Here is a 57,671-nt window from a genome sequence, read left to right as displayed (position 1 = left end):
AGGCGCTGGTCGGTGGCCACATACACAGTGGACATCCCGCCGCTGGCGAGCCTGGATTGAATCAGGTACCGGCCATCCACCAGAGTGCCAACGAGGGGGTCCGACGAGTAATCCTGCACTATACGATCCTAATCGCTGCACGGAAACGGGCCCGAATCACCATGCGATCCGGACCCGTATCGTTATCCTGCGGGGGGCTTGGCAGCGCGTTTAGGCGCCGCGGCCTGGACTGTCCCGACTCCTAGGCGAAGTTCTTCTGGTGTGCCTTGATGGACTCCACATAGCGCTTGGTGTCGTCGTACATGCCGTACTTGCTGACCGAGTACTGGCCCTGGTAGTAGCCCGCAATGGCCGTGTCCAGGTCCTTGCTGGTGCGGACCAGCTGGCGGATGATAGCGACCCCGGCCGTGGCGTTGTCGTATGGGTCCAGCAGGTTGAGCCGGCGGCCCACCAGGTCCGAAGCCCATACGCCCGAGGACGGGATGACCTGCATGGTGCCGATCGCGTTGGCGGGCGAGACCGAGCGGTGGTCGAAGCTGGATTCCTGGAAGGCGAAGGCCAGGGCCAGGGCGGGGTCGACACCCATACGGCGGGCGGTGTCCGCCACGATGGTCTTCATCTGTTCCCGGCTGGGCACCGGCGAGGCGTTCAGCAGGGCCTTGTTCCCGTTGGCGGAGCTGACGACTGCTGCCGGGTAGCTGAAGCCGAGGAAGGTGTTCGGGACGAGCGGCGTCACAGTGGCTGCGGGCGGGGTGGGGGTGGAGGCCGGCGCGATCGACGAGCCCGGAAGCGCAAGCTTCTGGCCGGGGTAGATGATGCTGCTCATCGTCAGGCGGTTGGCGGACAGAATGTCGGCGAGCTTGACGCCATTCCTGGCCGCAATGCCGGAGAGCGTGTCGCCCGACTTGATGGTGTAGGAACCCGGGGCAGGGGCAGGGGCAGGGGCCGGAGCCGGAGTTGCGGCCGGCACCACCGGGGCGGGAGCAGCCGGAGCGGGGGCTGGAGCCGACGGGGCTGGCGCGGCCGTGCCGCCGCCGATCTTGATCTGCTGGCCGGGGCGGATGATGGAGCCCATGTTGAGCCCGTTCCAGCCGAAGACCTCGGAGAGCTTGACGCCGTGGCGGGCGGCGATGGCGCTGAGTGTGTCGCCCGACTTCACGGTGTAGACGCTGCCGGCAGCAGCCGACGGGGCGGGAGCGGCCGGAGCAGCCGGCTCCGGAGCCGTGGCCGAGCCGCCGAGTTTGATCTTCTGACCGGGGTAGATGATGGTGTTCGCCTGCAGCTGGTTCAACTTCAGGATGGCGTAGGTGTCCAGGCCGAACTTGCCGGCGATTCCACTGATCGTGTCACCGCGGGCGATCGTGTACTCCGCCGGGGCGGACACCTGGGCCGGGCGGAACGCGGTCGGCATGGCCGCCGGGACGGAACCGGCAGGAATCATCGCGGAACCCAGCGTCCGTGCGGTCTGTCCCTGGGCCTGGGCCTGCATGGCTGCAGCCAGCGTGGCCGGGATGGCACGGGGACGCGACTCCGCCGCTGCCGGTTGGGCGAGCGCCAAAGAAGACAGGACGACGGCGGGAAGGGCCGCCGTCGTGGCCGCAATCATCGGCAGGCTGGGCCTCGCGGCGGGTTTTGGCGAACGTGACGTCGTCATGGGAAAGGTCCTCTTCTCAGCGGCGATCGCTGCGGGTCTGGCCGGCGTTACTGGTGTTACCAGTGTGACTCAAGTTATTGCTGTTACAAATGTGATCTATGTGAATCTCTCATGAATTGGGAATTAGCACAAGAACTGTTTGACGTTCCGCAAACAAGTATTTGTGGAGTGTCGGCCGCGGAGCCGCGGCCGCGGCCGGAAGCGGCGTCCGGGCAGCCGCAATTTAACGGGCGGGCGTCGACTAGGCGCAGGGGCTGCCGGCATGGCAATCTTGATCCGTGAGTAATGTAGAAAGCCTTGTGGGCGAATGGCTGCCCCTGCCCGATGTCGCACAGCTTCTGAACGTTTCAATTACCAAGGTCCATGCGCTCCTGGACGAACGGGCGTTGGCGGCATTGCGCGTAGGCGAACGCCGGATCCGCTGCGTTCCTGCGGAATTCATCCAGGACGGCCACGCCGTTGAGAGCCTTAAGGGAACGGTTGTGGTCCTCGCCGACGCCGGTTATTCCGACGAGGAACTCATTACCTGGCTGTTTACGCCCGATGAATCCCTGCGCGGCCGCCCGATCGATGCCCTGCGTGAGGGCCGCAAAACGGAAATCCGGCGCCGGGCGCAGTCCCTGGCCTGGTAGCCGCAAACACCGTACCCGTCTTTGGCTGACGCAGACTCTGGCTGACGCAGTCCGCAGCTGACGCAGTCCTTAACTAACGCAGGCCCTGTACCTCGCTACGAGGTGCGGGGCCTGCGTTTGTCTGTATCCTTGGGGATCCCGGTCCGGCCGGGCAGTGCCGGCTCAGGGCTGGTCAGGCTGCTCGGCTGACCGTGGCCTCGGCGAGCTTCCGGAGCGCTGTCTTGGGCAGTTCCTCCAGGGGCAGGAGATCCAGCGCCGTGAACGCTGCGTGTCCGAATTCCCCGATGAGTACTTCCGTGGCCTGGAGTGCGCCGCAGTCGGCGATGATGCGGCGGATTTCGTCCACGTCGGCATCGTCCAGCCCGGGGCTGCCCAGCTTCGCGTCAATGAACGCCGACTCGGCCGGGCTGGCCAGGTCCAGGGCGAAGGCGATCAGCACCGTCCGCTTGCCTTCTCGGAGGTCGTCTCCCGCCGGTTTGCCGGTGGTGACAGGGTCGCCGAAGACTCCCAGGACGTCGTCGCGGAGCTGGAAGGCCTCGCCCAGCGGGAGGGCAAACGCCGAGTAGCCGCGGAGCAACTCGTCGTGGGCGCCGGCCAGGGCGCCCCCCAGGGCCAGCGGATGCTCCGTGGAGTACTTGGCCGACTTGAAGCGGATGATGGACTGGGCGCGGCTGACGGCTCCGGCCCGGTCCCGCCTCGGCCCGGCCACCTCCTCGAGGATATCGAGGTACTGGCCTGCCATGACCTCGGCGCGCATCAGGTTGAAGATCAGCCGTGCCCGGGTTCCGGAGGCTGCACTCTGCCCGATCTCGGTAAACGATTCCTCGCTGAAGGACAGGCACAGATCCCCGGTCAGGATCGCGGCCGCGTGCCCAAACCGTTCGCTGTCCAGCGCCCAGCCCTGCGTCTCGTGCAGTTCGCTGAAGCGCCGGTGCACGCTGGGTCCGCCCCTGCGGGTGTCCGACCGGTCGATGATGTCGTCGTGGATCAGCGCCGCGGCCTGGAAAAGCTCCAGCGCCGAGCCGGCCGTCACCACCTCATGGGCTCCTGCCTCGCCGCCGGCGCCCCGCCAGCCCCAGTAGCACATGAGCGCCCGCAGGCGCTTTCCGCCGGTGACAAGGTTCGAGATCGATCCCATCAGCGGATCGATGTCCGGGGAGATCGAGGACATCACCGACTGGCGGGTGGCCAGGAAATCGGTGAGTTTTCCGGCGACGGCGGCAACGTAGGCGGCCTGTTCCAGGCGCAACTGCTCCGCGAGGGTCACTTGACGGACTCGGCGGCGACGTTCGCGCCGATGGTGAACGTGGAAACGCCGGCGGTTTCAATCACCGAAATGTTGACCGTTTCGTTGTCACCGCGCAGGAAGTCCTTGGACGGGACGGCGCCCACGGTTTCCCCCGGAACGGCCTGGAAGCCCTGGGCTACCAGTTCCTTCGTATAGAAGGCCAGGACGTCGGCCGACGGCGCCGAGATGCTGCCGACGAGCGCCACGGTGGCGGGCGTCGTGGTCTTGTCAAAGCTGCTGGAGACAATCTTCGCTCCAGGCATCACCGGCAGGAGCTTCTCCGGGAAACCGGGGACCAGGGCGCCGACCGTGGCCGAGGTGCCGGGTTCCGCCGAGGGGCTTGCCGACGCCGTGGTGGAGGGCTGGGCCGCGGACGGCGCAGCCGAGGCTGACGGGGAGCCCGAGGAAGCGGTCCCGGGGTTGGCGGGCGTGCAAGCGGCCAGGGCCATCAGCGTGCCCGCCGCCATAACGGCTACCGCAGCACGTTTGCGCTGTCCAAATTCCTTCACAGGGACTTTCCTCCTGGTGTTGACGCCGGATGCAGCCTCCAGTTTAGTCAGTCCCGGGGCATAGGATTGAAGACGTGGGGCCGGACCAGGACAAACAGCAGCGGGAGCAGTCTCCCCAGGGCGCAGCCCGGCGGCTCGGGGAAGCAGAAATACGCGAGCTCCGGCGGAGCAGCATCATGCACGTGGACATGGACGCGTTCTTTGTCTCCGTGGAACTGCGCAGCCGCCCGGCACTCGTGGGTAGGCCCGTCATCGTGGGCTACCCCGCTGACCGTTCCGTCGTGCTGTCCGCCTCCTACGCAGCCCGGAAATTCGGCGTCAAGTCGGCCATGCCGATGGTGATTGCCATGCGGATGTGTCCCTCCGCCGTCGTCATCGAGCCCCGCCACAAGCTGTACTACGAGGTGTCCGGCCAGATCATGGCCATCTTCGGCTCGATTACCGAACTCGTGGAGCCACTGAGCGTGGACGAGGCCTTCCTCGACGTCGGGGGAGCCATCCGGCGGCTTGGCCCGCCCCGCGGGATCGGCGAACTCATCCGCACCCGGGTCCGCAGCGAACTCGGCATCACCGCGTCCGTGGGGATAGCGGCCAGCAAGTTCGTGGCGAAGATCGCGTCGACCCGCTGCAAGCCCAACGGCCTGCTGCTCATCGGTCCGGAGGAGACCGTCCCGTACCTGCACAGCCTTCCGGTCAGCGCCCTTTGGGGAGTCGGTGCCAAAACCGTCGAAGTGCTCTCCCGGATGGGCATCCGGACCGTCGCGGATGTCGCGGCGTCCCCGCTGCCGTCCCTCCGGAAGGTGCTCGGTGCTTCCGGAGAGCACGTCTACCGGCTGTCGTGGGGGATTGACCCCCGCCCGGTCACTCCCGTCCGGCTCGAGAAAAGCATCGGCGCGGAAGAGACCTTCGCCGTGGACACAGCCGACGAGGCGCTGCTGCACCGGGAACTGCTGCGCCTCTCGCACCGGACAGCGGAGCGGCTCCGCAGCGCCGGCATGCACGCCCGCACCGTGGCCCTGAAGCTGCGCTACGCGGACTTCTCCACGATCACCCGCAGCCGCACGGTGGGCACCCCGATCGACAGCGCCCAGTTGCTGTACGCCGTCGCCGTCCAGCTGCTGGAATCACTCGGCGACCGCCCCATGACCGTCCGGCTCGTCGGCATCAGGGCCGAGCAGCTCGAGGAGGCGGCGCAGGCGCCCCTGCAGTTGAGCCTTGACCGCCGGGACGACAACTGGCGCGCCGCTGAACAGGTCCTGGATCAGGTGACCCGGAAGTTCGGCACAAAATCGGTCCTTCCTGCCCGGCTCCTGGACCCCGGGACCACCCCGGGCTGACCCGGACAGTCCAGTAACCCCATCCATGACGTCAAGGGGACGTTTGGCATCTTTCAGAACAGGGCGCAACAAACTATCCTTATTTATACGTACGTTTGGAACGACTGGATCGAGCGTTCGGACTAATGCATGACCAGCTGAACACCCTGGAAGGGGCCGTGGTACACCCGGTTCGACCAACGACGGCGAATGGGAACCATGCGGGATTCCCGCGCGTTGTGGGTTTAGGGACACTGGCCGCGTCAGTCTGGACGTTGGCCGACTTAAGGAGGTCGTGATGCCGCTCTCGGAGCACGAACAGAAGTTGCTGGAGCAACTTGAGAAGCAGCTCCATGAGGACGATCCCAAGTTCGCCAGCTCGATGGGCTCGGACGCGGGACGTTCATGGTCAACCCGTCATCTGGTGATCGGTGTGCTGGCCACACTGGCCGGCGTCGTGCTCCTGCTGTTGGGCGTGACGATCCAAAACATCTTCGTCGGAGTGCTTGGCTTTGTCGTCATGGGCGCCGGTGTCTACTACGCCACCATGCGCGGTGGGGCCGGGAAGTCCAAAGCCGCCGGCGCTGCCCGGAAACCGGGGAAACCCAGGAGTTCGTTCATGAGCAACCTTGAGGAACGCTGGGACGAGAGGCACCGCGGCGAACCCTGATCGCGGATCGGCGCATCGTTCCCCAGCCAGCAGCCTTCCATCACTCTCCTCCACTTTCCACCACAGGAAAAAGCACGTGGCACAAAAGACCCGCTCCGGCGGGTCTTTTTCTGTTTGCGACACATAAACAACCCGGAACGCCGGCTCTTCTGCCGAAACACGGGCCGCAGGGTGCCGCACCGGGCCGGTGAGGCCCTGCCCTGGCCCCGCGCCGGCCGGCAGGCGGCCGCAGCCCGCCACAATCCCTCCACTTTCCACCACGACGCCCAGGTCCCTGTCATTGCAGGGAACTGGACGGCGGGTGGTTCCACAAATTGACGCAGAATCCTTCGGCGTGTCGTTGACTGTGGAGCGATGTGGAGTAATGTGGAGGACGTAAGAGGGTAGTGGCAGCACAGGGGACGTTGGGCTTCCTACGAACAGACAGGCGGTGGGCCGTGTTTCTCGGCACACACTCGCCGCGTCTGGACGAAAAAGGTCGAATCATCCTTCCCGCCAAGTTCCGCGAGGAGCTCGCTGGCGGACTGGTTCTCACAAGGGGCCAGGAACGTTGCATCTACGTCTTCAGTGAGGCGGAATTCGGCCGGGTTCACGAGCAAATGCGGGAGGCGCCAATCTCCAGCAAACAGGCTCGCGACTACATCCGCGTTTTCCTCTCTGGAGCCTCCGACGAGGTGCCTGACAAGCAGGGGCGCGTGACGATTCCGCCGGCGCTCCGGGAGTACGCAGGGCTCGGCCGGGAACTCGCCGTTATCGGTGCAGGAACCCGGGCGGAGATCTGGGACGCCCAGGCCTGGAACGAGTACCTCGCTGAAAAGGAAACGGCCTTCTCGGAGACCGACGACGCAATACCGGGGATTCTCTGAACCCCCACTGGAACCAAGCAGCACTGCACGATTCTTGATCGAGATCTCCAGCCGCCCATCCGGCTGTTTTCCTGGCTCACTTCCCCGGAGCCAGGCGGACGCAGGGTAGGCGCGGATGGGGATCTGGATCAAGAAGCGGCACGCGAAGCCAGCAACCGCACTCCACGAACCAGCCGGACAACGAAAGGACGCAGGCATGACGGACCCTGACCAGTCGAAGCCTACGTCCGAACGACATGTACCGGTCCTCAAGGACCGGTGCATCAATTTGTTGGCACCGGGATTCGAAGCGGCACGCAGCCGCGGCGAGACCCCCGTCGTCATTGACGCAACCCTCGGCATGGGCGGCCACTCCGAGGCAATGCTGCAGCGTTTCCCGGACCTGCACCTGATCGGCATCGACCGTGACGAGGAAGCCCTGGCCCTCGCGGGGGAGCGCCTCGAGCCCTTCGCCGGCCGGATCGACCTCGTGCACGCCGTGTACGACGAAATCCCTGAGATCCTGGCGGACCTCGGCTTCGAGGAAGTCCACGGGGTCCTCATGGACCTCGGAGTCTCCTCGCTCCAGCTGGACGAGCGGGAACGCGGCTTCGCGTACTCGTTCGACGCCCCGCTGGACATGCGCATGGACACCAGCCGCGGGCAGACTGCCGCCGACGTCGTCAACAACTACAGCGAAGAAGACCTGGTCCGGATCATCCGGAAGTGGGGCGAAGAGAAGTTCGCCGGCCGGATCGCCAACCGTATCGTCACCGCCCGCGCCGCGAAGCCCTTCACCACAACGGGGGAGCTCGTCGAGCAGATCCGTGATGTGGTCCCCGCCGGCGCTGCGAAATCAGGCGGACACCCCGCGAAGCGCACCTTCCAGGCGCTCCGGATCGAGGTCAACGAAGAACTCGACGTGCTGGAACGCGCAGTCCCCGCGGCCATCAGTGCGATCGCCGTCGGCGGCCGCGTTGTGGTCATGTCCTACCACTCGCTGGAGGACAAGATCGTGAAGGGCTTCTTCCAGGCAGGATCCAAATCCTCCGCGCCGCTCGGTTTCCCCGTGGAACTGGAAGAGCACAAGGCCGAGCTGAAAACCCTGACGAAGGGCACCGAGGTGCCCACCGCCGCCGAAATCGCCGAGAACCCACGCGCCGCCTCCGCCAGGCTCCGCGCCGTGGAACGCATCAAAGCCAGGAGGGCCGCATGAGCACCGCCGCTGTCAACAGATTCCCCGTTGCCACAGGCGCGACGGCCCGCGCCCTGCCCGGGATCACTCCCGGCACCGGCCCCTCCCGGAAAACCCGGACCCCGCTCTCCCTCGTCCGGTCAGCCCCGCGCAAACGCCGCGCGCCGTTCGTCGTGCTCTGCTTCGGCCTCCTCGCCGGGGCGCTGATGGCCGTGCTGGTCCTCAACATCTCCGTTTCCACCGCCCAGTACCAGCTGGTGCAGCTGCGCGGCGAGCAGTCCACGCTGACCAAGCAGAACCAGGACCTGACCCAGCAGGTGCAGAACTTCGACGCCCCGCAGAACCTGGCCGCCAAGGCCACCGAGCTGGGCATGGTCGCCTCCACCACCAAGGGCCAGATCGACCTTTCCACCCTGACCGTCACGGGCAAGGCCAAGCCCGCGGTGAAGGGTGACGCCCCCGGCGCCGTCATCGCCGCTCCGGCCGTGGCCGGACAACTCAGCGTCGTCCCGCCCGCCACTGTCAAAGAGCCGCTCGCAAACCGCAAGCTTCCTGAGGCGGCAGCAGCTGCTGCCGCAGCTGCCCCCGCAGCCGCTGCGCCGCCGGCCGCTGAGCCAGCAGCCGAGGCGGCAGCGGCCCCGCCGGCCGTCCCGGCCGCCCCCGCAGTCGAACTCCATGGGGGATCCGTTCCCGCGCCCGCGCAGAAGGTCCCCGGACAGTAACGCAGGACGGACCACCAGCCAGGCAAGCAGCAAGGAAACATCGTGGCGCAGAACACCGGCAAGGCACGCAAGGCGAAAACGCCAAGCGCGACCCGGCGGCTGCGGCTGGGCCTCGGCGTCATGCTGACGCTCCTGCTCGTCGTCGGCGGAAAACTCTTCCTGGTCCAGGGTCTTGACGTCGGAGGCATGGCCGAGGCCGCGCTCCAAAACAGGCTCACGCCCATTGAACTGCCCGCCGAGCGCGGCAGCATCCTGGACGCCAACGGCAATGTCCTTGCCAGCAGCGTGATCCGCTACAACCTCGTTGTCGACCAGACTGTCAATACCAAAACCGAGTCATTCCGCCGGCTGGAGCAGGTGGACGGCAAGGATGCGCTCGTCAAGGTCTCCCGGGATCAGGGCATCAACGAACTGGCCACCGTGCTGGGCATGGACAGGGACACCGTCAAGAACGCACTGACGGGGGACCAGCGCTACTTCATCGTGGCCAAAGACCTGAAGCCCGACGTCGAGGACCGCATCTCCAAGCTCCAGATTCCAGGCATCGTCACCGAAGGCACCAGCAAACGGGTGTACCCCAACGGCTCGGTGGCCGGCGGGATCGTCGGCTTCCTGAAGGACGGCACCACGGGCCAGGCCGGCCTGGAACAGACCCAGGACGAGATCCTCAAGGGCGCCCCCGGCAAACGGCTGTTCGAAATCGGTGCCGACGGGCTGCGCATCCCGGTCGGAGTGGACCAGTTGACCCCGGCTGTGAACGGCAAGGACATCAGGCTCACGCTGAACTCGGACCTCCAGTACTTCGCCCAGCAGGCCATCCAGAGCCAGCGGGACAAACTCAGCGCCGAGTGGGGCGTCGTCATCGTCCAGGACATCAGAACCGGGAACATCATCGCTATGGCGGACACCAACTCCCCGGACCCCAACGACCCCGGCAAGGTCGATGCCAAGGACCGCGGCGTACGCGCCGTGACTGCCGCCTACGAGCCCGGCTCGGTGGAAAAGATGATCACGGCCTCCGCCCTGATCGAGGAGGGCAAGTCGAGCCCGCTGGACAAGTTCACCATCCCGCCGTCGTACACCGTGGACGGGCAGTCGTTCAATGACTCCTTCACCCACGGCACCGAAGACCGCACCCTGGCCGGCATCCTGGGCTGGTCGATGAACACCGGCACGGTCATGGCCGGCCAGCGGCTCAGTAAGGAACAGCGCTACAACTGGCTGAAGAAGTTCGGCATCGGGGAAGCGCCAGACATTGGCCTCCCCGCCGAGGCCCAGGGTATCCTGACTCCCTATGAGCAATGGGACGGCCGCCAGGAGTACACGGTGCTGTTCGGCCAGGGCGTCTCGCAGTCCACGCTCCAGACTGTCCGGGCCTTCCAGAGCATCGCCAACAACGGCGTGATGCTCCAGCCGCGGCTGATCGACAGCTACATCAACCCGGACGGCTCCGAGGAAAAGGCGCCTGTGCAGGATCCCCGGGAAATAGTCTCCCCGGACACCGCCCGGCAGGTGCGGGACATCCTCGAGAGCGCCGTCACGGAGGGCCAGATCAAGGAAGCAGGGCTGGACGGTTACCGGGTCGGGGCGAAGACCGGCACCTCGCAATCGCCGTGCGACGACGGCACCGCCGGCTTCTGCGGCTTCACTGCATCGATGGTGGGGATGGCGCCGATGGACAATCCGCGGTTTATTGTTGAAGTGGTCCTGCAACGGCCCAAGGGCGACATCTACGGAATCTCGAATGGACCGGTCTTCCGGTCCGTCATGAGCCAGGCGCTGCGGACGTTCAACGTCCCGCCGTCCACCGGTCAGCCCGTCCGGCTTCCGCAGTACGCCAAGTAGCACCGCGCGAGAACCAGCACCACGAACGTCCGCCACGAACCTGTACCGGATAACTGAGCCTGCGGGCCGGAGTATTCCTCCGTGCGCAGCGCCAGATCCACCAGCACCACCAACGGAGATCCACGTGTCAGATCAGAATGCCCCCGGCGCTTCCGCCGCGTCGTCCGGTCCGGGGTCCCCCCCGGGCTTCCGGCCCACGGCGGTTGCTGCCGTGCCGCTGGCAACCATCGGTGATTCGATCGGCGTCGTTGTCCCCGGGACGTCCGGCTCCGTCGCGGTCACCGGGATCTCGCTGAATTCCCGTACCGTGCAGCCCGGAGACCTCTACGTTGCCCTGCCAGGCGCGAGCCGGCACGGTGCCGACTTCGTCTCCCAGGCCGTGGAGGCCGGGGCGGCCGCCGTGCTGACGGACGACGCCGGCGCGCGCCTGCTGGTCTTCTCCCACGACATCGCCGTGCCTGTGCTGCTGGCGGAGGAACCCCGCAGCCTCGTGGGCGCGCTGTCGGCCCTGATCTACCGGAGCAGGCCGGACGACTCCCCGGCCCCGGCCCTCTACGGCGTCACGGGCACCAACGGCAAGACCACCACCACGTACTTCATCAACGCCCTGCTGCAGGCGCTCGGAAAGAAGACCGGGCTGATCGGCACCATCGAGATCCTGGCCGGCGGCGAACCCATTCCCAGCCTCCTCACGACACCCGAGTCCACCGACGTCCACGCCCTGCTGGCCCTCATGCGCGAACGCGGCCTCGATGCGGCCTCGATGGAGGTCTCCTCGCACGCCGTCGCGTTCCACCGCGTGGACGGGGTCGTGTTCGACGTCGTCGGCTTCACCAACCTGACCCAGGACCACCTTGACCTGCACGGGAGCATGGAGGAGTACTTCCAGACGAAGGCGCAGCTCTTCACCCCCGGGCGGGCCCGCACCGCCGTCGTGACGGTCGACGACGACTGGGGCGTCAAGCTCGCCGCCGCCGCCGGCATCCCGGTCACCACACTGGCCACACACTCCGCCGGCGGGGCAACCGGAGTCCCCGCGGAAGCGGACTGGATGGTGCGCACACCGGTCCCGCGCGGACTCGGTACCGATTTCACCCTGCGCCACCGCGATGGCACCCAGTTGCGCGTGCACACCGGGCTGCCCGGCAGCTTCAATGTCGCCAACGCCGCGCTGGCCACGGCCATGGTGCTCGCGGGCGGCCACGGTGCCGCCGCCGTCCAGGCCGCCCTCGACGCGGCCGACCCCTTCACCGTCGCTGTTCCAGGCCGCATGCAGCTCGTCTCAACCGCCCCCGCGGCGGTGGTCGACTTCGCCCACAACCCGGACGCCTTGGCCCGGGCCCTCGAGGCCGTCCGCTCCCCGGAGCCGGGATCCCGGGTGGTCGTCGTCTTTGGTGCCACCGGACAGCGGGACCAGGGCAAACGGCCCGCCATGGGAGCCATCGCCGCACGGCTCGCCGACACCGTCATTGTCAGCGACGACGACCCGCACGATGAGGACGCCGCGGGGATCCGCGCCGACGTCCTGGCCGGTGCGATCGGGGCCAAAGACCGTGAGGGGCTGGAGTGCAGCATCCTTGAGGTCTTCCCGCGCGACGCCGCCATCCGGAAGGCCGTGGAACTCGCCGGCCCGGCCGACACGATCCTCGTCGCCGGACGGGGCCACGAAATTTGGCAGGAGGTCAAGGGCGTCAACCTCGCCCTTGACGACAGGGTGGAGCTCCGCTCCGCCTTGACAGCCCGGGGATTCACCGTTCTCGAAGACCAGCGGATAGAGTCCTAAACCGAGATGATTGCATTTACCGCGGCGGAAATCGCCGACATAACCAAAGGCCGGCTGGCCGCCGAACCGGGCATTACTCCCGGATCCGTGGTGACCGACTCCCGCGAAGCCACCCCGGGTTCCCTCTACGTCGCCAAGCCGGGGGAGAGCGCCGACGGCCACGACTTCGTCGCCGCGGCCTTCGAACGCGGCGCCGTGCTGGCTCTCGTCGAGCATGACGTCACGGACAGCGCAGGGCGCACCTACCCCGCCGTTGTGGTCCAGGACTCGGTCCTGGCGATGGGCGCCCTCGCCGCGGAGGCAGTCCGGCGGATCCGCGCCGGCCGCGCCGCCACCGGCGAGCCGCTGACCGTGATTGGCATCACCGGCTCGGCCGGAAAGACCACCACGAAAGACCTGCTGGCCGGGATCCTCGGCGCGGAAGGTGCGACCATTGCCCCGCAGGGTTCCTACAACGGCGAAGTAGGGGTCCCGCTGACCGTCTTCAAGGCCGGTCCTGACACCCGCTACCTCGTCATCGAGATGGGTGCCACAGGCGTCGGCCACATCCGCTACCTCGCCGAGATGGTCCGCCCCGACATCGGCGTGGTTCTCGGCGTCGGCACGGCCCACGCCGGCGAATTCGGCGGTGTCGAGAACATCGCCCTCGCCAAGGGCGAGCTCGTCGAAGCCCTTCCGGCCGGCGGCACCGCCGTCCTCAACCTGGACGACGCCCGCGTCGCCGCCATGGCGTCGCGGACCTCCGCGCCGGTCCTCGGCTTCTCCGCCCAGCCCGCCAAGGACGGCCAGCAGGCCGCCGTCCAGGCAGTCGGCGTCGGGCTGACTGCCGCCGGCAGCCCCGAGTTCGAACTGTTCCTGCCGGGCGGGAGCGCCGGGTACCACGTCTCAGCCAGGCTGATCGGTGCCCACCACACCGCCAACCTCCTGGCAGCGGCGGCCGCGGCCCACGCCGCCGGCGTCCCCGCCCCGCGGATCGCCGCCTCCCTCAGCGCCCAGACGGCCGCCAGCCGCTGGCGGATGGAACGCACCGAGCGGGCCGACGGCGTCACCGTCATCAACGATGCCTACAACGCCAACCCGGAATCCATGCGCGCCGCGCTGCGGACCCTCGCCGACCTCGGACGGGGCCGCCGGACCTGGGCCGTGCTCGGGGCAATGCTGGAACTGGGCCCGGATTCGATCCGCGAACACATGGCCGTGGGCACGCAGGTGGTCCGGCTCAACATCTCCCGGCTCGTCGTCGTCGGACGCGAGGCACGTTCGCTCTACGTCTCCGCCGTCAACGAGGGGTCCTGGGGCAACGAGTGCGTCTTCGCCGAGACCGCGGAGGAAGCCTACGAACTGCTGCAGGCCGAGCTCGAGCCCGGTGACCTGGTGCTGTTCAAGTCCTCCAACAGCATCGGGCTGCGGCACTTGGGCGATCGGATAGCATTACCCCCACAAGCCCCCGGGACCGCTGCCGGAACCGCCACTGAAGGGAGTGCGCTGCTGTGATTGCACTGCTGATGGGCGCTGGGCTGGCCCTGCTGTTTGCCTTCCTGGGCACCCCGGTCTTTATCCGCTTCCTGGTCCGGAAGAGCTACGGGCAATTCATCCGGGATGACGGACCCACCTCGCACCACACCAAGCGCGGCACCCCCACCATGGGAGGCACCGTCGTCGTCCTGGCGGTGCTCGCGAGCTACGGCATCACCCACCTCGTCATGTGGCTGATCAACCCGGCGTCACCGGGCCCGTCCGCCTCGGCCCTGCTGCTGCTGTTCCTGATGGTCGGCATGGGCCTGGTCGGCTTCCTGGATGACTTCATCAAGATCTCCAAGCAGCGGAGCCTGGGCCTGAACGCCAAGGCCAAGCTGATCCTGCAGGCCGCTGTGGGCATTATCTTTGCGGTCCTGGCGCTGCAGTTCCCGGACGAGGGCGGCGCGACACCGGCGTCCTACCAGATCTCCCTGGTCCGCGATATCCCGTGGCTGAACCTGGCCTTCGCCGGCACCGTCGTCGGCGCCATTCTCTTCGTGCTGTGGTCGAACCTGATCATCACCGCCGCCACCAACGGCGTGAACCTCACGGACGGCCTCGACGGTCTCGCCGCCGGCGCGTCCATTATGGTTTTCGGCGCCTACACCCTGATGGGGATCTGGCAGAGCAACCAGGCCTGCGGGTCCCCGCGGCAGGCCGGCGCCGGCTGCTACAGCGTCCGTGACCCGCTGGACCTGGCCCTGCTCGCGGCCATCCTCAGCGCGGCCCTGGTCGGCTTCCTGTGGTGGAACACGTCACCGGCAAAGATCTTCATGGGGGATACCGGATCACTCGCCATCGGCGGTGCCGTCGCCGGCTTCGCCATCCTGTCCCGGACCGAACTGCTGCTCGCCTTCATCGGCGGCCTCTTCGTCCTGATCACCCTCTCGGTGATCATCCAGGTCGGCTACTTCAAGATCACCAAGGGCAAACGGTTCTTCAAGATGGCCCCGCTCCAGCACCACTTTGAACTCAAAGGCTGGGCCGAGGTCACCGTCGTCGTCCGGTTCTGGATTTTGTGCGGACTCTTTGTGGCCGCCGGGATGGGCATCTTCTACGCCGAATGGGTGGTACTGCTGTGACTGGTCCTATTCCCGTACCCCTCGCCACCTCGCCCCGGCTCCAGGGCCTGGTCAGCTGGGACGCCGACTGGGCCGGGCTGCGGGTGGTCGTCACCGGCATCGGGATCTCCGGCTTCGCCGCCGCCGACACCCTGATCGAACTGGGCGCCCGCGTGGTCGTGGTGGATGCCGCCACCGGCCCCACGGCGCAAGCCCAGGCGGACACGCTGCGGATCGTCGGCGCGGCCGATGTCCTGTTGGGCGAGGACGCCGTGGAGTCCATTCCCCAAATTGACGGTGCCAGGCCGGACCTGGTCGTCACCTCTCCGGGCTGGCGCCCGGACCAGGCACTTCTTGCCGCCGCGGCCAGGGCCCACATCCCGGTCTGGGGCGACGTCGAACTCGCCTGGCGGCTGCGCGAACGCAAGGGACGCAAGACCGCGGACTGGCTCACGATCACCGGCACCAACGGCAAGACCACCACCGTCGGGCTCACCGAGTCGATGCTTCAGGCGGCAGGGCTGAAAGCTATCGCCGTCGGCAACGTCGGCACACCGATCCTGGACGCCCTGCGCGATCCGGTGGACTACGACGTCTTCGCCGTCGAACTTTCCAGCTTCCAGCTGCACTGGAGCGACTCCGTCTCGCCGGTCGCGAGCGTCTGCCTCAACGTCGCCGAGGACCACGTCGACTGGCACGGCTCCTACGCCTCCTACCTGGCGGACAAGGCCAAAGTCTACGAACACACCCAAAAGGCCTGCATCTACAACGCCGAGCAGATCGAAACCGAACGAATGGTGGAGGACGCCGACGTCGTCGAAGGCTGCCGGGCGGTGGCCTTCACAACCCTCGCGCCGGCCGTCAGCATGCTCGGCGTCGTCGAAGGACTCCTCGTGGACCGTGCCTTCATCGCCGAGCGCAAGGACAGCGCCGCCGAGCTTGCCTCCGTTTCGGACCTGGGCCCCGTGGCTCCGCGGCACATGGTGGCCAACGCCCTGGCTGCTGCAGCCCTGGTGCGGGCCTACGGCGTCGAGCCGGCCGCCGTCCGCAAGGGCCTGCTGAACTACCTGCCGGGGGAGCACCGCATCCAGCTCGTCGCCCGCCACAACGGTGTCCTGTGGGTCGACGACTCCAAGGCCACCAACCCGCATGCCGCCGCCGCGTCCCTTTCGGCGTTCGAGAACGTTGTGTGGATAGCGGGCGGGCTTTCCAAAGGCGTGAACTACGAGCCCCTCATCCAGGAGCACGCCAGCAGGCTCAAGGCCGTGGTCCTGATCGGCACCGACTCCAGCGATCTCCACTCCGCGCTGCAGCGACACGCGCCGGATGTCCCCGTGATCGGTGCGGGGAAGGGCGAAACTGAACACGTGCAGACTGCCGGAACGGCCGGCGCCGTAGCAGGACCCTCGCCGATTTTCGGCGAGACTGTGATGGCCCAGGCCGTAGCGTCGGCGGCGCAGCTCGCCGCCTCCGGTGACACTGTGCTCCTGGCCCCGGCCGCTGCATCCATGGATCAGTTCTCTTCCTACGCTCACCGTGGCGACGCCTTCATCGAAGCTGTCCGCGGGCTCGTGGAAGGGCAGGCTCAGACCAGCGAGGAGTAACAATGGTCAGCACGCCCACACGTACCCCCGCGGCCGCACCGGCCGCACCACAGCAACCCGCCGCGACGGCGCCGCGTGTCCGGCTGCACACCGGCCCGCTTGCCGCCGGCCGGAGGATCCGGGGCTGGTACCAGGGATTCTGGTCCGCCCTGGAAGGAACGGGGAAGTCCCGCAACGGCTCCACCTACTACCTGATCCTGGGGTCCACCCTCGCGCTCACGGCGATCGGCATCCTGATGGTGCTGTCCGCTTCCAGCGTCGAGGCCATCGCGGCAGGCGAATCGCCCTACACGGCCGCCCTCAAACAGGGGATGTTCGCCGGGATCGGCCTTTTCGGCATGTTCCTGCTCTCGCGGGTCAACGTCGTGTGGCTCAAGCGCGGCGCCTGGATCGCCATCATTGTGGCGTTCGTGCTGCTGGGGCTCGTCCTGCTCGTCGGCCGCAGCGCCCTCGGCAACCAGAACTGGATCGACGTCGGGCCCTTCACCTTCCAGCCCTCCGAGGCGGCCAAACTGGCGCTTGCCCTCTGGATGGCCACGGTGCTGGACCGCAAAGCCAAGCTCCTGTCCCAGACGAAGCACGTCCTCGTCCCCGTCGTGCTCCCGGGAGCCGCCGGAGTGATCGGACTCATCCTCATGGGCAACGACCTCGGCACCGCCATGATCGTCATGATGATCACAGCGGCCGCCCTGTTCTTCGCCGGAGTGCGGCTCTACCTGTTCGGCATTGCCGGCGTCATCCTCGCCGCGGGTACCATCATCCTGGCCATCACCAGCCCCAACCGCGTGTGCCGCATCCTGTCCTGGACCGGGCAGACCTGCGCCGACGGCTCCGACCTGAACTACCAGTCCACCAACGGCCTGTACGGGCTCGCCTCGGGCGGCTGGTTCGGGGTGGGGCTGGGCCAAAGCCGGCAGAAGTACAGCTGGATCCCGGAAGCCCACAACGACTTCATCTTCGCCATCATCGGCGAGGAGCTCGGGCTCGTCGGGACCCTCGTGGTGCTGGTCCTGTTCGCCATCCTGGGCACCGCCATCTACCGCGTCGTGGTGGCCCAGAAGAACATGTTCCACCGCGTTCTGGCAGGCACCATCATGGTCTGGCTGCTCGGCCAGGCGACGGTCAACATGGCCGTGGTCACCGGGCTGGCCCCCGTCGTGGGAATCCCGCTCCCGTTCATTTCCTACGGCGGCTCGGCCCTGCTGATGTCGCTGTGCGCGATCGGCGTAGTCTTGTCCCTGGCCCGGGCGCAGATGGCACCCGGACTCCAGCCGGACCGGCTGTTCAGGTTCGGTCCCGCCGGACTGGCGGCGTCCCTGCGGAAGCGGATCGCTGCGCGCGGCGCGGCCGCCACCACCAGCAGGCCCGGGAAGGATCCCGCGGCCAAGGCGGTCGGCACCGCCACTGCCAAGCCCGCAGCCCCCCGAACGCCGGCCAGCCGAAAGCCGGCCACCCGGACCCCCGCCCCCAGCAATCCTGCACGAAAGCGTAAATAGGCCTCCATGAACATTGAGTTGTCTTTGTCCGTCGTCCTTGCCGGCGGCGGAACAGCCGGGCACATCAGCCCGCTCCTGGCCATCGCGAACGCACTCCGCGAGGCCCGTCCCGGCGTGCGGCTCCTCGCCGTGGGAACACCGGGCGGGATGGAGGCCCGGCTGGTCCCGGCCGCGGGGCTGGACCTCGCCACGATCAGCCGGGTGCCCTTCCCCCGACGTCCGTCGCTGGACCTGTTGCGGCTGCCCGGCCGGCTGGTCGGCGCCGTCAAGCAGGCCGGCGTCATCCTCGACGAGGCCGACGCCGACGTCCTGGTCGGCGTCGGCGGCTATGTCTGCACCCCGATGTACCTCGCCGCACGGCGCCGGAAGATCCCCATCGTCATCCACGAGGCGAACACCCGCCCGGGGCTCGCGAACCGCGTGGGCGCACGCCTGGGCGGACACGTCGCCGTGGCCTTCGCAGCAACACCCCTGGGCGCCTCCCGGCACGTTGGCATGCCGATGCGCAGGGAAATTTCCGGCCTTGACCGGACCGCCGCCCGGCCCGCGGCCCGGGCAGCCCTCGGCCTGGACCCGGACCGTCCGGCCCTGATTGTCACCGGCGGCTCCTCGGGCGCCCAGAGCATCAACCGCACCATCGCCGCATCGCTCGGACTTCTCTCGGAGGCCGGCATCCAGACCCTGCACATCACCGGACGCGGCAAGGCCGTCCACGATGCCGGCGGCAAGCCGCTCGCGGCCCCCGGCTACCAGCAGCGTGAATACGTGGACGGAATGGAAACGGTGTACGCCGCCGCCGACCTGCTGCTGGCCCGCTCCGGCGCCGCGACCGTCTGCGAGGTCGCCGCCGTCGGCCTTCCCGCCGTCTTCGTTCCACTGCCCATCGGCAACGGCGAGCAGGCACTGAACGCCGCCGGACTCGTGGAGGCAGGAGGCGCCCTGCTCGTGGAGGACAGCACGTTTTCCCCCGGCTGGGTCCGCGAACACATCATCCCGCTGCTCCAGGACCCCGACCGGCTCGCCCGGATGGCGGCCAGTGCCGAAAAGCTCGGCATCCGGGACGCCGACCGGCGCATGGCCGATCTCGTCCTGGAAGCAGCACAGCAGGAAGCAGTAGCGAAATGACGGAGCCAGAACACCACCACGCCCGCACGGCTGCCCGCACCGGGGAGTCCCTCGGACGTGTCCACTTCATCGGCATCGGCGGCGTCGGGATGTCCGCCGTGGCCCGCATCATGGTGGCCCGCGGCCTGCCGGTCAGCGGCTCAGACGCCAAGGACCTCCCGGTCATGGCGGACCTGGCCGCCGCCGGGGCCAGGATCTGTGTCGGCTACGACGCCGCCAACCTCGGTGACGCGCAAAGTGTGGTCGCCGGCTCGGCCATCCGCGCAGACAACCCTGAGCTGGCCGCCGCACGGGCCGCCGGGCTCCCAGTGCTGCACCGCTCCGAGGCACTGGCGGCTGCCATGGCGGAGGACACCGCCGTCACCGTGGCCGGCACCCACGGCAAGTCCACCACGACGTCGATGATCACCGTCCTCCTGCAGGGCGCGGGACTGGACCCGTCCTTCGCCATCGGCGCGAATGTTCCCGCGCTCGGCGTCAACGCCGCCAGCGGCAGCACCCCGATCTTCGTCGCCGAAGCCGACGAATCCGACGGCTCCTTCCTGAATTACCGTCCGCAGATCGCCGTCGTGACCAACGTCGAACCTGACCACCTCGATTACTACGGCACCGCCGAGGCCGTCTACGCCTCCTTTGACCGCTTCACCGCACTGCTCCCGGCCGACGGTGTGCTGGTCGCATGCGCGGACGACGCCGGAGCCAGGGCACTTGCCCAGCGGACACTCGAGCGCGGCAACACACGCGTCGTGCTTTACGGCACCGGCGGTGACGCCCAGCTCCTGCTGCACGACGGCGGCCCGGGCGACGTCTCGATCACCACCCCGGCCGGACGCTTCGCCCTCGACCTGCACGTTCCCGGGCGGCACAACGCCCTCAACGCGGCGGCCGCTTTCGCCGTCGCCCTGGAACTCGGTGTGGACCCCGGCACTGCCGCCGGTGCCCTGGCCGCCTTCACCGGTGCGTCCCGGCGCTTCGAATTCAAGGGCGGGGGCCGCGGGGTCCGGGTCTACGACGACTACGCCCACCACCCCACCGAAGTGCGGGCCGCCCTCGCCGCGGCGCGGTCGGTGGCCGGCGGCCACAAGCTGCACGTCCTCTTCCAGCCGCACCTGTTCTCCCGGACCCGGGAGTTCGCCGCGGAGTTCGCCGCAGCGCTCAACACCGCCGACACCGCCCTGGTCCTGGACATCTACCCCGCCCGCGAGGACCCGATTCCGGGGGTCAGCAGCCAGCTGATCGCCGCACACCTTGGCGCCGGCGGCCGGCTCGTCGGCCCGGGCGAAGAGGCCGTGCAGTCGGTGGTGTCCGCCGCGGGGCCGGGGGACATAGTGCTCACGGTCGGCGCCGGCGACGTCACGGCCTACGGGCCGCTGATTGTGGCGGCCCTCAACGACGGTTCTTTCGGTGCCTAGCACCCGCAGGCCCGGCTACAAGGCAGGCGCGGGCCGCCCGCCGTCGGAGCGCGGTGACTCGGCGTCAGCCGACGTCATCTCCGCGTCCAAGGACAGCGCCGCAACCGGCCCCGCCGTCCGCACCCCGCCCGCTCCGGACAACGTATTGACCTTTCCGGAACCCAAGGCCAAACGCCGCAAGCGCATCCTGCTGGGTACCGTCGGCGCCCTGGCGGTACTGATCGCAGGGATTCTCGCCGCCGCTGTCTACTCGCCCGTCCTGGCGCTGCAGACGGTCACCGTGGAGGGCACCAAACTGCTGACCGCGGACCAGATCAAGACGGCCCTCGCGCCGCTGCAGGGCAAGCCGCTGCCGCAGATCAGCGACGGCGACGTCACCGCCCTCCTGCAGCCTCTCGTCCAGGTCAAGGAAGTCACCGTCCAGGCCCGCCCGCCCTCGACGCTGCAGGTCAAGGTGGCTGAACGCGTGCCGGTCGCCCTGGTCAGGCAGGGTGAGGCACACCAGCTGGTCGATGCCGACGGGGTGAAGCTCAGCGACACCGCGGACCCGGCCTCGATCCCCCTTCCGGTCATCGACGGCGGAAACGGTACCCTGCCCAAGGACCTGTTCCATGCCATCACCGGGGTCCTGGGGGCGTTGCCCGCCGACGTGCTGGCCCGGCTCTCCAGCGCCTCGGCGAAGTCGGCGGACGCCGTCGAACTCAAACTCGTTGACGGCCAGACCATTGTGTGGGGCAACGCGGGGGAGAAGGAGCTCAAGGCAAAGGTCCTCGAGGCCCTGCTGAAGGCCCCCGCCGACCCGAAAAACCCGGTCCGGGTCTACGACGTCAGCGTGCCCCGGCACCCGGTCACCCGATAGCCGCGAATCACTGAGCCGGGGAAGGGCAGCGGGACCTGCACTGTCCCCGCCCCGCCTCCGGCCGCAGGCACCACGGCAGGACCAAAAGAGGCTATTTCAGCGGTATTCCTGCGACACGCGGGGCCGGTTATTGAATGTCATCTACATAGGAAATAGCGTCACAGCATGAGTTACTTGACATAACTATAACCTTCAACTCGAAGGTTAAGGTTGAAAGCTTCAAGCCCGACTCCATCAGTTTTCGCAATAGAACACGAACAAGGGACACGTAACGTGGCAGCTCCGCAGAATTACTTGGCCGTCATCAAGGTCGTCGGCATCGGCGGCGGTGGCGTGAACGCAGTCAACCGCATGATCGAGGTCGGTCTTCGCGGCGTCGAATTCATCGCGGTCAACACCGATGCGCAGGCATTGTTGATGAGCGATGCAGACGTCAAGCTCGACATCGGGCGTGAGCTGACGCGCGGCCTGGGAGCCGGTGCGAACCCCGAGGTCGGCCGGCAGGCCGCCGAGGACCATGCCGAGGAAATCGAAGAGGTCATCCGCGGCGCTGACATGGTCTTCGTCACCGCCGGCGAAGGCGGCGGTACCGGCACCGGCGGCGCGCCCGTCGTGGCCCGCATCGCACGCTCGCTCGGCGCACTGACGATCGGCGTTGTCACCCGCCCCTTCACTTTCGAAGGCCGCCGCCGCGCCGGCTCCGCCGAGGCGGGCATCGACGCCCTCCGGGACGAAGTCGACACACTCATCGTCATCCCGAACGACCGCCTGCTGTCCATCAGCGACCGCAACGTCTCCGTCCTTGACGCGTTCCGTTCCGCCGACCAGGTTCTGCTGTCCGGCGTCCAGGGCATCACTGACCTGATCACCACCCCCGGCCTGATCAACCTTGACTTCGCCGACGTCAAGTCGGTCATGCAGGGCGCAGGCTCCGCACTGATGGGCATCGGCTCGGCGCGCGGCGAAGACCGCGCCGTCAAGGCTGCGGAGCTCGCCATCGCCTCCCCGCTGCTGGAAGCATCGATTGACGGAGCCCATGGCGTCCTGCTGTCCATCCAGGGCGGTTCGGACCTTGGCCTCTTCGAGATCAACGAGGCCGCCCGCCTGGTCCAGGAAGTCGCCCACCCCGAGGCCAACATCATCTTTGGTGCCGTCATCGACGACGCCCTCGGCGACGAGGCCCGTGTCACCGTCATCGCGGCCGGCTTCGACGACGTCAAGGCCACCTCGCCGTCCATGGATCAGTCGCTTCCGCAGTCGGCCCCGCAGCGTCCGGCGGCGCCGGCAGCAGCCCCCGCACCGGTCCAGGCCCCGTCCTCGGCCCACGTCCAGCCGCTGCACGCCACGGTCGGCGCCTCGGGTTACGGCGCCTCGGGTTACGGCGGCTGGGGCCAGCAGCGACCGTCCGCAGTTCCGGCAGACTCCGGCTTCGACGTGGACCTGCCGTCCGTAGTGGAGCCGGACCTGTCCGGCCGCCACTCCGATGACCTGGACGTCCCTGACTTCCTCAAGTAGGTCCCGGCGTAGATCCTGAACCACCATGGCACTGCTGTCCGGCAGTGCCATGGTGTTTTTTGTTAGGATCACAGTCCTGAAACAAAGCAGTTGTACAAGAGTTTGGCGGTGTTCTGAGTGTTCTCGTGGCGGGCTGAAGTCCGGCCTGGCGTCTGGGTGGCTTTCACCGACGCCGCTGCCGGCAATCTCGCGCTCCATGTCGGCGACGTTCCGGCGGATGTCGGGCGCCGGCGCAGGGACCTCGAAGTGGCGCTGGGCCTCGGCTCCCGTCGCTTCCAGTACATGAACCAGGTGCACGGCAACGACGTCGCCGGCATCGGGGCCGCCACTGATCCCGTAACTGCTGATCCAAGAACTGCTGATCCCGTCACAGCTGAAGCCCCGACTGCGGATGCCATGGTGTCCCTCGGGGAGCCCCTGGCCGTGATGGTGGCCGACTGCGTGCCGATCGTCCTGGTGGGGGACAGGGCCGGCGGGCAGCGCCCCGTCCTGGCCGTCGTGCACGCCGGCCGCCCCGGCGTCGCGTCCGGCGTGGTCCCCGCGGCCGTCGCGCGCATGCGGGGGCTCGGCGCGTCAGCGCTCAGCGCCTGGATCGGCCCGTCCGTCTGCGGGAACTGCTACGAGGTTCCTGCGGACATGTGCGAGGACGTCGCCGCCCGCGTGGCCGCGGCCCGGTGCACCTCATCCCGCGGCACCCCCGGCCTGGACCTGCCGGCCGCCGTCCGCAGCCAGCTGCGGGACGCCGGCGTTGTGGTCGAATACTCCGGGCATTGCACCCTGGAGGACACCAACCTTTTCTCCTACCGCCGCGACCCGAACACCGGACGGTTCGCCGGGCTCGTCTGGACGGACGCCGGGACGGGGCAGCCGTGAACGGCCAGGTGAATGAGCCGACGCGGGGGCCGGACACCGCAACCGGCCGGCCCGATGCCCGGCTGGAACAGCTCAGGGAGCGGCTCGCCGCCGTCCGGCAGCGCATCGACACTGCCGTTGCGGCCGCCGGACGGCAGGAGCGCCCGCCCCAGCTGATCGTGGTCACCAAGTTCCACCCCGCCGAGGATGTCCGGCGGCTCGCCGCACTCGGCATCGCGGACGTCGGGGAGAACCGGGACCAGGAAGCAGCGGAGAAGTCCGCTGCGCTGCGTGGACTGGATCTTCGCTGGCACTTCATCGGCCAGCTGCAGAGCAACAAGGCAAAGTCCGTCGTGAAGTACGCCCACGCGGTGCACTCCGTGGACCGGCCGCAGCTGGCCAGTGCCCTGGCCAGGGCCATGGCGGCCGAACAGGAACGAACCGGGCGGGAGCCACTGGACTGCTTCATCCAGGTCAGCCTCGACGACGACGCCGGCGGTCACCGCGGAGGCGCACTTCCGGCATATGTCCCGGCCCTGGCCGAACAGCTGGCCGGGGCGGAAGGACTCCGGCTCGCCGGCGTGATGGCGGTCGCCCCCTTCGGTGCGGATCCGGCCCCGGCTTTCGAGAAGCTCGCGGAGCTTTCCGCCCGGCTGACCGCCGTCCACCCCGGAGCCTCCGGCATTTCCGCGGGCATGAGCCAGGACCTGGAAGAGGCCGTCCGGTTCGGGGCGACACACCTTCGCGTTGGCTCCGATATTCTCGGTCCGCGTCCGGCGTTGCGGTAGGTTCAACGTATTGGAAGGTAATGGCGGGGATTCCAAGGCTGCTAAGTCATTGATCGGCCCGCTGACGGACACGATTAGGAGTCGACCATGGCCGGCGCTCTGCGCAAGACAATGATCTATCTTGGGCTCGCCGATGGCGACGAACACTACGAGTCCGAGCACCAAACATCGCACAAGGATGAGGACGATTCCATGGAGCATGACCGCGAGGAACGCCGCGCACCCGCGCCCGTCCGCGAGGCCCCCAGGGAAGAGTCCTACGCCGCTGAAGAGGAATATCGCGCACCTGTGACACCCATCAAGCGAGCGGCTTCGAGCCGCGAAGAGCACACCGGACTCCGCCAGATCACCACGATCCACCCGCGGTCCTACAACGACGCCAAACTCATCGGTGAGAGCTTCCGTGACGGCATCCCCGTCATCATGAACGTCACGGACATGGGTGAAGCGGACGCGAAGCGGCTCGTCGACTTCTCTGCCGGATTGGTCTTCGGACTTCGCGGCAGCATCGAGCGCGTCACGAACAAGGTCTTCCTGCTGTCGCCGTCGTACGTTGAAGTCATCGGCGACGACAAGAAGGTCAGCGAGACCCAGGCGGCCTTTTTCAACCAGAGCTAGATCCGGATTCTCCCGAAGGATGCCAGGCAAGGACACCTTGTCTGGCATCCTTGCTGAATTATCCGTGTTGAAATAGAGGCGTAACTATCAAGAGGACACTGCGGTTTCCGGAATGAACATGGAGATATGAGTTAACTCATGGGAATTGTTTTCGGACTTGTCTATATCGCCCTGCTGTTGTTCCTGGTTGCCCTCATCATCCGGCTGATTTTCGACTGGGTGCAGATGTTCGCACGAAGCTGGCGGCCGCGCGGCGCGGCGCTCGTCACCGCCCACGCTGTGTATTCGGTCACAGACAAGCCCATCAAGCTGCTTCGGCGGCTCATTCCGCCGCTGCGGCTGGGCGGAATGTCACTGGACCTCGGCTTCCTGCTGTTGTTCGTGGCAGTCACCATAGCCATGGCGGTTGCCAAGTACCTGGTGTTCGCCCAGCCCATCTCAGCGTAGGCGGGCGGCGGACCCGGTCCGCGGCCCGAAACAGATATAAACTCCGGTTTGACACTGCGGTGTTGAATTAGAGGAACCAGACCATATTTAGTACCGTAGTTTTGACGGCCGGAAGGCCTACTGACTAACTAGACCAACGAGGTGACCAGATGGCTTTGACGCCAGAAGACGTTGTCAACAAGCGCTTTCAGCCGACCAAGTTCCGCGAAGGCTACGACCAGGATGAAGTTGATGACTTCCTGGACGAGATCGTCGTCGAACTGCGACGCCTGAACCAGGAGAACGACGAGCTGCGCAAGAAGCTCGCCGAACTGGGCGCCGGCACGCCTGCCAGCTCCGCCGCCGCGGCTCCCGTCGTGGAAAAGGTTCCGGCACCCGTCAAGGCCGAGAAGGAAGACCGCGCCAAGGCTGAAGCTGAGGCCAAGGCCGCTGAAGCCGCCAAGGCTGCTGAAGTTGCCAAGAAGAAGGAAGCCGAGCAGGCAGCTGCCCCGGCACGCGCCGCCGCCACCCCGGCAGCCGAGTCCGCTGCGGGCCTGCTGGCAATGGCGCAGCAGATGCACGACAAACACGTCGCCGACGGCGAGCAGCAGCGCGACAGGATCATCGCCGAAGCGCAGATCGAAGCCAGCAGCCTCGTCAACGACGCCCAGGAGAAGTCCCGCAAGATCCTCGGTGCCCTCGAGCAGCAGCGCTCCGTCCTGGAACGCAAGGTCGAGCAGCTCCGCGGCTTCGAGCGCGACTACCGTTCACGCCTGAAGGCCTACATCGAAGGCCAGCTGCGTGACCTGGATGCCCGTGGCTCCGTGGCTGCCCCTGAGGTCGAAGCCAGCAGCTAAGGTATTTAGCAAGTATTCTGAAAGCCGGTGGCTGAGGATTCCTCGGCCGCCGGCTTTTGGCATTAACCGCCGGGTCCGCCCGCGGCCGTGCCCAAGCACCCGGTTCCCAGTCCCCGCACTGGCTCGTGAACGAAAGCCTTATGACTGACGCACCATCACCTGACCCAACGCAGCCCGCCGAGTCCGCGCAAACCATTCCCGCCGGGCCCCGGCCGCGGCGGGCCCTGCTGCTCGCCGTCTTCTTTGGCCTGGCGCTGTTCGCCTACGTCTTCGACCAGCTCACCAAACTGTGGGTCACCGGCAACATGACCGAGGGCGAGCGGATCCCCGTCCTGCCGCCGCTGCTGCACTGGTACTACATCCGCAACTCCGGTGCCGCCTTCTCAATCGGCGAGAACGTCACCTGGGTGTTCACCATCATCATGACCGCAGTATCGATCGCCATCCTGGCGCAGCTGCGGAAACTCGGATCGCTCTGGTGGGCGCTGGCGCTCGGGCTGTTGCTCGGCGGTGCCCTCGGCAACCTCACGGACCGCCTGTTCCGCGAACCTTCGTTCGCCATGGGCCACGTCGTGGACTTCATCCAGCTTCCCAATTTCGCGATTTTCAACATCGCCGACTCAGCCGTTGTGTGCTCCGTGGTGATCATCTGCCTGCTGACGCTGCGCGGAATCTCCCTGGACGGCTCACACCCGACCAAGGACACAGTGAAACATGACTCCTGAGCACCCGGTGCCCGGACACAGCACGCCCGACGACCTGACACCGGACGGGTCCTTGCCGGCCGGGACGCTGCCCGAAGACATCCTCCCGGAAGACATCGACGACGCCGGGGCCGGGGACGGGGCCAACGGGGCGTCCGCGACGGCCGCGTCATCGTTCCGCTTCGTGGTCCCCGACGAACTCGCAGGCACCCGGGTGGATGCCGGGCTGGCGAAACTCATGGACATTTCCCGCTCGCAGGCCGCCACACTGATCGCCGAGGGCAGCGTCATCAGCCAGGACAAAGCGGTCGGAAAATCGCTCAAGCTTGCCCCCGGCACCGTGCTCGACGTCGCCGTCCCGGAGCGCCGGGACCCCCTGGAAATTGTGGAGGAAGTCGTGGAGGACCTGTTCATCCTGCTGGACGATGACGAATTTGTCGTCATCGACAAACCGGTCGGTGTGGCCGCCCATCCCTCGCCGGGCTGGGTGGGACCCACCGTCGTCGGCGGGCTCGCCGGCCTCGGCTACCGGATCTCCACCTCCGGTTCACAGGAGCGCGCCGGCATCGTCCACCGGCTCGACGTCGGGACCTCCGGGGTGATGGTGGTCGCCAAGACGGAAAGGGCGTACACGGCCCTCAAGCGTGCCTTCAAGGAACGCACCGTGGACAAGGTCTACCACGCCGTCGTGCAGGGCCTGCCGGACCCGCTGGCCGGCACCATAGACGCGCCGATCGGCCGCCACCCTGGCCACGACTGGCGCTTCGCCGTGATCGAGGACGGCCGGGACTCCATCACGCACTACGAGGTCCTTGAGGCGTTCGGCAAGGCCTCGCTCGTGGAAGTCCACCTCGAGACCGGCCGCACGCACCAGATCCGGGTCCACTTCTCCGCGCTGCGCCACCCCTGCGCGGGCGACCTGACCTACGGCGCTGACCCGCGGCTCGCCGCCACGCTGGGACTCACCCGGCAGTGGCTGCACGCCCGGCAGCTGTCCTTCGACCACCCCCGGACGGGGGAGCGGGTCACGGTCACCAGCGAGTACCCGCAGGACCTGCGCTACGCGCTGGAGGTCCTGGAGTCCGGACAGGCCTGACGGGCCCCTGTGGCCGCCGGGTTGGACCTGTCCAATCGGGTGGCCGACGGAGTGCCGCGTGGAATGACCGGCGCGCGGCACTAGAATGATTCGGTGACTTCCAGCAACGACTCGTTTGTCCATCTCCACAACCACACCGAGTACTCGATGCTGGACGGCGCCGCCCGGCTCAGTGAACTGTTCGACGAAACCGAACGGCTCGGCATGCCGGCCCTTGCCACAACGGACCACGGTTACCTGTTCGGTGCCTTCGATTTCTGGAAGCGGGCCACGGACCAGGGCATCAAGCCGATCATCGGCGTCGAGGCCTATGTGACCCCAGGCACCGCGCGCACGGACAAGACCCGCGTCCGCTGGGGCGAGGAGAACCAGCGCAAGGACGACATCTCCGGCGGTGGCGCCTACACCCACATGACGCTGCTCAGCTACAACAACGTGGGCATGCGGAACCTGTTCCGGGCCTCCTCGATCGCGTCCCTTGATTCGGTCTTCGGCAAATGGCCCCGCCTGGACCGCGAACTTCTGAACACCTATGCGGATGGCCTGATTGCGACCACCGGTTGCCCGTCCGGTGAGGTCCAGACCCGGCTCAGGCTCGGCCAGTACCGGGAAGCCGTCGAAGCGGCCGCCGAGTTCCGCGACATCTTCGGCGCCGAGAACTACTTCTGCGAACTCATGGACCATGGCCTGGACATCGAGCGGCGCGTCACGGGGGACCTGCTGCGCCTGGCCAAGGAACTGAACCTTCCGCTCGTGGCCACCAACGATCTCCACTACACGCACGAGCACGACGCGAAGGCGCACGAGGCCCTGTTGGCCATCCAGTCCGGTTCCACCCTCCTGGAGCCGACGTACGACAACGGCGGCTCGCGCTTCGCCTTCTCCGGCAGCGGGTACTACCTGAAGTCACCGCAGGAAATGCGGGAGCTGTTCCGCGACCACCCGGAGGCGTGCGACAACACACTCCTGATCGCCGAGCGCTGCGAAGTCTCGTTCAACACCGGCGCCAACTACATGCCCCGGTTCCCCTGCCCGGAGGGGGAGGACGAAACGTCCTGGCTGGTCAAGGAAGTCGACAAGGGACTCCGTTACCGCTACCCCCAGGGCATCCCGGACAAGGTCCGCACCCAGGCGGACTACGAACTCGGCGTCATCACGTCCATGGGTTTCCCGGGCTACTTCCTGGTGGTGGCCGACTTCATCAACTGGGCCAAGAACAACGGCATCCGGGTGGGTCCCGGACGAGGCTCGGGCGCAGGCTCGATGGTGGCGTACGCCATGCGCATCACCGACCTCGATCCGCTGCACCACGGCCTGATCTTCGAGCGCTTCCTCAACCCGGACCGCGTCTCCATGCCTGACTTCGACGTCGACTTCGATGACCGGCGCCGCTCCGAGGTGATCGACTACGTCACGCGTAAATACGGGGACGAACGCGTCGCGATGATCGTCACCTACGGCACCATCAAGACCAAGCAGGCCCTCAAGGACTCCTCGCGCGTGCTGGGCTACCCGTTCAGCATGGGCGAGCAGCTGACCAAGGCGCTGCCGCCGGCCGTGATGGCCAAGGACATCCCGCTGGCCGACATTCAGAACAAGGACTCCAAGCGCTACAGCGAGGCCGGGGACTTCCGCCAGCTGATCGCCACGGACCCGGAAGCCGCCAAGGTGTTCGAAACGGCGCTCGGCATCGAGGGCCTGAAACGCCAGTGGGGTGTCCACGCGGCCGGCGTCATCATGTCCTCGGACCCCATCATCGACGTCATCCCGGTCATGCGCCGCTTCCAGGATGGCCAGGTCATCACCCAGTTCGACTACCCGACGTCCGAGGGCCTCGGCCTGATCAAGATGGACTTCCTGGGCCTGCGGAACCTGACGATCATTTCCGACGCCCTGGAAAACATCAAAATGAACCGCGGGATCGACCTCGACCTGGAGTCCCTGGAACTGGACGACGTGGCGTCGTACGAGCTGCTCGCCCGCGGCGACACCCTGGGGGTGTTCCAGCTCGACGGCGGCCCGATGCGCTCCCTGCTCAAGCTGATGAAGCCTGACAACTTCGAAGACATCTCCGCCGTCCTGGCGCTCTACCGGCCCGGACCCATGGGTGCCAACGCGCACACCGACTACGCCCTGCGCAAGAACAAAATCCAGGAAGTCATCCCGATCCACCCGGAGCTCGAGGAACCGCTCTCCGAGATCCTCGGTGGCACCTACGGCCTGATCGTGTACCAGGAGCAGGTCATGGCCGTGGCGCAGAAGCTCGCCGGCTACACGCTGGGCCAGGCCGACATCCTGCGCCGCGCCATGGGCAAGAAAAAGAAATCGGAGCTGGACAAGCAGTTCGCCGGCTTCTCCCAGGGCATGCAGGACAACGGCTACTCCATGGCTGCAGTCAAGACCCTCTGGGACATCCTGCTGCCGTTCTCCGACTACGCCTTCAACAAGGCGCACTCGGCCGCCTACGGCGTGATCTCCTACTGGACCGCCTACCTGAAGGCGCACTACGCGCCGGAGTACATGGCGGCCCTGCTCACCTCGGTCGGCGACGACAAGGACAAATCGGCCATCTACCTCAACGAATGCCGGCGCATGGGCATCACAGTCCTGCCGCCGGACGTCAACGAGTCAGCGCTGAACTTCACCCCGGTCGGCACCGATATCCGCTTCGGCATGGGGGCCATCCGCAACGTCGGCGTCAACGCCGTCGAAGCCATGGTGGCGGCCCGCGAAAAAGAGGGCGCCTACACGTCCTTCAAGGACTACCTCGTGAAGGTCCCGGCCGTGGTGTGCAACAAGCGCACCATCGAATCCCTGATCAAGGCCGGCGCCTTCGACTCCCTGAACCACCACCGGCGCGCCCTGGCCATGATCCATGAAGAAGCCATCGACTCGGTCATCACCCTCAAACGCAACGAGGCGATCGGCCAGTTCGACCTCTTCGCCGGTTTCGACGAGGCCGAATCCGAGGCGTCCCTGAGCATCGAAATTCCGGACCTTCCCGAATGGGAGAAAAAAGACAAGCTCTCCTTCGAACGGGACATGCTGGGTCTGTACGTCTCGGATCACCCGCTGCAGGGGCTCGAAGGGGTCCTGAGCCAGCATGCCGACCAGTCCATCACCTCGATCATCGCCGAGGACGGCCCGCACGACGGCGCCATCGTCACCATCGCCGGCATGATCACCTCACTGAGCCGCCGGATCGCGAAAGCCAGCGGCAACGCCTACGCCCGTGCCGAGATCGAGGACCTGGGCGGTTCGGTCGAGGTCATGTTCTTCGGCCAGGTCTACGGGCCCATCGCTTCGGTGCTGGCAGAGGACCTGATCGTCGTCGTCAAGGGGCGGCTGCAGCGCCGCGATGACGGCGCCGTCGCCCTGAACTGCATGGAACTGTCCGTCCCGGACCTCAGCGAGGGCCTCAACGGCCCGCTCGTGATCACCATGCCGACACACAAGGCGACCGAAGCCGTCGTGACCGAACTCGGAGACGTGCTGCGGACCCACCGCGGCAAATCCGAAGTCCGGCTGCACCTGCAGGGTGACACCCGGGTGGAAGTCATGGGCCTGCCCGTGCACCTGAGGGTCAATCCGAGCCCGTCGCTGTTCGGCGACCTCAAGGTGTTGCTCGGCCCCACCTGCCTGGACAGCTGATCCATAGGGGCCCGACCCCCGCCGAAGTGACAGTTAATGCCCATGCCGCTCAAAGACATGGGCATTAAGTGTCACCTCGAGAGGTGACAGGTCAGATCTCGTAGTCGAGCGGCACGGGCTGGCCATAGGAGCCCGAGTGGTAGAGCAAGGGCGCGCGGTCGGCACCCACTTCGCCTTCCACGACCTCGACCACCACCACAGCGTTGTTCTCGAAGGAGAGCCGCATCTGGACCTTGCCGATCAGCCAGCCGGCGACGTCGTTCAGGATCGGCACCTCATGGGGTCCGAGCGCCCAGTGATCCCCCTCGAAGCGGTTGCTGGTCCGGGCAAACCGGTCCGCAAGCTCCTGGTTGTCCAGCCCCAGCATGTGGACGCCGATGTACGTGGCGTTGGCCACGGCCGGCCAGGAACTGGACGTGCGGGCCATGTTGAACGTGAACCGGGGCGGCTTCGCCGAGAGCGAGGCCACCGAGGTCGCCGTGAAGCCGAAAGGGACGCCGTTGAAGTAGGCGGTGATGATGGCCACTCCGGCCGCGTGCCGGCGGAACATCTCCCGGAACGTTCCCTCGAAGGCTTGGTCCTCTGTGGCCACTGCGATCCAACTCCCTGCTGCACGTGCGTGATGTTCCTACCCTGTCAGCGTATTGCGCCTGCGAACGGCGGCGGTACTTGTTTACCCGGAGCCGTCATGTGGAACGTCATCCGCCGGACGCGCGGTGTCATGTGTCCCGGCACCGGAAAGCTTGTTAAGGTTTGTTGCATGACACAGCCCGCAGTACACGGCCAGTTCCCGCAGGACGCCCCGCACGGTTCCGCCCGGCCGGTACGGGAACCGGGCGTCCGCGCCGTGACGTGGCGGAAAGCCGCGGCCATCGCCGCTGCCGGCATTCCGGCGGGGTTGCTGTGGTGGCTCCTGGCCCCCTCGGGACTGAACCTGTTGTCCGGCAATCCTGAGCTGCGGGGCGGCGGAAACACGGAAGGGTGGCTGCTGCGGGACCTCATCCTGGCGGGCCTGTTCCTGCTGGCCGGCTGCATTTCGGGCGCTGTTGCGTCCGGCAGCAGGCACAAAGGCCCGTCCGGCGGGGACGTTCTCCTGGCAGTCGGCGCCGGAGCGCTGGGCGCCCTCGCGGCCTGGGGGACGGGCGTGCTGTGCGGCCTGTGGTGGGGCGCGCCGGCGGACACCTCGGCCAGCGCCAGCATCGCCTTCTCGCTGCGGTCCCTGGCTGTCCTGGCGATCTGGCCGGCCGCCACTGCCCTGGCCGTCTTCCTGAACACCGTCTTCAGCAAGCCGGCTCCGGATGCAGGCCACGCGGCTGACCTCGGGGATACCGAACAGCCCACCGGGTAGCGGCCCCGAAGTAACAGGTCCGGGACTCGCCGGCGCGGCACGTAAAATGAACAGGTGACCCTTTCAGCTGACAGCTCCGTGCCGGCCGCAACTGCGCCCCAGGCTCCCGCCGACCCCAACTTCCGCACCGTCGACCTCCGCGGCCAGCGCCTGACCCTCGCGGGTCTCCGCGCCGCGGTACCCCGGGCCAGGGCCGGCACCATGGCTGATGCCGAGCAGAAGGTCCTGGACATCATCCACGCCGTCCGCACCCGCGGCTTCGAGGCACTCAGCGAACTGGCCCGGACGTTCGACGGCGTGGAGCAGGCGCATCCCCGGGTCCCCGCGGAAGCGCTGACGGCAGCCCTGGCCGGGCTCGACCCCGCCGTGCGGGCAGCCCTGGAAGAGTCCATCAAGCGTGCCCGCCGCTTTGCCGACGCCCAGCGCCCGGCGGACACCGACGTCGAACTCGGAGAAGGCGCGGTGGTCAGCCAGAACTGGGTCCCCGTGGCACGCGTCGGCCTCTACGTTCCCGGCGGCCTGGCGGTCTACCCGTCCTCCGTGATCATGAACGTTGTCCCGGCCCTCGCCGCCGGCGTCGAATCCATCGCACTGGCATCCCCGCCGCAGAAGGACTTCGACGGCCTCCCACACCCCACGATCCTTGCCGCAGCGTGCCTGCTCGGGATCGAAGAGGTCTACGCGATCGGCGGCGCCCAGGCCATCGCGGCTTTCGCCTACGGCATCCCCGCCTCAGCAGGGAAGGCCGGACTGGACCCGGTGGACGTCGTCACAGGCCCCGGCAACGTCTTCGTCGCCACCGCGAAGCGCCTCGTCAAGGGCGTGGTGGGCATCGATTCCGAGGCCGGCACCACGGAGATTGCGATCCTGGCCGACGCCACGGCTCAGCCGCGCCTGGTCGCGGCCGACCTGATCAGCCAGGCCGAGCACGACCCCAAGGCGGCATCCGTGCTGATCACCGACTCCGAGGCCCTCGCCGCCGCCGTCCGGGTGGAACTCGACCGCCAGGCGGCACTGACCAAACACAGCAGCCGGGTCCGTGAGGCACTCTCAGGCCCACAGTCCGGAGTCGTCCTGGTGGACAACCTCGACCAGGGCATCGCGGCGTGCAACGCCTACGCCGCCGAACACCTGGAAATCATGACGGCGGACGCGGCCACGGTCGCAGGCAGGATCCGCAGCGCCGGGGCGATCTTCGTCGGGGACTACAGCCCCGTCAGCCTGGGCGACTACTGCGCCGGGTCCAACCACGTGCTGCCGACCAGCGGCACGGCGGCGTTCTCCTCCGGACTGAACGTGACCACCTTCCTGCGCGCCATCCAGGTCATCAACTACTCCCGCGCCGCCCTGGAAGAGGTCAGCGGGCACATCGTGAGCCTGTCCGGGGCGGAGGACCTCCCGGCGCACGGCGAAGCGGTTACCATTCGGTTCGCCCAGGGCGCCTGACCACTACATGTAGTAATTACACGCTTGTTATTCAGCTACATCTAGTCGTAAACTGATGGCGGAGCCAAGTGACATCGATGTGCGACCTGACATGGACTTGCGACAGGGGAGGAAACGCCATGTATTGCCCGTTTTGCCGGAACCCTGATTCGCGTGTGGTGGACAGCCGGATCGCCGACGACGGCTCGGCCATCCGACGACGCCGGCAGTGCCCCGAGTGCGGGCGACGCTTCACTACTGTCGAGACCACCAGCCTCACCGTGATCAAGCGGTCAGGCGTCGGTGAGCCGTTCAGCCGCAGCAAGGTCATCAACGGCGTCCGCAAGGCCTGCCAGGGCCGTCCCGTCACCGAGGACGACCTCGCCATGCTCGCCCAGGAAGTCGAAGAGACCATCCGGGCCTCCGGCGCCGCGGAGATCGATGCCCATGAAGTCGGCCTCGCCATCCTCAACCCGCTCCAGCGGCTCGACGAGGTTGCTTACCTGCGCTTCGCGAGCGTCTACCAGGCCTTCGAATCCCTTGAGGACTTCGAAGCCGCCATCTCCCTGCTCCGCCATGAGGCCGAGACCAAGGGCCGCGAAGGCACAAGCCAGCAGAAGAGCCCGCTCTAGGAGCACCGGCTCCAGTACCACCGGCACCGGCCGACAGACTCCGGTGGTGGCAGCGGAGGGGAAGCCGCAGCCACCACCGGCACCAAAGAAAAAGATGAGCTATCACTCCGGGTCGTTCCCAGTGTTCAGGACGACCCGGAGTGATAGCTCATTGGCTACTTGGCCAGTTTGTGCTTCAGCGCGATCTCGAGGGCGGCGCCGACGATTCCGGCGTCGTTCTTCAGCTCGGCCGGGACGATCGGCGTGCGCAGCTGCAGCCGCGGCAGGTATTCGTCGGCCCGTTTCGAGATGCCGCCGCCGACGATGAACAGTTCCGGGGAGAAGAGGAACTCCACGTGGGAGAAGTACCGCTGGAGCAGCACACTGTACTCCTCCCAGCTCAGGCCGTCCCGCTCGCGGGCCACGGCTGAGGCCTTGCTCTCGGCGTCGAACCCATCGATTTCAAGGTGGCCGAGCTCGGCGTTGGGAACAAGCTTGCCGTCGAAGATAAAGGCCGAGCCGATCCCGGTGCCGAGCGTGATGACCAGCACCGTCCCCGCGACGAACTCGCCCGCGCCGAAGCGTGCCTCTGCCAGGCCTGCGGCGTCGGCGTCGTTGATGACCTCCACCGGGCGGCCGAGACGGGCCGTCAGCAGGGCATCGATGTCCATTTCCAGCCACGACTTGTCCACATTGGCGGCGGAGTGGACCACACCGTGCTGGATGATGCCGGGGAAGGTGACGCCCACGGGCGAGTCCGGTGCCGGCGCGTCGGGCCGGGCGGACAGTTCGGCGACAACCTGGGCCACGACTTCGGCAACGGATTCGGGCGTCGAGGGCTGCGGGGTGGGGATGCGCAGGCGGTCACCGATCAGCTTGCCCTTCTTCAGGTCGACGATCCCGCCCTTGATCCCGGTGCCGCCGATGTCGATGCCGATCAGCGGGTCGTTCTTCTTCGACTTCTCGTCCTTCTTGGCCAATGTGGTTCCGTTCGTGGCAGGGGGCGGAGCTAGGAGGGTGCGGCCCAGGGCCGGCGGGCGAAGACCGGGATCTTCTGGTGGCGCGGGGCTCAGGGGAGGGTCAGCACCTCGGCGCCGGTATCCGTGACCAGCAGGGTGTGCTCGAACTGCGCGGTGCGTTTGCGGTCCCGGGTGACCACGGTCCAGTCATCGGCCCACATGTCCCAGTCCACGGTGCCCAGTGTCAGCATCGGTTCGATCGTGAAGACCATACCGGTTTCCATGACCGTGTTGTAGGCCGGGGCGGCGTCGTAGTGCGGAATGATCAAGCCGGTGTGGAAGGCTTCGCCCACGCCGTGGCCGGTGAAGTCGCGGACGACGCCGTAGCCGAAGCGCTTCGCGTAGGATTCGATGGTGCGGCCGATCACGTTGATTTCGCGGCCCGGGGCCACGGCGCGGATGGCGCGGTTCAGGGATTCCTGGGTGCGCTCGACGAGGAGGCGGGATTCCTCGTCAACGTCGCCGGCCAGGAATGTGTAGTTGGTGTCGCCGTGCACGCCGCCGATAAAGGCCGTGATGTCGATGTTGACGATGTCGCCGTCCTGAACCACTGTGCTGTCCGGGATGCCGTGGCAGATGACTTCGTTCAACGACGAGCACAGGGACTTTGGAAAGCCGCGGTAGCCGAGGGTGGACGGATAGGCGTGGTGGTCGAGCAGGAACTCGTGGCCCACCCGGTCCAGCTGGTCCGTGGTGACACCGGGCTGGATGTGCTTGCCGACCTCCACGATGGCCTGCGCGGCAATCCGCGAGGCGACGCGGATCTTCTCGATGGTCTCCGCCGACTTGACCTCGGAACCGGTGAACTTGGCCGGCGCGGGCTTGCCCACGTATTCGGGGCGCGGGATCGACGCCGGAACGGGCAGCTGCGGGCTGACAGCTCCCGCGACCAGGGTGCCGATGGGTGCAGTCGAGGCTAGAGAAGGCATACATTGATCATATAAGGCCCCGGCCGGAGGCACAGAAACCAACGCCACTAGACAAGCGCCGAGAGACACTCGCGGGGCGCCACCATGAGAGCTGAGGAGCAGCGATGCCGGAGTACTGGTACAACGTCAACACGCACGAGGTTGAAGAGGACGCCATGTCCGACTGGAGCCAGCTGATTGGCCCGTACAAGACGCGGGAAGAGGCCGAACACGCCCTCGAGAAGGTCAAAGCCCGCAACGAATCCTGGGAAAAGGGCGACGAGGACGACTAGGCGCGCCGGGTTGGCCGGGCTGGTCCTGGTCAATGGGCTCCCCGGTTCCGGCAGGACGACCCTCGCCCGGGACCTGGCCGCCGCCGAATCCGCGTCGTTGTGCCGGCATTGATCCGGCCGCTCAGGGTGCTGTCGCCGACCATGTCAAACAGGCAGCGGAACCACACCATGAGTGCGGACATCCGGATGAAGAACCGGAAGCTCCACAGCAGGACGTCCCGGATGTGAGTCGAAACTGAGTCCGTGGCTACTCCTCCACCAGTGCCCGCATCGCCCGTGAAGGATGAGGTGGCGCTGCAAGCCGCAGCGGTAGTGACGAAAGTCCGGCCCCAGCGCCGGCCTGCGGGGAGCCTTGGCCTAGAAGGAGTGCTCGGGGCCGGGGAACTGGCCGGAGCGCACGTCCTCGCCGTAGGCCTTGGCGGCGTCGCTGAGGGAGGTGCGCAGGTCCGCGTACTGTTTGACGAACTTGGCCATCCTGCCGCCGCGCAGGCCCGCCATGTCCTGCCACACGAGTACCTGGCCGGTGGTTGCGTTGCCGGCGCCGATGCCGATGGTGGGGACGTCGACGGCGGCGTCCACGGCTGCCGCCGTCGCCGCCGGAACCATTTCCATCAGGACGCAGAACGCTCCGGCGTCGGCGAGGGCAACGGCGTCGTCGATCAGCCGCTGGGCGTCATCGCCGCGGCCCTGGACCCGGTAGCCGCCGAGGGCGTGCTCGCTTTGCGGCGTGAATCCGATGTGCGCCATCACCGGGATGCCGGCCTGGACCATGGCCCGGACGGTCTCGGCGTAGAACTTTCCGCCCTCGATCTTGACCGCGTGGGCGAGCCCTTCCTTCAGGAACCGGACGCCGGTGGCCACAGCCTGCTGCGCGGAGACCTCGTAGCTGCCGAAGGGCAGGTCCGCCACGACGAGGGCACGCCTGGCCGAGCGGGTGACGGCGCGGCACAGCGGGAGCAGCTCGTCCACGGTGACGGGCAGGCTGGTCTCGTTGCCGAAGACGTTGTTGGAGGCCGAGTCTCCCACGAGGAGGACTTCGATGCCGGCCTGGTCGAAGATCTCCGCCGTGTACTGGTCATAGGCGGTCAGCATGGCAAAGCGCTCACCGTTGAGCTTGGCCTGGCGCAGGTGGTGGGTGCGGATTTTCGCCACCGGCGTCCGTCCGCCAGGCTCCTGCCCTGCGGGCGGAGCCGCGGGCGTGCCTGCGGCCTGCGCGGCCGGGCCGCTGCCGTAGGGGGCGGTTAGTTCTGCGGGCATGCTGGAATCGGGGCTGGTGCTTGTGGCCATGGCATGAGCGTAGTGCGATGCCGCGGGTCCTAGCTACCGGGCTCCAGCCCGTGGTCAGGTGAATCACATCACACGGGCACCAGCCGGACGCCGGTGCGGTGGCCCGGGACGGCTAATTTCCGCCTCCAAGTGTTAACGCTGTGTTACGCAGGGCAGCTGTGCCAGCAATCGGTGGCAATGATTAGTAAAGTGAACCATGAGCAGCTGCGGGACCCATGCACGACGGGCCTGGGGCACGGACGAAAGACCCGGAAAGAGGCCAGTATGGACCGCCAGCAAGAGTTTGTCCTGCGGACGATCGAAGAGCGCGACGTGCGGTTCGTGCGGCTGTGGTTCACCGACGTCGTCGGATCGCTGAAGTCCGTGGCACTGGCCCCGGCCGAAGTGGAAGGCGCGTTCGAGGAGGGCCTGGGCTTTGACGGCTCCTCCATCGAGGGCCTGGCCCGCGTGTTCGAGTCCGACATGCTGGCCCAGCCGGACCCCGCCACCTTCCAGATCCTGCCGTGGCGCGGCGAGACCGAAGCGACGTCGCGGATGTTCTGTGACATCCTGACGCCCGACGGCGAACCCTCCTCCGCGGACCCGCGCAACGTCCTCAAGCGCAACCTGGCCAAGGCCGCGGACATGGGCTTCACCTGCTACACGCACCCCGAGATCGAGTTCTACCTGCTGAAGTCCCAGCATCCGGGCCCCGACGGTTCGCCTGTCCCGGTGGACGAGGGCGGCTACTTCGACCACGTTCCCGGCGGCGTGGCGCAGGATTTCCGCCGCACGGCCGTGACCATGCTGGAATCGGTCGGCATCTCGGTCGAGTTCAGCCACCACGAGGCCGGCCCGGGCCAGAACGAGATCGACCTGCGTTACGCGGACGCCCTGCAGACCGCGGACAACATCATGACGTTCCGCACAGTGATCAAGGAGGTCGCGCTGCAGCAGGGTACCTACGCCACCTTCATGCCGAAGCCGTTCACCGCCCACCCGGGATCCGGCATGCACACCCACTTCTCGCTCTTCGAGGGCGACACCAACGCCTTCTACGAGGCCGGAGCGGAATTCCAGCTCTCCGAGACGGCGCGTCAGTTCATGGCCGGCATCCTCAAGCACGCGCCCGAATTCACTGCGGTCACCAACCAGTTCGTGAACTCCTACAAGCGGCTCTGGGGCGGGGGAGAAGCCCCGAGCTACCTCAGCTGGGGCCACAACAACCGCTCCGCCCTGGTAAGGGTTCCGCTGTACAAGCCGGGCAAGGGCCAGTCCGCCCGGATCGAATACCGCGGCATCGATTCCGCGGCCAACCCGTACCTGGCCTACGCCGTGCTGCTTGGTGCCGGGTTGAAGGGCATCGAGGAGGGCTACCAGCTCCCCGCCGCCGCCGAGGACGACATCTGGTCGCTGAGTTCGGCCGAGCGCCGGGCGATGGGCCACGATCCGCTGCCGGCCAGCCTGCACGAAGCAATCCGGACCATGGAGGATTCCGAGCTGATGCCGCAGATCCTCGGCGAGCAGGTGTTCGAACACTTCCTGCGCAACAAGCGTGCCGAGTGGCAGGACTACCGTCTCCAGGTCACGCCCTACGAGCTGCAGCGCAACCTCGGCATCCTCTAGGCGGCCCGGGTGAGCCTGGCACGACGCCTCATTGCGGCCGGTTTCGGGGACCTGGAAAAAGGCGAACGCTTCCTTGCTGCCCCGGAGCTGGCGGGACTGGACCAGGAGATTCTTTTCGCCGGGCTGCAGCTGGCCGCAAACCCGGATACGGCGCTGCAGTCCCTCGTCCGGCTGATCGAAAAGCACCCGGACCTGCGGAAGCTGGCGGTCGCCGAGCTGGAACGCAGCGAGCCCATGTACCGGGTGCTGGGCGCCTCCGAGGCGCTGGGAGAATTCCTGATCCGCCACCCGGAACACCTTGACGCCTTCGAAGTGACGGCCAGCCCGGAACCGCGGGCCGCGGATGCCGCCGGCCTGCGCGCCCGGTTGCTGCGCTCGGTGCGGGCGGATCCGAAATCCTTCCGCCCGGTGGCCGGTTTGACCGGCCAGGAAGGTTACGTGGCGCTCCGCGCAGAGTACCGGCGCGGTCTCGTCGAGCTTGCTGTCAAAGACCTCTGCGCGGCCGACCCGCTGGACTTCATGCCCGCCGCCGGCGCCGAACTGGCGGACCTGGCCGGCGCTGCGATCGAGGCGGCCCTGGCCGTCTCCAGGGCTGAGGCCGCCGGGCATTTCAGCGCCGGCGAGGTGGCCGACGTCGGGCTTGCCGTCATCGGCATGGGCAAATGCGGCGCCCGCGAACTCAACTACATCTCCGACGTCGACGTCATCTACGTCATTGATTCCGGCGGGCTCGATGACCCGCGTGCCAACACGATCGGTACAGCCCTGGCCACCGGCATCTCCCGGGCCATCATGTCCGTCGGCCGCGAACCCGGGCTGTGGGAGGTCGACGCGAACCTGCGCCCGGAGGGCAAGTCCGGGCCGCTGGTCAGGACCCTGGCTTCGCACGAGAGCTACTACGCCCGCTGGGCGGAGAGCTGGGAATTCCAGGCGCTGCTCAAAGCGCGGACCATCGCCGGGGACCTCGATCTCGGCGCCCGCTACGAAGCCGCCGTCGCGCCGCTGATCTGGTCCTCCGCCGGCCGCGAAGGTTTCGTGGAGTCGGTCCGGTCGATGCGCCGCCGGGTCACTGAACACATCCCCGCCGAGGAGGAGCAGCGGCAGATCAAGCTGGGCCGCGGGGGACTCCGCGACGTCGAATTCACTGTCCAGCTGCTGCAGCTGGTGCACGGCAAATCCGACGAGACGCTGCGCTGCCGCGACACCACCTCGGCCATCGCCGCCCTGTCCGCCGGCGGCTATATCGGCCGCTCCGACGCGGCCGAGTTCGACCGATGCTACCGGTACCTCCGGCTGCTCGAACACCGGATCCAGCTCTTCCAGCTGCGCCGCACCCACCTCATGCCGGTCTCGCAAGCCTCGCTGCGCTCCCTCGCCAAAGCCGTCCTCGGACCTTTCTCCAGCGGGCGGCCCAAACCCGACGCCCTGGAAGAGACCTGGCGGAAAACCAAGCGCTCTGTCCGGGAGCTGCACGAGCGGATCTTCTACCGACCGCTGCTCAACACCGCCGCCTCGCTCAGCAGCGAGGAAGCCAGGCTCAGCCCGGAAGCCGCGCAGGGGCGCCTCGCGGCGCTGGGCTACCTCGACCCGGTCGGCGCCATGCGGCACATCGAAGCGCTGACGGGCGGGGTCAGCCGGCGGGCTGCGCTGCAGCGCCAGCTCCTGCCCATCCTGCTCGGCTGGCTCGCGGAGGGCGTGGACCCCGACGCCGGTCTGCTGGCCTTCCGCCGCGTCAGTGAAGCCCTCGGCACCACCCACTGGTACCTCGGCATGCTCCGGGACTCGACGGCGGCGGCCGAACGCCTGTGCCATGTGCTGTCCAACTCCCGGCTGATCGCGGACCTGCTGGAGGTCTCGCCCGAATCCGTGGCCTGGCTCGGCTCGGACAAGGAACTGGTGCCGCTGACCTTCGAGGCGCAGTGGCTGGAGATTGCCTCGAAGATGTCCCGGCACGCCGAGCCGGAAAGCGCCATGCGCCTCATCCGGCTGATCCGGCGTCGCGAGATCCTGCGGATCGCGATCGCGGACAGCGCCGGGCTGCTGGACCAGGACCAGGTCGGCGCAGCGCTGGCCGACACCGACCGGGCCGCGGTCCTGGGCGCACTGCGCGTCGCGGAAACCATGGTCGCGGCCGAAGGGCCGCTCAAGACGCACGTGCTCGTGGTGGCGATGGGACGCCAGGGCGGCCGGGAGATCGGTTACGGCTCGGACGCTGACGTCATGTACGTGCACCGCGGGCTTCCCGGGGTCCCGGAGGACGAAGCACAGCATCAGGCGCTGCAGATCGTGAGCAGGCTCTCCACCCTGCTGACCCAGCCGCTCAAGCCCGCCATCCTCGCCGAGCGCGTCCTGATGGTTGATGCCGACCTGCGCCCGGAGGGCAAGAGCGGGCCGATGGTGCGGTCGCTGGAGTCCTACGCCGAGTACTACCGCCGGTGGTCGCTGGTCTGGGAGGCGCAGGCGTTGCTGCGGGCACGCCCGATGGCGGGCGACGACGGGCTGGCCGCCGACTTCGTGGCACTGATCGACACCATCCGTTACCCCGAATCGCTCTCCGAGCAGGACGTGCGCGAGGTCCGGCGCGTCAAAGCCCGGGTGGAAGCTGAGCGGCTGCCCCGCGGAGCGGACCCTGCCCGGCACCTGAAGCTGGGCCGCGGCGGCCTCAGCGACGTCGAATGGCTGGCCCAGCTGCTGCAGCTGCAGCACGCCGGACAGCGCCCCGGGCTGCGGACCACGTCCACCGTCGAGGCGCTCGAGGCCGCGGCCGCCGTCGGCCTCCTCGACGCGGGGGACGTGGTGATCCTGCTCCGGGCCTGGCGCCTGGCGAGCCGGATCCGCTCGGCCAATGTGATCTGGACCGGCCGGGCCTCGGACGTGCTGCCGTCCTCACGCCGGGACCTGGAGGCGGTGGCCCGCTGGTGCGGTTACGGGCAGGGCAACGCCGCCGCCCTCGAGGAGGACTACCTCCGGCTCAGCCGCCGGGCGCGGAGTGTGTTTGAGCGCGTTTTCTACGGCCAGTGACTCCCTCCGGCGCTCCGGCGGGTCACCCAAGGGGAGCGTCCGGGGGCTGACACTCCGCGGGCGCGGTGCTACTTTATCCGCATGGCCAGACAACTCTTTGTGAACCTCCCCGTCAAGGACCTCAACAAGACGGTGGAGTTCTTCACCGCGCTGGGTTTTTCGTTCAATCCTGACTTCACCGACGAGAACGCCACGTGCATGATTGTCAACGACGACGCGTTTGTGATGCTGCTCGTCGAGTCGTATTTCAAGACCTTCACGTCCAAGGCCGTCGCGGACGTCTCCGGGGCCGCCGAAGTCATCATGTCCTTCTCGCTGGACAGCCGCGAAGCCGTCGACGAGCTCATCCGGAAGGCGCTGACCGCCGGCGGCGCACCGTCCCAGGAAGCCCAGGACTACGGCTTTATGTACACCCACAGCTTCCAGGACCCGGACGGCCACCTGTGGGAAGTCTTCTGGATGGACCCGGCCGGGCCGCCGAAGGACGCGGCCCTCTGAGCCGGCCGGCCCAGGAGCCGGCGCGGGCGCGCCCGCCGGTGTGGGTACGCCCGCCGGTGTGGGTACGCTTCTGTTATGCCTGAAAATGTGTGGCTGCTGCCGCTGAAGAACCTCGACGACGACGCGGGCGCCATCAAGCTGGGCGAGATCGCCGAGCTCGAAGTCACCGAAGACCAGCGCAGATTCGTCGGCGACCCGCTGCGGATGGTGCTTATCGGGCTCGAAGAGGACTCCCGCCAGCCCTTTGCGATCGACGCCAACGGATCCGCAGTCGGGGTCCTGACGCTGCAGGCCGGCGCCGCGACACTGGCCGGCTGGGCGGACGACGACTCGGCCTGGCTGCTGCGCGGCTTCCTGATCGACCGCCGGCAGCAGGGCCGGGGGCTCGGCACGCTGGCTGCCGATGCCGCCGTGCGGGCGGCCGCGAAACTGACGGCAGCCCTCGGCGGTGGCCAGGCCGGCGTCGTGCTGTCCGTCAACGAGGAAAACCCTGCCGGGCAGGCCGCCTACCGCAGGGCCGGGTTCGAGGACCGCGGGCAGTATCCGGGCGGCGGCGCCGGGCCGCAGCGGACGTTCTACCGGGCGTTCTGAGCCGCAGCGGCACCACGAGGCGATGGCTTAACGACCGGCGGCCCCCACCAAAAGGTGGGGGCCGCCGTTGCGCAGTCCTTTGCCGGAAAGCCTGTCGGAACGCCGCTGGTGGCTAGACGCCGTAGTACAGCTCGAACTCGTACGGGTTCGGGCGCAGCGAAAGCGGACGGATCTCGTACTCGTACTTGTACTCGATCCAGGTGTCGATCAGGTCCTGGGTGAAGACGCCGCCGGCCTGGAGGAACTCGTTGTCCTCGGCCAGGGCATCCAGGGCTTCTTCGAGCGTGCCGGGAGCCTTGGGGATGTCCTTGGCTTCCTCGGCGGGCAGCTCGTAGAGGTCCTTGTCGATCGGAGCCGGCGGTTCGATGCGGTTGCGGATGCCGTCAATGCCGGCCATCAGCTGGGCTGCGAAGGCCAGGTACGGGTTGGAGGAGGGGTCCGGAGCGCGGAACTCGATGCGCTTGGCCTTCGGGTTGGAGCCCGTGATCGGGATGCGGATACCGGCGGAGCGGTTGCCCTGCGAGTAGACCATGTTGACCGGAGCTTCGAAGCCCTTGACCAGGCGGCGGTAGGAGTTCACCGTCGGGTTGGTGAAGGCCAGGACGGCCGAGGAGTGCTTCAGCAGGCCGCCGATGTACCAGCGGGCCATGTCGGAAAGACCCGCGTAGCCCTTTTCGTCGTAGAACAGCGGTTCGCCATTGGTCCACAGCGACTGGTGGCAGTGCATGCCCGAGCCGTTGTCGCCGAAGACCGGCTTCGGCATGAAGGTGACCGACTTGCCCCAGGCGTCGGCGGTGTTCTTGATGACGTACTTGAACTTCTGCAGGTCATCAGCCGCATGGGTCAGGGTGGTGAACTTGTAGTTGATCTCAGCCTGGCCGGCGGAACCGACCTCGTGGTGGCTGCGCTCGACCTCAAGGCCAGCCTCGTCCAGGGCGATGCACATGGCGTCGCGGAGGTCGGCCTGCTTGTCGGTGGGGGAGACCGGGAAGTAGCCGCCCTTGACCGGGGTCTTGTAGCCGAGGTTTCCGCCCTCTTCTTCGCGGCCGGTGTTCCAGTGTGCTTCCTCGGAGTCGATCTTGTAGAAGCTGCCCTGCGGGGAGGACTGGTACTGGACGTTGTCGAAGACGAAGAACTCGGCCTCGGGGGCAAAGAATGCGGTGTCGGCGATGCCGGTGGAAGCCAGGTAGGCCTCGGCCTTTTCGGCCACGCCGCGGGGGTCGCGGTGGTACGGGTCACCGGTGCGCGGGTTCACGATCGAGAAGTTCAGCGCGAGCGTCTTCTCAATGCGGAAGGTGTCAACGAACGCAGTCGTGACGTCCGGGATGAGCTGCATGTCAGATTCGGCGATGCCCTGGAAGCCGCGGATCGACGATCCGTCGAAAAGCTGGCCGTTGACGAAGAAGTCTGCGTCAACGCTCTTCGCGGGGACGTTGAAGTGCTGCTGAACGCCCGGGAGGTCGGTGAAGCGGATATCAACGAATTTGATGTCTTCGTCTTTGATGAACTTGAGGACTTCGTCCGCAGTCTTGAACATCTATGCTCCTTATGCATGTGAAAGATCTGGCCGTCAGGCCGTGTGGTCCAGCGCAGTCCGACAGCGGGGAAAACACAAACGTCTGCCCCGCTCCTATGCCGCTAGCAACTGTTACCACCCTAAGGACAAGGGATTTCCCGATGGTGTCCGCTTTGTTTCCGGCAGGTTACAGAATGCCCTGACAGGTAAACGGTAGTCGCTGTCCACAACGTGGCCTATCCGTGACCAGAGTGTGGCCGCCAAGTGTCCACACTCTGAACAGCGCCGGGCGGGCGTCCATTGCCGATAGTCTTGGAGGGTGGTTGATCGCAAAGACATAGGCTCATGGCTCAGCGGGCCGGACACATCCGGCATTTCGAAGTACCCGGGGGAGCGGCTGGGCCTGCCCGAGTCCGGACCGGGGTCCATTGCCCGCGCCGGCCGGCGCATCGTGGCCATCTGCATCGACTGGGGCATCGCGCTGCTGATCAGCAATTACGCATTCGCCGGAGACCCCTGGGCAACCCTTGCCGTTTTCGCGATCGAACAGGCGCTGCTGGTCGGCACCCTCGGCTACAGCATCGGCCACCGCATCGTGGGGATCCACGTGATCCGGCTCGGCGGCGGCCCGGCCGGTCCGCTGCCGGCCCTGGTCCGCAGCCTCCTGCTGTGCCTTGTGATCCCCGCCGTCATCTTTGACCCGGACCACCGCGGACTCCACGACAAGGCCATGAACACCGTCCTGATCCGGATGTAGCTCTTAGCCTCCTCGCATGGCGTCCGGTTGCCACGAATGGCCGCTAAACCTCCTCGTGTAGCGGCCATTTGAGTCACATGGATGTGTCGGTGGTGCCGGAACCCGGCCGTATCGCCCGCCGGCGCCGAAGTTCCGGGCGGAGCTAGACTCCGGCCTTCTCGCCCGCACGCTCCCGGGCCGGCGTTGAAGCAGCCTGCGCGGCCCGGACTGTCAGGTAGCCGCGGCGGCCCGCCCAGCGCTCAAACCCCACCGTGGCGAACGGGAACACCGCGGAGAGCCCGGCGAACAAGGCCACCCGGAAGGGCCAGCGCTGCATGCCCCACAGGCTCAATGCTGAGATCCCGTAGCCAATGAAGAAAGCCCCGTGGATCGGTCCCGCGATCTCAACGCCGAGCTCCGTGGTCCGGGTGACCCACTTGAGGAACATGCCCACCAGGAGCGCGGCCCAGCTGAAGGCCTCGGCGACAGCCAGGGCCCGGAAGATCCGAATCACGGCAGACGTGGACGGCAGTTTCATGGCGGAGCTCCAGATTCTGTCCCGAGGGGACATAGGGGACATAGGGGACACAGGGGGACGAAGGGATATCGCGGGCAAAAGGAAACGCCCCGGCTGCCGACCTGGAAGGCGGTGACCGGGGCGAACCTGTTCTCTGGCGGGTGGCCTAGCGTCCGCGGGCTGCTTTGCGGTCCGGACGGGCCTTGTAAGGATCGATGCCCTTGGGGATGGGCAGGCGGCTGCCGAGCGAGGAGATGCGCTTGGAGACCGTGCTGACCTCGAGCTTGGTGAGTTCGTTCTTCATCTTGGTCATCTTCTTGGCGACCTGGCTGATCGGAACCTGGCCCTCGCCGCGGCCGCTTTCAATCACGTGGATGGTGACGTTGGGCAGGATGCGGGCGAGCCGCTTGCGTTCGGCGTCGAGCAGCGGCTTGACCCGGGTGCTGGGGCCCTCGCTGACGAGCACGACGCCGGGACGGCCGATGGCGCGGAAGACGGCGTCCTGGGTGCGGGGGTTTACGGCGACGGGCTGTTCTTCGACGATCCAGCCGCGCTTGAGCGTGCCCAGTGCGGCGCCTGAGGCGCCGGGCTGGTTTTCAATCCGGGCGAAGGCGGCCCGCTCGGCGCGCCGGGACAGGATCAGGGTTGCCGCGAGGACGCCCAGCGGGATGCCGATGATCAGGCCGGTGATCCAGTTGTCCAGCAGGAATCCAATGACGAAGCTGACAGCCACGACGCCGAGGAACGCCAGCAGCATGAGCCACGGGACCATGGGATCGTGCTGGCGGGTCATCTGGAAGACCTCGCCGATCTGCTTCAGGCGGCTCGGCTTCTTGACCTTGGCCGCCTTGGGCTTGCGCGAAAAAAGGCCGCGCTTCGGAGCATCAGAAGCCGGAGTGGAGTTGCTGGAATCAGGGGAGTTCGCCATAGTGCCTTAATTCTACGTGATGGACCGCGAAGGGCCGGACGCCGGATTCCTCCGGTTCCGGCCCTTCGCCGTGATCGTTGCAGCTGGATTCAGGAGTGCGCCGCGAGCAGCGAGCTGGCTTCCTGGCGGGTGCTGCCCGAGCTTTCGATATGGGCGAGCTGGGCCGGGATTTCCCAACCCTTCTTGCGCATTGCAGTGGCCCAGAGCCGGCCGGCGCGGTAGGACGAACGCACCAGCGGCCCGGACATGACGCCCAGGAAACCGATCTCGTCGGCTTCCTGCTGCAGGTCCACGAACTCCTGGGGCTTGACCCACCGGTCAACCGGGAGGTGCCGCTCGGACGGGCGCAGGTACTGGGTGATGGTGATCAGGTCGCAGCCGGCCTCGTGCAGGTCGCGCAGCGCCTCGGAGATTTCCTCGCGGGTCTCGCCCATGCCCAGGATCAGGTTGGACTTGGTGACCATGCCGAGCTTGCGGCCCTGGGTGATGACGTCCAGCGACCGCTCGTAACGGAACGCGGGACGGATGCGCTTGAAAATCCGCGGCACGGTCTCAACGTTGTGGGCGAATACCTCGGGCTTGGAGTCGCAGATCGCTTCGATGTGCTCGGGCTTGCCGGAGAAGTCCGGGATCAGGAGCTCGACGCCGGTGCCCGGGTTGAGTTCGTGGATCTTGCGGACCGTTTCGGCGTAGAGCCAGACGCCCTCGTCGGCGAGGTCGTCCCGGGCCACGCCGGTGACCGTGGCGTAGCGGAGCTGCATCGCCAGGACCGAGCGGGCCACCTTCGTGGGTTCGAAAACGTCCACGGGGGAGGGCTTACCGGTGTCGATCTGGCAGAAATCGCAGCGCCGGGTGCATTCGGAGCCGCCGATCAGGAAGGTGGCTTCTTTGTCTTCCCAGCATTCGAAGATGTTGGGGCAGCCGGCCTCTTCACACACGGTGTGGAGGCCTTCCTTCTTGACGAGTTTCTTGAGCTGGACGAACTCGGGACCCATCTGGACCTTGGCCTTGATCCAATCCGGTTTGCGTTCCACCGGGGTGGCCGCATTGCGCTGCTCGATACGCAGCATTTTCCGGCCTTCTGGTGCCAGGGTCACAGTAGAGCTCCTTCGTGGGTTGCAACTAGCGCTTCTTCATTGTTGCGCAGTTCTTCGATGATCCGCGAAACGAGGTCGGCGGGGGTGACGTCCCGGCCCGTCTCCTGCGAGATGGTGGTGACGCCGGCGTCGGTAATGCCGCAGGCGATGATCTGGGCGTAGGGCGCGAGGTCGTTGTTGCAGTTGATCGCAAAGCCGTGCATGGTGACGCCCTCGTGGACGCGGATGCCGATCGCGGCGATCTTCCGCGCGGGACCGTTCGCGTCCTGGCCGATCCAGACGCCGGCGCGGCCCCTGATCCGGACCGCGTGGATGCCGAAGTCGGCCAGGACGGCGATGATCACGGCTTCGAGCCGCTCCACGTAGTCGCGGATGCCGGCCTTGTTCCTGAGCTTGATGATGGGGTAGCCAACGAGCTGTCCCGGACCGTGCCAGGTGAGTTTGCCGCCGCGGTCCACGGGAACCACGGGAGTGCCGTCAAAGGGGCGTTCGTGGTCCTCGGTGCGCTTGCCGGCCGTGTACACGGCGGCGTGTTCGAGCAGCAGGACCGTACTGGGGGCAGTGCCGGCGAGGACCCTCCCATGGAGTTCGCGCTGGATGTCCCAGCCGCGGGTATATTCGACGAATTCCGGGGCGAGACCCAGCTGGGAGAACTCAAGAGTCATGGCATCCAGCTTAGACCCCGGCTGTCGCGGCGACCGATTCTGTGGCGATGCTCTCACGGCCTGTGGATAACTTCTGCGGGATTCCGCGGGATCGGCTATTCCTTGGTTATGGAAGATTACGCGCCGTCCGGCGCTTCGGCGCCCGAGGTTCCCGGATACGACGTCGGCCGTTGCCTGGGGCGCGGCGGCAGCGCCACGGTGTGGCTGGTGAGTGCACAGTCGACCGGGCGCGAGTATGCGCTGAAATGCTTCGCCGCCGGCGACGGGCCCGGCCGGGATGACGCGGAGGACGCTGCCCGGCGCGAGACCCGAATACTCTCCGCCCTGGACCATGAGCACCTGGTGAGGGCGCACGACGTCGTCCGGCTGGGCGGGGGAGCCGGGGGAAACCTCGGGCTGACCATGGATTACGCGGCGGGCGGCTCGCTGGGGCAGCTCGTGGCCAGCCGGGGGACGCTGGGGCCGGGGGAGACAGTGACTGTCCTGACCCCGATCGCGCAGGCCCTCGCGTACCTGCATGGACAGGGCTTCACCCACGGCGACGTCTCACCCGGCAATGTGCTGTTCACGGCACACGGCAAACCGCTGCTCGCCGATCTGGGCGTGGCACGCATGGTGGCTGACGCCAGGGCGGTGTCCGGGGCCGGGACCGAGGGCTTTAGCGACCCGGCCCCGGTGGACGCCGTCCGCGCCGGGCTGCAACCGGAGCGCGATGTGTATTCACTCGCTGCCGTGGGCTGGTTCTGCCTCACCGGCCACCCTCCAGAGCCCGGTGCGCAGCGTCCGCCGCTGCCGCTGCTGGTTCCCGGGGTTCCGCCGGCGCTGGCCGCAGCCCTGGAATCCGGGCTTCAGGAGGACCGCAGGCTCCGGCCCACCGCCGCCGAGCTGGCGGCCGCCGTTCACCGCAGCGCCGGAGCGGCACCGGTGGACCTCTCCGTTTCGGTCCACCCCACGGTCATTGGGCAGTTGCTGACCCGCCGCGCCCTGCCCGGCACCGCCCGGGAGCGGCGGGCCGAGCAGCTCCGGTCCCTGCCGCACCGCTTCCGCTGGCCCCGCGTGGCCGCGCCGTTTCCTGCCGCCGTGCCTCCGGGGGCCGGGCGCCTCAGCGCGCGCCACTCCGCCCGCCACTCGGGCCGCCAGAGTCCGGCGGGCACGCGCTCCTTCCGGCCCTCCGCGGCCCGCCCGGCACCTCCGGGCCGCGCCTTCCGGGCCGTGGCCGTGGGCGTGGCACTCCTGGGGATCCTTGTCGCCGTCTGGGGGTCCGCCGGTGCCGCCCTGATTCCGGGTTTCTCCGCCAGGGACCCCGGTGCCGTCACGGAATCCGCCCCGGCATCCGCGGCGCCGGCCCCCGGTGGTGCCGGCCTCCCTCCCGGGCTGACGGCACAGCTGGCATCCCCGGACCCCGGTGAAGCAGTCCGCGGACTCGCCCGGCTTCGCTCCCTGGCGTTCAGTTCGGGGGACTTCGGGCTGCTGGAGCAGGTCAACGTGCCGGCGTCGACCGCGGCCGCGGCGGACGGCCGGATCAGCGCCGGGCTCAAGGAATCCGGCCGGGTGCTGGCCGGATTCACCATCGTCCTGACCCGCGTGGCCGCGGAGGGGGACGCCGGCCCCGGCCAGGCGGTGGTGGTCGTCACCGCGAGCACGCCCGCCTACCAGGAACGCGACGCAACCGGTGCGGTGCTGGCCGAGGCGGCAGCGGGGCCGGAACAGCGGCTGCGGCTGGTCCTGGCGCCGGTCGAGGGCCGCTGGCGGATCCAGGACATCCTCCCCGCCGCTGACACCGGAGGTCCCGGAGACCCCGGAGACACCGGCGAAGGCGCCGAAGCCCCCGGCGGCTGACCGCCGCCGGGGCTCCTCAGGACCTCGGGGCTCCTCAGGACTCTGGACCGCGGTCCGCCACCCAGGCGGCTGCCTGGGCGAGCGACGGGTGCTGCCATTCAAAGCCGGCCCCTACCAGTGCAGCCGGTTCCATCCGCTGGCTGGCGAGCAGCAGCTCTTTGGCCAGCTGGCCCATCACCAGGCGCAGCACCGGGGCAGGGACGCGGAGCACCGCCGGGCGGTGCAGGGCACCTGCCAGCTGGGCGATCAGCGAGTTCACATCCGCGCTTTCCGGGGCACACAGGTTCACCGGCCCGGATAGTGGGCTGCTGAGCAGGAAGGCACAGGCGCCGGCAACATCGGGGAGCGTGACCCAGGGCCAGTACTGCCGGCCGCTGCCCAGCGGTCCGCCCACGCCCAGCCGGAGCAGCGGCATCAGCCGACCCAACGCGCCCCCGGAACGGCTCAGGACGACGCCGGTGCGGGGCGTGACCACCCGGACGCCGGCGGGGGCCTCGTGCGCGGCTGCCTCCCAGTCGAGGCAGATCCGGGCGAGCACGCCGCTGCCGGCGGGGGCGTTCTCCCGGAGCACCGCCGGGCCCGCGTCGCCGTAGTAGCCGGAGGCCGACTGGCTCAGGAAGACCGCCGGGGGAGTGTCCAGGCGCCCCATGGCCGCCGTCAGGGTCCGCGTCGCCCCCAGCCGCGAGGCACGGAGTTCGTTGATGCGGGACCGGGTCCAGGGCCGGTCCCCAATACCGGCGCCGGAAAGGTTGACGACGGCGTCGGCCCCCTTCAGCGCGGTGTCGTCGATGCTGCCCTCTCCGGGGTTCCACTGGAACTCTGCCGGCGAGGCGGGCGGACGCCTGACCAGTGTTCCGACGTCGTGCCCGGCGCTGCGCAGGGTGCGGGAAATGGCGGTTCCGATCAGCCCTGAGGCTCCGGCAACAATGATTCTCATGATCCATCTCACCATGCCCGGCACGGCGGGGACACCTCCCGGGCGGGACGGCCGGTCTTGACTATGATCGAACGATGACCTCTTCGAGTTACTTCCGTTTCCCGCATCTGCACGGCGATCTGGTCACTTTCGTGGCCGAGGACGACGTCTGGATTGCGCCCCTCGGCGGGGGCCGCGCCTGGCGCGTTTCCTCGCTGCAGCTGCCCGCCCGCAACCCCCGCTTCACGCCGGACGGCAAGCGGCTGGTGTGGACGGTCGTCCAGGGAACGTCCCCGGAAGTTGTCACCGCGGAGGTCGACGGCGGCGGCTACCGCCAGTTGAGCTACTTCGGCCACGCCACCACCAGGGTCAAGGGCTTCACCCCCGACGGCGACGTCCTGGTCACCAGCGCCTTCCGCCAGGCCGACAGCCGGCACACCCACGCCTACAGCCTGCCCGTCACGGGCGGCTGGGCCACTGAACTCCCGCTGGGACCGGTGGAATCCGTCGCGTTCGGGCCGGTCGTCGGCGACGAGCGCCCCGTGGTCCTCGCCAGCGTGCTCTCGCGGGAGCCGGCATGGTGGAAGCGCTACCGGGGTGGGGCCGCCGGCAAGCTGTGGATCGACGCCGACGGGAACGGCGAATTCGAACGCCTCGCCGCCGAGCTGGACGGCAACCTGACCGACCCCATGTGGGTCGACGGCCGGATCGCTTTCCTGTCCGACCACGAGGGCTACGGCAACCTGTACTCCGTGCTGCCCAACGGTTCTGATCTGCGCCGCCACACGGACCACGAGGACTTCTACGTCCGGCACGCCGCCACCGACGGCCGGCGCGTCGTCTTCGAATCGGCGGGTGAGCTGTGGCTGCTGCCGGACCTCGGCGCGGACGCCGTCAAACTCGGGATCTCGCTGGGATCCGCCTCCCAGGCCCGCCGCGCCGCGCCGCTGAAGCCGTCACGGCACCTGGGCGACGTGGTTCCGGACCGCACCGGCGGCTCCAGCGCCGTGGAGGCCCACGGCACCCTGCACTGGCTGCGGCACAAGGACGGCCCCTCGCGCGTCCTGGAAGCCACCCCCGGCGTCCGGGCACGCCTGCCCCGCCCCTTCGGCGCCGGCCGGATCGCCTACGTTGCCGACCACGACGGCGTCGAAGCCCTGTACCTGAAGGCAATCGCGGCGCCCCTGGGCGTCGGAGCGCAGGATTCCCCGGCCGTCCCGGCGCCGCAGAATCCAGCCCGGCCAGGCGCGGATTCCGACGCCGGCACATCCCTGCCCAGGCCCGTCCCGGCTGCGTCCTTTACCCGGGGTGACGCCGTGGCCACGGTCCCGGCACCATCCGCGGCGGGAACCGGCCGCACGGCCACCGTTGACGCCACCGCCGAATCCACCGTCGACGCCGCAGACACCGCCGGGCCGGCGGAGGAAATTGCCCCGGCGCAGCGCGGCGCGTCCCCCGGGCTGACCCGGATCGATTTTCCCAGGCCGTCGCGGGCCAGCGCCATCGAGGCCAGCCCGGACGGCAACTGGCTGGCCGTCGGCACCGCTTTCGGTGACATCTACCTCGCCGACACCCGGACCGGCACGCTGTCCCTCGTGAGCAGCATCGGCGAGGGCAGCATCGAAGGCTTCAGCTGGTCCCCGGACTCGGCCTGGCTGGGCTGGTCCGAGCCGGTCACCTCCTTCGGCTCGCGCAGCCGGCTGCGCCTCACCGCGGTCGACGACGCCGCAGCGGCGGAGACGCGCACCATCATCGACGTCACCGACGGCCGCTTCCGCGACGAATCGCCGTCGTTCACCCCCGACGGCAAGTACCTCGCCTTCCTCTCCAACCGCAGCTTCGACCCGGTCTACGACGGGCACTCCTTCGACCTGTCCTTCCCGAGCCCGATCAAGCCCTATCTCGTCGCCCTCGCCGCGGACACCCCCTCGCCGTTCGGCCCGGGCGTTGACCTGTCCGAGGAGGCCGACGCCGCAGCAACTCCTGCCACTGACGCCGCCACGGACGGCACAGCGAAGGACCCGGTTCCCGCGGTCCGGGTCGACGCCGAGGGCCTCGCGCACCGGGTCATCAGCGTGCCGGTGCCGCAGGGGAACTACTCCGCCCTCACCGCCACTGCCGGGGCCCTGCTCTGGCTCGACAGCGAGCTCTCCGGGGTCACCGGCGAGGGCCGCGCCAGCCTCGAGGACAAGAACGCTGCACCCTCCCTTGTCCGTTTCGACCTGGCCCGGCGCACAACCAGCACCATCGTGGACGCCGTCGACAGCTACCGGCTCTCCGGCGACGGCGAGAAGGTCGTGGTCCTGCAGGACAAGCAGATCCGCGTTTCGCCCGCCAACGCGAAGGCTGACGAGGAGTCCGGCCAGCTGGTCAAGGTGGACCTCAGCCGCATCCGCGTGCAGCTCGACCCGCTCAGCGTCTGGGGCCAGGCCTTCGATGAAGCCTGGCGGCTCCAGCGCGACTTCTTCTGGACGGAAGACATGGCCGGGCAGGACTGGGACTCGGTGCATGCCCGCTACCGTCCGATTGTGGACCGCCTGGGCTCGCATGACGACCTCGTGGACCTGCTCTGGGAGCTCCACGGCGAGCTGGGCACCTCGCATGCCTACGTCCGTCCGGCCGCCGTCACCGAGAACGGCAGCAACGGCCAGGGCCGGCTCGGCGCCGACCTTGCGTTCACGGGCGGGGGCTGGGAGATCACCCGGATCCTCGCGGGGGAGTCCTCCGACCCGCTCGCCACCTCGCCGCTGACCCGCCCGGGCGCTGATGCGAAACCCGGCGACGTGCTGCTGGCGATCGACGGCGTGGAACTCACCGAAGCGCGCACCCCCGCCATGCAGCTGGTCGGCGCCGCGGGACGCGCCGTCGAGCTCACCCTGCGCAACGGCGCCGGGCACGGAAGCCAGACCGGCAAGCAGCGCCGGGTCGCCGTGGTCCCGGTCCGCGACGAGGAGCGGCTGCGGTACCAGGAATGGGTGGCCGCCAACCGCCGGACGGTCCGGCAGGCCTCGCAGGGAACCTTCGGGTACCTGCACATCCCCGACATGATGGCCAACGGCTGGGCCCAGCTCCACCGCGACCTCGACACCGAAACAGCCCTCGACGGACTGATCGTCGACGTCCGCCGCAACCGGGGAGGGCACACCTCCCAGCTCGTCGCGGAACTCATCGGCCGCAAGGTCACCGGCTGGAGCATGCCGCGCGGGGAGAAGCCGCGGACCTACCCGCACCACGCACCGCGCGGTCCCGTCATCATCCTGACCGACGAATTCGCCGGCTCCGACGGCGACATCATCACCCAGGTCTCCAAACTGCGGGGGATCGGCCCGGTCATCGGCACCCGGACCTGGGGCGGCGTCGTGGGCATCGACAACCGCTTCGCCCTCGCTGACGGGACCGGCGTGACGCAGCCGCGCTACGCCACCTGGTTCTCCGGAGGCGTGGGGTGGGGTGTCGAGAACTTCGGCGTTGCCCCCGACATCGAAGTGACCTTCCCGCCGCACGCCTACGCCGCTTGCACCGACCCGCAGTTGGAATACGGCATTGGCGCGCTCAAGGAAATGATCCAGGAGCTGCCCACCGACCGGCCGCCGCTGCGCGAGGGTTACCGCCGCGTGAAGCCGGCCCCGCTGCCGGCCCGCCAGGCCGGACACTAAGCCCGGACCCGGACACGAGTCCGGGCGGCCGCCCGGCCGCCCGGGCGAGGGCGAAGGCCCCCGTCCCTGACCAGCAGGGAACGGGGGCCTTCGCCGTTGGCGCGTGGGGCGCTAGGAGGCCAGGGTGGCGTCCAGGGTGATCTTGATGCCGGTGAGGGCGGCTGAGACGGGGCAGCCGACCTTGGCTTCCTCGGCGATGCGCTGGAACTCGTCCTCCGTGATCCCCGGGATCCGGGCGCTGACGGTCAGGTGGCTGTCCGTGATGCCGGTGCCGGGTACGAACGTGACATCCGCCTTGGTGTTGACTTCCTCGGGGGTGTGGCCGGCCTGGGCGACGGCGAGGCTGAAGGCCATGGAGAAACAGGCCGAATGTGCCGCGGCGATGAGTTCTTCCGGACTGGTCTTGCCCTCGGAGGCCTCGGCCCGCGCCTTCCAGGTGACGTCGAAGTTGCCCAGGCCCGAGCTGTCCAGCGTGGTATTGCCGGCGCCGGTCATCAGGTCGCCGTTCCATACAGTGTGTGCGGTGCGTGTTGCTGCCATGTCCACTCCTCAAGATTGTTGTCGTGCCACGGAACCGGCGTGCGCCGGACCGTGCCGTGTCCTATCCTAGGGATTCAGCGCCGACGCCGCACCGGGGTTCCGCTGTCAGTGGATTGTGGGCACGTACAGTGCCGACATGGAAATATCCGACCCCACGGCGGCGCCCCCGGCCCGCATCGCCACGATCATGGTCAACGCCGTGGACGCCGAGCGCCTCGCGGGGTTCTGGGCCGCGCTGCCGGGCACCCCGGTGTCCTCGCGGTTCGAACAGTTCGTCTGGCTCCAGCCTGCCGGTCCGGGCGCCCCGCAGCTGGCTTTCCAGCAGGTCGGGAAGCCCACCGGGGGCAGGCGCCGCCTGCATCTGGACATCCACGGGCCCGATCCCAAGGCGCTTCGTGCCCTCGCGGAGTCCCTCGGCGCCGCGTTCGTGGAGGGCAATGAGATCGGGGATTTCCATTGGGACGTCATGCAGGATCCCGAGGGCAACGAATTCTGCATCGCCGGCGGCTGACCCGGTGAGGTGACCCAGCCGGTTCAACGACGACGGCGCGGCACCTAGACCCGGGGGGGGGGTTGTTGTGGTTTCGGAGGTTTTTTGATTTCTCTCCCACCGC

51 protein-coding genes (1 of these 51 running past the window's edge) are annotated in these 57,671 nt (G+C 67.9%); 36 read left to right on the top strand and 15 right to left on the bottom strand.

Going from position 1 to position 57,671, the window contains the following annotated elements:
* Together ACZY0Y_RS10805 and ACZY0Y_RS10800 are read right to left on the bottom strand one after the other, a co-directional pair.
* On the bottom strand, positions 1-122 hold the start of the coding sequence (locus tag ACZY0Y_RS10805; protein WP_463957952.1) for a PASTA domain-containing protein. The gene continues 2,002 nt to the left of window position 1, outside the view; only the first 122 of its 2,124 coding nucleotides appear in the window; the start codon lies at positions 120-122; the stop codon falls past the left edge of the window.
* A gap of 119 nt (positions 123-241) precedes the next feature.
* Positions 242-1,654 (bottom strand): lytic transglycosylase, encoded by a 1,413-nt coding sequence (locus ACZY0Y_RS10800; protein WP_463957930.1) that lies wholly within the window; start codon positions 1,652-1,654, stop codon positions 242-244.
* A 278-nt stretch (positions 1,655-1,932) separates the two neighbouring features.
* On the opposite strand from ACZY0Y_RS10800, the gene ACZY0Y_RS10795 reads away from it, so the two are divergent.
* Positions 1,933-2,286 (top strand): Rv2175c family DNA-binding protein, encoded by a 354-nt coding sequence (locus ACZY0Y_RS10795; protein WP_463882572.1) that lies wholly within the window; start codon positions 1,933-1,935, stop codon positions 2,284-2,286.
* 172 nt (positions 2,287-2,458) lie between these two features.
* Here the strand turns inward: ACZY0Y_RS10795 and ACZY0Y_RS10790 are convergent, their stop codons facing one another.
* Positions 2,459-3,553 carry a polyprenyl synthetase family protein gene (locus ACZY0Y_RS10790; RefSeq protein ID WP_463882574.1) on the bottom strand — a complete coding sequence of 365 codons (1,095 nt, stop codon included), beginning with the start codon at positions 3,551-3,553 and terminating at the stop codon, positions 2,459-2,461.
* A complete protein-coding gene (locus ACZY0Y_RS10785; protein ID WP_463957928.1) occupies positions 3,550-4,083 on the bottom strand; it encodes a hypothetical protein in 534 nt (177 codons plus the stop codon). Before ACZY0Y_RS10785 ends, ACZY0Y_RS10790 begins: the two co-directional genes overlap by 4 nt.
* 74 nt (positions 4,084-4,157) lie before the next feature.
* Here ACZY0Y_RS10785 and dinB point away from each other — a divergent pair, with 74 nt between their 5' ends.
* From dinB to dnaE, 23 genes are all read left to right on the top strand, one after another.
* Positions 4,158-5,420, top strand: a complete 1,263-nt coding sequence (gene dinB / locus ACZY0Y_RS10780) for a DNA polymerase IV (RefSeq protein ID WP_463882578.1) — start codon at positions 4,158-4,160, stop codon at positions 5,418-5,420.
* Positions 5,421-5,697: 277 nt separating this feature from the next.
* Entirely contained in the window at positions 5,698-6,069 is a 372-nt protein-coding gene (locus ACZY0Y_RS10775) for an SCO2097 family morphological protein (protein WP_463882580.1), read from the top strand.
* Between the two features lie 437 nt (positions 6,070-6,506).
* Positions 6,507-6,935 carry a division/cell wall cluster transcriptional repressor MraZ gene (gene mraZ / locus ACZY0Y_RS10770; protein ID WP_160666519.1) on the top strand — a complete coding sequence of 143 codons (429 nt, stop codon included), beginning with the start codon at positions 6,507-6,509 and terminating at the stop codon, positions 6,933-6,935.
* Positions 6,936-7,131: 196 nt separating this feature from the next.
* Positions 7,132-8,130 carry a 16S rRNA (cytosine(1402)-N(4))-methyltransferase RsmH gene (gene rsmH / locus ACZY0Y_RS10765; protein WP_463882582.1) on the top strand — a complete coding sequence of 333 codons (999 nt, stop codon included), beginning with the start codon at positions 7,132-7,134 and terminating at the stop codon, positions 8,128-8,130.
* Positions 8,127-8,831 carry a cell division protein FtsL gene (gene ftsL, locus ACZY0Y_RS10760; protein WP_463882584.1) on the top strand — a complete coding sequence of 235 codons (705 nt, stop codon included), beginning with the start codon at positions 8,127-8,129 and terminating at the stop codon, positions 8,829-8,831. The genes rsmH and ftsL overlap by 4 nt, the downstream gene beginning before the upstream one ends.
* A 42-nt stretch (positions 8,832-8,873) precedes the next feature.
* Positions 8,874-10,676, top strand: coding sequence for a peptidoglycan D,D-transpeptidase FtsI family protein (locus tag ACZY0Y_RS10755; protein WP_463957926.1), 1,803 nt, complete (start codon positions 8,874-8,876; stop codon positions 10,674-10,676).
* 124 nt (positions 10,677-10,800) lie between these two features.
* A complete protein-coding gene (locus tag ACZY0Y_RS10750; protein WP_463957924.1) occupies positions 10,801-12,459 on the top strand; it encodes a UDP-N-acetylmuramoyl-L-alanyl-D-glutamate--2,6-diaminopimelate ligase in 1,659 nt (552 codons plus the stop codon).
* 6 nt (positions 12,460-12,465) lie between these two features.
* A complete protein-coding gene (locus ACZY0Y_RS10745) occupies positions 12,466-13,953 on the top strand; it encodes a UDP-N-acetylmuramoyl-tripeptide--D-alanyl-D-alanine ligase (protein WP_463957922.1) in 1,488 nt (495 codons plus the stop codon).
* On the top strand, positions 13,950-15,059 hold the full coding sequence (gene mraY / locus ACZY0Y_RS10740; protein ID WP_463957921.1) for a phospho-N-acetylmuramoyl-pentapeptide-transferase: 1,110 nt from the start codon (positions 13,950-13,952) through the stop codon (positions 15,057-15,059). Before ACZY0Y_RS10745 ends, mraY begins: the two co-directional genes overlap by 4 nt.
* Positions 15,041-16,642, top strand: coding sequence for a UDP-N-acetylmuramoyl-L-alanine--D-glutamate ligase (gene murD, locus ACZY0Y_RS10735; RefSeq protein ID WP_463882596.1), 1,602 nt, complete (start codon positions 15,041-15,043; stop codon positions 16,640-16,642). The genes mraY and murD overlap by 19 nt, the downstream gene beginning before the upstream one ends.
* A 2-nt stretch (positions 16,643-16,644) precedes the next feature.
* Positions 16,645-18,138 (top strand): putative lipid II flippase FtsW, encoded by a 1,494-nt coding sequence (gene ftsW, locus ACZY0Y_RS10730; RefSeq protein ID WP_463957919.1) that lies wholly within the window; start codon positions 16,645-16,647, stop codon positions 18,136-18,138.
* 6 nt (positions 18,139-18,144) lie between these two features.
* Positions 18,145-19,263: an undecaprenyldiphospho-muramoylpentapeptide beta-N-acetylglucosaminyltransferase gene (gene murG, locus ACZY0Y_RS10725; RefSeq protein ID WP_463957917.1), complete on the top strand. Its 1,119-nt coding sequence runs from the start codon at positions 18,145-18,147 to the stop codon at positions 19,261-19,263.
* The gene (gene murC / locus ACZY0Y_RS10720) at positions 19,260-20,675 is read left to right on the top strand and encodes a UDP-N-acetylmuramate--L-alanine ligase (protein WP_463957915.1); all 1,416 of its coding nucleotides are present in this window, start codon (positions 19,260-19,262) and stop codon (positions 20,673-20,675) included. The genes murG and murC overlap by 4 nt, the downstream gene beginning before the upstream one ends.
* Entirely contained in the window at positions 20,668-21,534 is an 867-nt protein-coding gene (locus tag ACZY0Y_RS10715) for a cell division protein FtsQ/DivIB (RefSeq protein WP_463957913.1), read from the top strand. The genes murC and ACZY0Y_RS10715 overlap by 8 nt, the downstream gene beginning before the upstream one ends.
* A 273-nt stretch (positions 21,535-21,807) precedes the next feature.
* On the top strand, positions 21,808-23,049 hold the full coding sequence (ftsZ, locus tag ACZY0Y_RS10710; RefSeq protein WP_463957911.1) for a cell division protein FtsZ: 1,242 nt from the start codon (positions 21,808-21,810) through the stop codon (positions 23,047-23,049).
* A gap of 117 nt (positions 23,050-23,166) precedes the next feature.
* Positions 23,167-23,922: a purine nucleoside phosphorylase YfiH/LACC1 family protein gene (locus tag ACZY0Y_RS10705; protein WP_463957909.1), complete on the top strand. Its 756-nt coding sequence runs from the start codon at positions 23,167-23,169 to the stop codon at positions 23,920-23,922.
* The gene (locus ACZY0Y_RS10700; protein WP_463957907.1) at positions 23,919-24,689 is read left to right on the top strand and encodes a YggS family pyridoxal phosphate-dependent enzyme; all 771 of its coding nucleotides are present in this window, start codon (positions 23,919-23,921) and stop codon (positions 24,687-24,689) included. The genes ACZY0Y_RS10705 and ACZY0Y_RS10700 overlap by 4 nt, the downstream gene beginning before the upstream one ends.
* An 87-nt stretch (positions 24,690-24,776) precedes the next feature.
* On the top strand, positions 24,777-25,307 hold the full coding sequence (locus ACZY0Y_RS10695) for a cell division protein SepF (protein WP_463882615.1): 531 nt from the start codon (positions 24,777-24,779) through the stop codon (positions 25,305-25,307).
* Positions 25,308-25,445: 138 nt separating this feature from the next.
* Complete coding sequence (locus ACZY0Y_RS10690; RefSeq protein ID WP_463882618.1) at positions 25,446-25,754, top strand: YggT family protein; 309 nt, start codon at positions 25,446-25,448, stop codon at positions 25,752-25,754.
* Positions 25,755-25,903: 149 nt separating this feature from the next.
* Entirely contained in the window at positions 25,904-26,590 is a 687-nt protein-coding gene (locus tag ACZY0Y_RS10685) for a DivIVA domain-containing protein (protein WP_463882621.1), read from the top strand.
* Positions 26,591-26,730: 140 nt separating this feature from the next.
* Positions 26,731-27,315, top strand: a complete 585-nt coding sequence (gene lspA / locus ACZY0Y_RS10680) for a signal peptidase II (protein WP_463882624.1) — start codon at positions 26,731-26,733, stop codon at positions 27,313-27,315.
* Positions 27,305-28,390: an RluA family pseudouridine synthase gene (locus tag ACZY0Y_RS10675; protein ID WP_463957905.1), complete on the top strand. Its 1,086-nt coding sequence runs from the start codon at positions 27,305-27,307 to the stop codon at positions 28,388-28,390. Before lspA ends, ACZY0Y_RS10675 begins: the two co-directional genes overlap by 11 nt.
* 93 nt (positions 28,391-28,483) lie before the next feature.
* Positions 28,484-32,041: a DNA polymerase III subunit alpha gene (dnaE, locus tag ACZY0Y_RS10670; RefSeq protein ID WP_463882628.1), complete on the top strand. Its 3,558-nt coding sequence runs from the start codon at positions 28,484-28,486 to the stop codon at positions 32,039-32,041.
* A 91-nt stretch (positions 32,042-32,132) separates the two neighbouring features.
* Here dnaE and ACZY0Y_RS10665 read toward each other — a convergent pair whose 3' ends face one another.
* The gene (locus ACZY0Y_RS10665; protein WP_463957951.1) at positions 32,133-32,591 is read right to left on the bottom strand and encodes a flavin reductase family protein; all 459 of its coding nucleotides are present in this window, start codon (positions 32,589-32,591) and stop codon (positions 32,133-32,135) included.
* 210 nt (positions 32,592-32,801) lie between these two features.
* On the opposite strand from ACZY0Y_RS10665, the gene ACZY0Y_RS10660 reads away from it, so the two are divergent.
* The 3 genes from ACZY0Y_RS10660 to nrdR all read left to right on the top strand — a co-directional run bounded on the left by ACZY0Y_RS10660 (position 32,802) and on the right by nrdR (position 35,446).
* Complete coding sequence (locus tag ACZY0Y_RS10660) at positions 32,802-33,389, top strand: hypothetical protein (RefSeq protein ID WP_463882631.1); 588 nt, start codon at positions 32,802-32,804, stop codon at positions 33,387-33,389.
* 54 nt (positions 33,390-33,443) lie between these two features.
* Positions 33,444-34,835 (top strand): histidinol dehydrogenase, encoded by a 1,392-nt coding sequence (gene hisD, locus ACZY0Y_RS10655; protein WP_463957903.1) that lies wholly within the window; start codon positions 33,444-33,446, stop codon positions 34,833-34,835.
* 119 nt (positions 34,836-34,954) lie between these two features.
* On the top strand, positions 34,955-35,446 hold the full coding sequence (gene nrdR / locus ACZY0Y_RS10650; protein WP_463882634.1) for a transcriptional regulator NrdR: 492 nt from the start codon (positions 34,955-34,957) through the stop codon (positions 35,444-35,446).
* 155 nt (positions 35,447-35,601) lie between these two features.
* On the opposite strand, the gene ppgK is transcribed toward nrdR, so the two are convergent.
* The gene (gene ppgK, locus ACZY0Y_RS10645; protein ID WP_463882637.1) at positions 35,602-36,405 is read right to left on the bottom strand and encodes a polyphosphate--glucose phosphotransferase; all 804 of its coding nucleotides are present in this window, start codon (positions 36,403-36,405) and stop codon (positions 35,602-35,604) included.
* A gap of 89 nt (positions 36,406-36,494) precedes the next feature.
* Positions 36,495-37,373 carry a type I methionyl aminopeptidase gene (gene map / locus ACZY0Y_RS10640; protein ID WP_463882639.1) on the bottom strand — a complete coding sequence of 293 codons (879 nt, stop codon included), beginning with the start codon at positions 37,371-37,373 and terminating at the stop codon, positions 36,495-36,497.
* Between the two features lie 104 nt (positions 37,374-37,477).
* Here map and ACZY0Y_RS10635 point away from each other — a divergent pair, with 104 nt between their 5' ends.
* On the top strand, positions 37,478-37,645 hold the full coding sequence (locus ACZY0Y_RS10635; RefSeq protein WP_128081649.1) for an SPOR domain-containing protein: 168 nt from the start codon (positions 37,478-37,480) through the stop codon (positions 37,643-37,645).
* A 357-nt stretch (positions 37,646-38,002) separates the two neighbouring features.
* On the opposite strand, the gene panB is transcribed toward ACZY0Y_RS10635, so the two are convergent.
* A complete protein-coding gene (gene panB, locus ACZY0Y_RS10630) occupies positions 38,003-38,932 on the bottom strand; it encodes a 3-methyl-2-oxobutanoate hydroxymethyltransferase (RefSeq protein ID WP_463957901.1) in 930 nt (309 codons plus the stop codon).
* Between the two features lie 264 nt (positions 38,933-39,196).
* Between panB and glnA (ACZY0Y_RS10625) the strand changes: the two genes are divergently transcribed.
* The 4 genes from glnA (ACZY0Y_RS10625) (at position 39,197) to ACZY0Y_RS10610 (ending at position 44,647) form a co-directional block, all read left to right on the top strand.
* A complete protein-coding gene (glnA, locus tag ACZY0Y_RS10625) occupies positions 39,197-40,537 on the top strand; it encodes a type I glutamate--ammonia ligase (protein WP_463882643.1) in 1,341 nt (446 codons plus the stop codon).
* A 9-nt stretch (positions 40,538-40,546) separates the two neighbouring features.
* Positions 40,547-43,558, top strand: a complete 3,012-nt coding sequence (locus ACZY0Y_RS10620) for a bifunctional [glutamine synthetase] adenylyltransferase/[glutamine synthetase]-adenylyl-L-tyrosine phosphorylase (RefSeq protein WP_463957900.1) — start codon at positions 40,547-40,549, stop codon at positions 43,556-43,558.
* An 81-nt stretch (positions 43,559-43,639) separates the two neighbouring features.
* Positions 43,640-44,056 carry a VOC family protein gene (locus ACZY0Y_RS10615; RefSeq protein ID WP_463882649.1) on the top strand — a complete coding sequence of 139 codons (417 nt, stop codon included), beginning with the start codon at positions 43,640-43,642 and terminating at the stop codon, positions 44,054-44,056.
* A gap of 75 nt (positions 44,057-44,131) precedes the next feature.
* Positions 44,132-44,647 carry a GNAT family N-acetyltransferase gene (locus ACZY0Y_RS10610; protein WP_463957898.1) on the top strand — a complete coding sequence of 172 codons (516 nt, stop codon included), beginning with the start codon at positions 44,132-44,134 and terminating at the stop codon, positions 44,645-44,647.
* A 112-nt stretch (positions 44,648-44,759) separates the two neighbouring features.
* On the opposite strand, the gene glnA (ACZY0Y_RS10605) is transcribed toward ACZY0Y_RS10610, so the two are convergent.
* Positions 44,760-46,184: a type I glutamate--ammonia ligase gene (gene glnA / locus ACZY0Y_RS10605; RefSeq protein ID WP_463882653.1), complete on the bottom strand. Its 1,425-nt coding sequence runs from the start codon at positions 46,182-46,184 to the stop codon at positions 44,760-44,762.
* Between the two features lie 298 nt (positions 46,185-46,482).
* Here glnA (ACZY0Y_RS10605) and ACZY0Y_RS10600 point away from each other — a divergent pair, with 298 nt between their 5' ends.
* Positions 46,483-46,920 (top strand): RDD family protein, encoded by a 438-nt coding sequence (locus ACZY0Y_RS10600; protein WP_463882656.1) that lies wholly within the window; start codon positions 46,483-46,485, stop codon positions 46,918-46,920.
* 142 nt (positions 46,921-47,062) lie between these two features.
* Here the strand turns inward: ACZY0Y_RS10600 and ACZY0Y_RS10595 are convergent, their stop codons facing one another.
* The 4 genes from ACZY0Y_RS10595 to lipB form a co-directional block, all read right to left on the bottom strand.
* Positions 47,063-47,437 carry a DUF3817 domain-containing protein gene (locus ACZY0Y_RS10595; RefSeq protein ID WP_463882658.1) on the bottom strand — a complete coding sequence of 125 codons (375 nt, stop codon included), beginning with the start codon at positions 47,435-47,437 and terminating at the stop codon, positions 47,063-47,065.
* 145 nt (positions 47,438-47,582) lie between these two features.
* Positions 47,583-48,344, bottom strand: coding sequence for a DUF4191 domain-containing protein (locus ACZY0Y_RS10590; RefSeq protein ID WP_024366188.1), 762 nt, complete (start codon positions 48,342-48,344; stop codon positions 47,583-47,585).
* 89 nt (positions 48,345-48,433) lie between these two features.
* The gene (gene lipA / locus ACZY0Y_RS10585; RefSeq protein ID WP_463882660.1) at positions 48,434-49,441 is read right to left on the bottom strand and encodes a lipoyl synthase; all 1,008 of its coding nucleotides are present in this window, start codon (positions 49,439-49,441) and stop codon (positions 48,434-48,436) included.
* Entirely contained in the window at positions 49,438-50,106 is a 669-nt protein-coding gene (gene lipB / locus ACZY0Y_RS10580) for a lipoyl(octanoyl) transferase LipB (protein ID WP_463957896.1), read from the bottom strand. The genes lipA and lipB overlap by 4 nt, the downstream gene beginning before the upstream one ends.
* A 108-nt stretch (positions 50,107-50,214) precedes the next feature.
* Between lipB and ACZY0Y_RS10575 the strand changes: the two genes are divergently transcribed.
* The gene (locus tag ACZY0Y_RS10575; RefSeq protein WP_463957894.1) at positions 50,215-51,945 is read left to right on the top strand and encodes a serine/threonine-protein kinase; all 1,731 of its coding nucleotides are present in this window, start codon (positions 50,215-50,217) and stop codon (positions 51,943-51,945) included.
* 34 nt (positions 51,946-51,979) lie between these two features.
* Here the strand turns inward: ACZY0Y_RS10575 and ACZY0Y_RS10570 are convergent, their stop codons facing one another.
* On the bottom strand, positions 51,980-52,882 hold the full coding sequence (locus ACZY0Y_RS10570; protein WP_463957892.1) for a TIGR01777 family oxidoreductase: 903 nt from the start codon (positions 52,880-52,882) through the stop codon (positions 51,980-51,982).
* A 74-nt stretch (positions 52,883-52,956) separates the two neighbouring features.
* Between ACZY0Y_RS10570 and ACZY0Y_RS10565 the strand changes: the two genes are divergently transcribed.
* The gene (locus tag ACZY0Y_RS10565; protein ID WP_463957891.1) at positions 52,957-56,517 is read left to right on the top strand and encodes a S41 family peptidase; all 3,561 of its coding nucleotides are present in this window, start codon (positions 52,957-52,959) and stop codon (positions 56,515-56,517) included.
* Positions 56,518-56,628: 111 nt separating this feature from the next.
* Here ACZY0Y_RS10565 and ACZY0Y_RS10560 read toward each other — a convergent pair whose 3' ends face one another.
* Positions 56,629-57,057 carry an OsmC family protein gene (locus tag ACZY0Y_RS10560; protein ID WP_056431323.1) on the bottom strand — a complete coding sequence of 143 codons (429 nt, stop codon included), beginning with the start codon at positions 57,055-57,057 and terminating at the stop codon, positions 56,629-56,631.
* 136 nt (positions 57,058-57,193) lie between these two features.
* Between ACZY0Y_RS10560 and ACZY0Y_RS10555 the strand changes: the two genes are divergently transcribed.
* Positions 57,194-57,568, top strand: a complete 375-nt coding sequence (locus tag ACZY0Y_RS10555; RefSeq protein ID WP_463882676.1) for a VOC family protein — start codon at positions 57,194-57,196, stop codon at positions 57,566-57,568.
* Positions 57,569-57,671 lie beyond the last annotated feature (103 nt).

The organism is Pseudarthrobacter kochi (assembly GCF_055412805.1).
The sequence above is the reverse complement of the archived record's forward strand: the minus strand, read 5'-3'. Positions and strand labels throughout refer to the sequence as shown.

Coding starts and splice junctions, on each gene's coding strand:
- ACZY0Y_RS10800 (WP_463957930.1), bottom strand. CDS start 1,654: ATGACGACGTCACGTTCGCCAAAACCCGCCGCGAGGCCCAGCCTGCCG.
- ACZY0Y_RS10775 (WP_463882580.1), top strand. CDS start 5,698: ATGCCGCTCTCGGAGCACGAACAGAAGTTGCTGGAGCAACTTGAGAAG.
- rsmH (WP_463882582.1), top strand. CDS start 7,132: ATGACGGACCCTGACCAGTCGAAGCCTACGTCCGAACGACATGTACCG.
- ftsL (WP_463882584.1), top strand. CDS start 8,127: ATGAGCACCGCCGCTGTCAACAGATTCCCCGTTGCCACAGGCGCGACG.
- ACZY0Y_RS10745 (WP_463957922.1), top strand. CDS start 12,466: ATGATTGCATTTACCGCGGCGGAAATCGCCGACATAACCAAAGGCCGG.
- murD (WP_463882596.1), top strand. CDS start 15,041: ATGGGTGGTACTGCTGTGACTGGTCCTATTCCCGTACCCCTCGCCACC.
- ftsW (WP_463957919.1), top strand. CDS start 16,645: ATGGTCAGCACGCCCACACGTACCCCCGCGGCCGCACCGGCCGCACCA.
- murG (WP_463957917.1), top strand. CDS start 18,145: ATGAACATTGAGTTGTCTTTGTCCGTCGTCCTTGCCGGCGGCGGAACA.
- murC (WP_463957915.1), top strand. CDS start 19,260: ATGACGGAGCCAGAACACCACCACGCCCGCACGGCTGCCCGCACCGGG.
- ACZY0Y_RS10695 (WP_463882615.1), top strand. CDS start 24,777: ATGGCCGGCGCTCTGCGCAAGACAATGATCTATCTTGGGCTCGCCGAT.
- ACZY0Y_RS10690 (WP_463882618.1), top strand. CDS start 25,446: ATGGGAATTGTTTTCGGACTTGTCTATATCGCCCTGCTGTTGTTCCTG.
- ACZY0Y_RS10685 (WP_463882621.1), top strand. CDS start 25,904: ATGGCTTTGACGCCAGAAGACGTTGTCAACAAGCGCTTTCAGCCGACC.
- lspA (WP_463882624.1), top strand. CDS start 26,731: ATGACTGACGCACCATCACCTGACCCAACGCAGCCCGCCGAGTCCGCG.
- ACZY0Y_RS10675 (WP_463957905.1), top strand. CDS start 27,305: ATGACTCCTGAGCACCCGGTGCCCGGACACAGCACGCCCGACGACCTG.
- ACZY0Y_RS10665 (WP_463957951.1), bottom strand. CDS start 32,591: ATGTTCCGCCGGCACGCGGCCGGAGTGGCCATCATCACCGCCTACTTC.
- ACZY0Y_RS10660 (WP_463882631.1), top strand. CDS start 32,802: ATGACACAGCCCGCAGTACACGGCCAGTTCCCGCAGGACGCCCCGCAC.
- nrdR (WP_463882634.1), top strand. CDS start 34,955: ATGTATTGCCCGTTTTGCCGGAACCCTGATTCGCGTGTGGTGGACAGC.
- map (WP_463882639.1), bottom strand. CDS start 37,373: ATGCCTTCTCTAGCCTCGACTGCACCCATCGGCACCCTGGTCGCGGGA.
- ACZY0Y_RS10635 (WP_128081649.1), top strand. CDS start 37,478: ATGCCGGAGTACTGGTACAACGTCAACACGCACGAGGTTGAAGAGGAC.
- panB (WP_463957901.1), bottom strand. CDS start 38,932: ATGGCCACAAGCACCAGCCCCGATTCCAGCATGCCCGCAGAACTAACC.
- glnA (WP_463882643.1), top strand. CDS start 39,197: ATGGACCGCCAGCAAGAGTTTGTCCTGCGGACGATCGAAGAGCGCGAC.
- ACZY0Y_RS10615 (WP_463882649.1), top strand. CDS start 43,640: ATGGCCAGACAACTCTTTGTGAACCTCCCCGTCAAGGACCTCAACAAG.
- ACZY0Y_RS10610 (WP_463957898.1), top strand. CDS start 44,132: ATGCCTGAAAATGTGTGGCTGCTGCCGCTGAAGAACCTCGACGACGAC.
- glnA (WP_463882653.1), bottom strand. CDS start 46,184: ATGTTCAAGACTGCGGACGAAGTCCTCAAGTTCATCAAAGACGAAGAC.
- ACZY0Y_RS10595 (WP_463882658.1), bottom strand. CDS start 47,437: ATGAAACTGCCGTCCACGTCTGCCGTGATTCGGATCTTCCGGGCCCTG.
- ACZY0Y_RS10590 (WP_024366188.1), bottom strand. CDS start 48,344: ATGGCGAACTCCCCTGATTCCAGCAACTCCACTCCGGCTTCTGATGCT.
- lipB (WP_463957896.1), bottom strand. CDS start 50,106: ATGACTCTTGAGTTCTCCCAGCTGGGTCTCGCCCCGGAATTCGTCGAA.
- ACZY0Y_RS10575 (WP_463957894.1), top strand. CDS start 50,215: ATGGAAGATTACGCGCCGTCCGGCGCTTCGGCGCCCGAGGTTCCCGGA.
- ACZY0Y_RS10570 (WP_463957892.1), bottom strand. CDS start 52,882: ATGAGAATCATTGTTGCCGGAGCCTCAGGGCTGATCGGAACCGCCATT.
- ACZY0Y_RS10565 (WP_463957891.1), top strand. CDS start 52,957: ATGACCTCTTCGAGTTACTTCCGTTTCCCGCATCTGCACGGCGATCTG.
- ACZY0Y_RS10560 (WP_056431323.1), bottom strand. CDS start 57,057: ATGGCAGCAACACGCACCGCACACACTGTATGGAACGGCGACCTGATG.
- ACZY0Y_RS10555 (WP_463882676.1), top strand. CDS start 57,194: ATGGAAATATCCGACCCCACGGCGGCGCCCCCGGCCCGCATCGCCACG.